This is a genomic window from Leifsonia sp. EB34 (assembly GCF_041260585.1).
Taxonomy (GTDB): domain Bacteria; phylum Actinomycetota; class Actinomycetes; order Actinomycetales; family Microbacteriaceae; genus Leifsonia.
This window is the reverse complement of sequence record NZ_JBGCCV010000001.1, coordinates 1012709-1068382: the sequence shown is the minus strand read 5'-3', so window position 1 is coordinate 1068382 and position 55674 is coordinate 1012709. Positions and strand designations below refer to the sequence as shown.

At 70.6% G+C, this 55674-nt stretch carries 54 protein-coding genes (2 of these 54 only partly in view); 31 read left to right on the top strand and 23 right to left on the bottom strand.

All coding sequences use genetic code 11. The features are described 5' to 3' along the window. The 3 genes in view from ABIA36_RS05015 to ppk2 are tightly spaced (each overlapping or abutting the next) and all read right to left on the bottom strand, a layout consistent with a single transcriptional unit that may run on beyond the window. A protein-coding gene (locus ABIA36_RS05015; protein ID WP_369961176.1) for a phosphatase PAP2 family protein crosses the window boundary here: on the bottom strand, window positions 1-509 show its 5' portion. 262 nt of this gene lie to the left of the window's left edge; the window shows 509 of its 771 coding nt (coding positions 1-509); the start codon lies at window positions 507-509; its stop codon lies off the left edge, out of view. Next, window positions 506-1261 (bottom strand): phosphatase PAP2 family protein, encoded by a 756-nt coding sequence (locus tag ABIA36_RS05010; protein ID WP_369961175.1) that lies wholly within the window; start codon window positions 1259-1261, stop codon window positions 506-508. The genes ABIA36_RS05015 and ABIA36_RS05010 overlap by 4 nt, the downstream gene beginning before the upstream one ends. Further along, window positions 1245-2075: a polyphosphate kinase 2 gene (ppk2, locus tag ABIA36_RS05005; protein WP_369961174.1), complete on the bottom strand. Its 831-nt coding sequence runs from the start codon at window positions 2073-2075 to the stop codon at window positions 1245-1247. The genes ABIA36_RS05010 and ppk2 overlap by 17 nt, the downstream gene beginning before the upstream one ends. 310 nt (window positions 2076-2385) lie before the next feature. Here ppk2 and ABIA36_RS05000 point away from each other — a divergent pair, with 310 nt between their 5' ends. Then, entirely contained in the window at window positions 2386-3219 is an 834-nt protein-coding gene (locus tag ABIA36_RS05000; protein ID WP_369961173.1) for an SDR family NAD(P)-dependent oxidoreductase, read from the top strand. Window positions 3220-3292: 73 nt separating this feature from the next. After that, complete coding sequence (locus ABIA36_RS04995; RefSeq protein WP_369961172.1) at window positions 3293-4279, top strand: DMT family transporter; 987 nt, start codon at window positions 3293-3295, stop codon at window positions 4277-4279. Window positions 4280-4315: 36 nt separating this feature from the next. On the opposite strand, the gene ABIA36_RS04990 is transcribed toward ABIA36_RS04995, so the two are convergent. Further along, a complete protein-coding gene (locus ABIA36_RS04990; protein ID WP_369961171.1) occupies window positions 4316-5335 on the bottom strand; it encodes a LacI family DNA-binding transcriptional regulator in 1020 nt (339 codons plus the stop codon). Between the two features lie 181 nt (window positions 5336-5516). Here ABIA36_RS04990 and ABIA36_RS04985 point away from each other — a divergent pair, with 181 nt between their 5' ends. The 6 genes from ABIA36_RS04985 to ABIA36_RS04960 all read left to right on the top strand — a co-directional run bounded on the left by ABIA36_RS04985 (window position 5517) and on the right by ABIA36_RS04960 (window position 12346). Continuing rightward, window positions 5517-6809, top strand: coding sequence for a sugar ABC transporter substrate-binding protein (locus ABIA36_RS04985; protein WP_369961170.1), 1293 nt, complete (start codon window positions 5517-5519; stop codon window positions 6807-6809). Between the two features lie 63 nt (window positions 6810-6872). Then, a complete protein-coding gene (locus ABIA36_RS04980; protein ID WP_369961169.1) occupies window positions 6873-7832 on the top strand; it encodes a carbohydrate ABC transporter permease in 960 nt (319 codons plus the stop codon). Beyond that, window positions 7829-8755 carry a carbohydrate ABC transporter permease gene (locus ABIA36_RS04975; protein ID WP_369961168.1) on the top strand — a complete coding sequence of 309 codons (927 nt, stop codon included), beginning with the start codon at window positions 7829-7831 and terminating at the stop codon, window positions 8753-8755. The genes ABIA36_RS04980 and ABIA36_RS04975 overlap by 4 nt, the downstream gene beginning before the upstream one ends. A 2-nt stretch (window positions 8756-8757) precedes the next feature. Beyond that, window positions 8758-9756, top strand: a complete 999-nt coding sequence (locus ABIA36_RS04970; RefSeq protein WP_369961167.1) for a glycosyl hydrolase family 32 — start codon at window positions 8758-8760, stop codon at window positions 9754-9756. A 29-nt stretch (window positions 9757-9785) separates the two neighbouring features. Continuing rightward, window positions 9786-10712: a PfkB family carbohydrate kinase gene (locus tag ABIA36_RS04965; protein ID WP_369961166.1), complete on the top strand. Its 927-nt coding sequence runs from the start codon at window positions 9786-9788 to the stop codon at window positions 10710-10712. Between the two features lie 143 nt (window positions 10713-10855). After that, window positions 10856-12346: a cytosine permease gene (locus ABIA36_RS04960; RefSeq protein ID WP_369961165.1), complete on the top strand. Its 1491-nt coding sequence runs from the start codon at window positions 10856-10858 to the stop codon at window positions 12344-12346. Between the two features lie 30 nt (window positions 12347-12376). On the opposite strand, the gene ABIA36_RS04955 is transcribed toward ABIA36_RS04960, so the two are convergent. Continuing rightward, window positions 12377-13177, bottom strand: a complete 801-nt coding sequence (locus ABIA36_RS04955) for a FadR/GntR family transcriptional regulator (protein ID WP_369961164.1) — start codon at window positions 13175-13177, stop codon at window positions 12377-12379. Between the two features lie 89 nt (window positions 13178-13266). Between ABIA36_RS04955 and ABIA36_RS04950 the strand changes: the two genes are divergently transcribed. Together ABIA36_RS04950 and ABIA36_RS04945 are read left to right on the top strand one after the other, a co-directional pair. Continuing rightward, a complete protein-coding gene (locus ABIA36_RS04950) occupies window positions 13267-14169 on the top strand; it encodes a carbon-nitrogen hydrolase family protein (RefSeq protein ID WP_369961163.1) in 903 nt (300 codons plus the stop codon). Between the two features lie 65 nt (window positions 14170-14234). Continuing rightward, a complete protein-coding gene (locus ABIA36_RS04945) occupies window positions 14235-15026 on the top strand; it encodes a carbon-nitrogen hydrolase family protein (RefSeq protein ID WP_369961162.1) in 792 nt (263 codons plus the stop codon). 74 nt (window positions 15027-15100) lie between these two features. On the opposite strand, the gene ABIA36_RS04940 is transcribed toward ABIA36_RS04945, so the two are convergent. Beyond that, window positions 15101-15385: a hypothetical protein gene (locus ABIA36_RS04940; RefSeq protein WP_369961161.1), complete on the bottom strand. Its 285-nt coding sequence runs from the start codon at window positions 15383-15385 to the stop codon at window positions 15101-15103. 90 nt (window positions 15386-15475) lie between these two features. On the opposite strand from ABIA36_RS04940, the gene ABIA36_RS04935 reads away from it, so the two are divergent. Continuing rightward, entirely contained in the window at window positions 15476-16048 is a 573-nt protein-coding gene (locus ABIA36_RS04935; RefSeq protein ID WP_369961160.1) for a TetR/AcrR family transcriptional regulator, read from the top strand. A gap of 70 nt (window positions 16049-16118) precedes the next feature. On the opposite strand, the gene ABIA36_RS04930 is transcribed toward ABIA36_RS04935, so the two are convergent. After that, on the bottom strand, window positions 16119-17981 hold the full coding sequence (locus tag ABIA36_RS04930; protein ID WP_369961158.1) for an adenylyl cyclase: 1863 nt from the start codon (window positions 17979-17981) through the stop codon (window positions 16119-16121). Window positions 17982-18169: 188 nt separating this feature from the next. Further along, entirely contained in the window at window positions 18170-19327 is a 1158-nt protein-coding gene (locus tag ABIA36_RS04925; protein WP_369961157.1) for an ROK family protein, read from the bottom strand. A 182-nt stretch (window positions 19328-19509) separates the two neighbouring features. Between ABIA36_RS04925 and ABIA36_RS04920 the strand changes: the two genes are divergently transcribed. The 6 genes from ABIA36_RS04920 (at window position 19510) to ABIA36_RS04895 (ending at window position 26585) form a co-directional block, all read left to right on the top strand. Then, complete coding sequence (locus ABIA36_RS04920; RefSeq protein WP_369961156.1) at window positions 19510-20796, top strand: extracellular solute-binding protein; 1287 nt, start codon at window positions 19510-19512, stop codon at window positions 20794-20796. A gap of 4 nt (window positions 20797-20800) precedes the next feature. Continuing rightward, the gene (locus ABIA36_RS04915) at window positions 20801-21799 is read left to right on the top strand and encodes a carbohydrate ABC transporter permease (protein ID WP_369961155.1); all 999 of its coding nucleotides are present in this window, start codon (window positions 20801-20803) and stop codon (window positions 21797-21799) included. Beyond that, window positions 21796-22683 carry a carbohydrate ABC transporter permease gene (locus ABIA36_RS04910; RefSeq protein WP_369961154.1) on the top strand — a complete coding sequence of 296 codons (888 nt, stop codon included), beginning with the start codon at window positions 21796-21798 and terminating at the stop codon, window positions 22681-22683. The genes ABIA36_RS04915 and ABIA36_RS04910 overlap by 4 nt, the downstream gene beginning before the upstream one ends. Further along, complete coding sequence (locus ABIA36_RS04905; RefSeq protein ID WP_369961153.1) at window positions 22680-24281, top strand: glycoside hydrolase family 66 protein; 1602 nt, start codon at window positions 22680-22682, stop codon at window positions 24279-24281. Before ABIA36_RS04910 ends, ABIA36_RS04905 begins: the two co-directional genes overlap by 4 nt. After that, window positions 24278-26047 carry an alpha-glucosidase gene (locus ABIA36_RS04900; protein ID WP_369961152.1) on the top strand — a complete coding sequence of 590 codons (1770 nt, stop codon included), beginning with the start codon at window positions 24278-24280 and terminating at the stop codon, window positions 26045-26047. Before ABIA36_RS04905 ends, ABIA36_RS04900 begins: the two co-directional genes overlap by 4 nt. 121 nt (window positions 26048-26168) lie before the next feature. Further along, on the top strand, window positions 26169-26585 hold the full coding sequence (locus ABIA36_RS04895) for a hypothetical protein (protein ID WP_369961151.1): 417 nt from the start codon (window positions 26169-26171) through the stop codon (window positions 26583-26585). Between the two features lie 22 nt (window positions 26586-26607). On the opposite strand, the gene ABIA36_RS04890 is transcribed toward ABIA36_RS04895, so the two are convergent. From ABIA36_RS04890 to ABIA36_RS04875, 4 genes are all read right to left on the bottom strand, one after another. Beyond that, window positions 26608-26943 (bottom strand): hypothetical protein, encoded by a 336-nt coding sequence (locus ABIA36_RS04890; RefSeq protein WP_369961150.1) that lies wholly within the window; start codon window positions 26941-26943, stop codon window positions 26608-26610. Window positions 26944-27058: 115 nt separating this feature from the next. Beyond that, entirely contained in the window at window positions 27059-28105 is a 1047-nt protein-coding gene (locus ABIA36_RS04885; protein ID WP_369961149.1) for an LCP family protein, read from the bottom strand. A gap of 133 nt (window positions 28106-28238) precedes the next feature. Beyond that, window positions 28239-29114: a TolB family protein gene (locus ABIA36_RS04880; RefSeq protein WP_369961148.1), complete on the bottom strand. Its 876-nt coding sequence runs from the start codon at window positions 29112-29114 to the stop codon at window positions 28239-28241. Between the two features lie 31 nt (window positions 29115-29145). Further along, entirely contained in the window at window positions 29146-30087 is a 942-nt protein-coding gene (locus ABIA36_RS04875) for a LysR family transcriptional regulator (protein ID WP_369961146.1), read from the bottom strand. 121 nt (window positions 30088-30208) lie between these two features. Between ABIA36_RS04875 and ABIA36_RS04870 the strand changes: the two genes are divergently transcribed. The 5 genes from ABIA36_RS04870 to ABIA36_RS04850 all read left to right on the top strand — a co-directional run bounded on the left by ABIA36_RS04870 (window position 30209) and on the right by ABIA36_RS04850 (window position 36623). Further along, window positions 30209-31753: an aminotransferase class I/II-fold pyridoxal phosphate-dependent enzyme gene (locus tag ABIA36_RS04870; RefSeq protein ID WP_369961145.1), complete on the top strand. Its 1545-nt coding sequence runs from the start codon at window positions 30209-30211 to the stop codon at window positions 31751-31753. Window positions 31754-31800: 47 nt separating this feature from the next. Next, window positions 31801-33297 (top strand): amino acid permease, encoded by a 1497-nt coding sequence (locus ABIA36_RS04865; protein WP_369961144.1) that lies wholly within the window; start codon window positions 31801-31803, stop codon window positions 33295-33297. Beyond that, window positions 33294-34199, top strand: coding sequence for a universal stress protein (locus ABIA36_RS04860; protein WP_369961143.1), 906 nt, complete (start codon window positions 33294-33296; stop codon window positions 34197-34199). The genes ABIA36_RS04865 and ABIA36_RS04860 overlap by 4 nt, the downstream gene beginning before the upstream one ends. Before the next feature lie 105 nt (window positions 34200-34304). Continuing rightward, complete coding sequence (gene lysA / locus ABIA36_RS04855) at window positions 34305-35564, top strand: diaminopimelate decarboxylase (RefSeq protein WP_369961142.1); 1260 nt, start codon at window positions 34305-34307, stop codon at window positions 35562-35564. Between the two features lie 126 nt (window positions 35565-35690). Further along, entirely contained in the window at window positions 35691-36623 is a 933-nt protein-coding gene (locus ABIA36_RS04850) for an aldo/keto reductase family oxidoreductase (protein ID WP_369961141.1), read from the top strand. 10 nt (window positions 36624-36633) lie between these two features. Here ABIA36_RS04850 and ABIA36_RS04845 read toward each other — a convergent pair whose 3' ends face one another. The 6 genes from ABIA36_RS04845 to ABIA36_RS04820 form a co-directional block, all read right to left on the bottom strand. Beyond that, the gene (locus tag ABIA36_RS04845; RefSeq protein ID WP_369961140.1) at window positions 36634-37833 is read right to left on the bottom strand and encodes a pyridoxal phosphate-dependent aminotransferase; all 1200 of its coding nucleotides are present in this window, start codon (window positions 37831-37833) and stop codon (window positions 36634-36636) included. A 10-nt stretch (window positions 37834-37843) separates the two neighbouring features. Then, window positions 37844-38773: an NADP-dependent oxidoreductase gene (locus ABIA36_RS04840; RefSeq protein WP_369961139.1), complete on the bottom strand. Its 930-nt coding sequence runs from the start codon at window positions 38771-38773 to the stop codon at window positions 37844-37846. 82 nt (window positions 38774-38855) lie between these two features. Continuing rightward, window positions 38856-40025, bottom strand: a complete 1170-nt coding sequence (locus tag ABIA36_RS04835) for an ABC transporter permease (RefSeq protein ID WP_369961138.1) — start codon at window positions 40023-40025, stop codon at window positions 38856-38858. A 35-nt stretch (window positions 40026-40060) separates the two neighbouring features. After that, on the bottom strand, window positions 40061-40744 hold the full coding sequence (locus ABIA36_RS04830) for an ABC transporter ATP-binding protein (protein WP_369961137.1): 684 nt from the start codon (window positions 40742-40744) through the stop codon (window positions 40061-40063). Continuing rightward, window positions 40741-41835 (bottom strand): peptidoglycan-binding protein, encoded by a 1095-nt coding sequence (locus ABIA36_RS04825; RefSeq protein ID WP_369961136.1) that lies wholly within the window; start codon window positions 41833-41835, stop codon window positions 40741-40743. Before ABIA36_RS04825 ends, ABIA36_RS04830 begins: the two co-directional genes overlap by 4 nt. Continuing rightward, a complete protein-coding gene (locus tag ABIA36_RS04820) occupies window positions 41822-42433 on the bottom strand; it encodes a hypothetical protein (protein ID WP_369961135.1) in 612 nt (203 codons plus the stop codon). The genes ABIA36_RS04825 and ABIA36_RS04820 overlap by 14 nt, the downstream gene beginning before the upstream one ends. A gap of 129 nt (window positions 42434-42562) precedes the next feature. Between ABIA36_RS04820 and ABIA36_RS04815 the strand changes: the two genes are divergently transcribed. Then, window positions 42563-43213, top strand: a complete 651-nt coding sequence (locus ABIA36_RS04815; RefSeq protein WP_369961134.1) for a response regulator transcription factor — start codon at window positions 42563-42565, stop codon at window positions 43211-43213. Continuing rightward, window positions 43210-44442, top strand: a complete 1233-nt coding sequence (locus ABIA36_RS04810; protein ID WP_369961133.1) for a sensor histidine kinase — start codon at window positions 43210-43212, stop codon at window positions 44440-44442. The genes ABIA36_RS04815 and ABIA36_RS04810 overlap by 4 nt, the downstream gene beginning before the upstream one ends. A 19-nt stretch (window positions 44443-44461) precedes the next feature. On the opposite strand, the gene ABIA36_RS04805 is transcribed toward ABIA36_RS04810, so the two are convergent. Beyond that, window positions 44462-44674, bottom strand: coding sequence for a hypothetical protein (locus ABIA36_RS04805; protein WP_369961132.1), 213 nt, complete (start codon window positions 44672-44674; stop codon window positions 44462-44464). Further along, entirely contained in the window at window positions 44671-45336 is a 666-nt protein-coding gene (locus ABIA36_RS04800) for a sigma-70 family RNA polymerase sigma factor (RefSeq protein ID WP_369961131.1), read from the bottom strand. The genes ABIA36_RS04805 and ABIA36_RS04800 overlap by 4 nt, the downstream gene beginning before the upstream one ends. Window positions 45337-45479: 143 nt before the next feature. Here ABIA36_RS04800 and ABIA36_RS04795 point away from each other — a divergent pair, with 143 nt between their 5' ends. Then, window positions 45480-46628, top strand: coding sequence for a lactonase family protein (locus tag ABIA36_RS04795; protein ID WP_369961130.1), 1149 nt, complete (start codon window positions 45480-45482; stop codon window positions 46626-46628). Window positions 46629-46663: 35 nt separating this feature from the next. On the opposite strand, the gene ABIA36_RS04790 is transcribed toward ABIA36_RS04795, so the two are convergent. From ABIA36_RS04790 to ABIA36_RS04780, 3 genes are all read right to left on the bottom strand, one after another. Continuing rightward, window positions 46664-47542, bottom strand: a complete 879-nt coding sequence (locus ABIA36_RS04790; protein WP_369961129.1) for an arginase family protein — start codon at window positions 47540-47542, stop codon at window positions 46664-46666. A gap of 138 nt (window positions 47543-47680) precedes the next feature. Next, window positions 47681-48772 (bottom strand): LacI family DNA-binding transcriptional regulator, encoded by a 1092-nt coding sequence (locus tag ABIA36_RS04785; protein ID WP_369961128.1) that lies wholly within the window; start codon window positions 48770-48772, stop codon window positions 47681-47683. 102 nt (window positions 48773-48874) lie between these two features. Then, a complete protein-coding gene (locus tag ABIA36_RS04780) occupies window positions 48875-49891 on the bottom strand; it encodes a LacI family DNA-binding transcriptional regulator (RefSeq protein WP_369961126.1) in 1017 nt (338 codons plus the stop codon). A gap of 170 nt (window positions 49892-50061) precedes the next feature. On the opposite strand from ABIA36_RS04780, the gene ABIA36_RS04775 reads away from it, so the two are divergent. The 6 genes in view from ABIA36_RS04775 to uxaC are tightly spaced (at most 26 nt apart) and all read left to right on the top strand, a layout consistent with a single transcriptional unit that may run on beyond the window. Next, window positions 50062-51441 carry an ABC transporter substrate-binding protein gene (locus tag ABIA36_RS04775; protein ID WP_369961125.1) on the top strand — a complete coding sequence of 460 codons (1380 nt, stop codon included), beginning with the start codon at window positions 50062-50064 and terminating at the stop codon, window positions 51439-51441. Further along, entirely contained in the window at window positions 51438-52373 is a 936-nt protein-coding gene (locus tag ABIA36_RS04770) for a carbohydrate ABC transporter permease (protein ID WP_369961124.1), read from the top strand. Before ABIA36_RS04775 ends, ABIA36_RS04770 begins: the two co-directional genes overlap by 4 nt. Next, complete coding sequence (locus ABIA36_RS04765) at window positions 52370-53350, top strand: carbohydrate ABC transporter permease (RefSeq protein ID WP_369961123.1); 981 nt, start codon at window positions 52370-52372, stop codon at window positions 53348-53350. Before ABIA36_RS04770 ends, ABIA36_RS04765 begins: the two co-directional genes overlap by 4 nt. Window positions 53351-53376: 26 nt before the next feature. Further along, window positions 53377-54222, top strand: a complete 846-nt coding sequence (locus tag ABIA36_RS04760; RefSeq protein ID WP_369961122.1) for a sugar phosphate isomerase/epimerase family protein — start codon at window positions 53377-53379, stop codon at window positions 54220-54222. Window positions 54223-54236: 14 nt separating this feature from the next. Further along, complete coding sequence (locus ABIA36_RS04755; protein ID WP_369961121.1) at window positions 54237-55427, top strand: Gfo/Idh/MocA family protein; 1191 nt, start codon at window positions 54237-54239, stop codon at window positions 55425-55427. Beyond that, a protein-coding gene (uxaC, locus tag ABIA36_RS04750; RefSeq protein WP_369961120.1) for a glucuronate isomerase crosses the window boundary here: on the top strand, window positions 55424-55674 show its 5' portion. 1159 nt of this gene lie beyond the right edge of the window; the window shows 251 of its 1410 coding nt (coding positions 1-251); its start codon is at window positions 55424-55426; the stop codon falls past the right edge of the window. The genes ABIA36_RS04755 and uxaC overlap by 4 nt, the downstream gene beginning before the upstream one ends.

Genomic DNA, 55674 nt, shown 5'->3' with positions numbered 1-55674 from the left:
AGCGCTGCCGTTGCGCTGTGGCCGGATGGGAACGAGCCGAAGTCCGGTTGGACGATGATCGCCGCCGGCCGCGGGCGTCCGACGAGGTCCTTGATGATGGTCACGACCACGCCGCTCGTCACGGCGGCGATCACGTAGTACAGGGCGGCCCAGGGGCGGCGCCAGATCAGCAGGCCGCCGATGATCACGAGCGGGACGTAGACGATCGAACTGATCCCTCCGCCCACCTGATCGAGGACGAGCGCCGGGACCGTCCAGATCGGCGCGCGCGCCGTGACGAGCGCGTTCATCCACGCGACCTCGAAGTCGAACGGCTTGTCGGCCTGCCGGTAGAAGATCACGATCGCGAGCAGGACGACGAAGAGGAGCGCCGCCGCCGCGGAGACGACCCACCACAACCGCGCGATCTTGACCTCGGCGGGGGCATCGCTGGTGACGACCTCCTCGATCGCGTTCGCCGGCCCGCTTCCCGACCCGTGCTGGTCTGCCCCGTGCTGGCCGGTGCTCATGGCGACTCCGGCCCGGAAGCTCGCACCCGGACGGTCCGCCAGGTGTCCACGGCGATCACCCCGCCGATCACAATGAGCGAGAGCGACATCGAGGCGAGCACATCGGTCGGCCAGTGGTACCCGAGGTAGACCCGGCAGGTCGCCGTCGCGACCGCTAGGGCGAACGCGACGACGAGCGCGATGACCGCGTACACCGGGGTGCGGCGACGCGAGAAGATCAGGTAGGTCGTGATCAGGAGGAAGTCGGCGGCGCCCATCACATGCCCGGACGGGAACGACGACGTGTGGTCCACACCGATCAGCATGGCGCTGACGGGCGGCCTATGGCGACCGATGGTCGGAGCAAGGATCTGGACGGTGGCGACGCCGACGGCCATGCTCACGGCGAGCAGGAGCGGTCGCCACGCGTGTCGTGCCGCGATCCCCCACCACACCACCGTGATGAGGACGACGATCGGCAGGACGACCGGGCCGAAGACCGTGGCGACGATCGCCATCACCACGGTCAGCGTCGGCGACCGCATGCCCTCCAGCCAGGCCTGGATCGGGCGGTCGATCGCCGACAGCCCGTCGCTCTCGCGGACCGAGTCCAGCACGCCGAGGAAGCAGACCAGCCCGACCACCACGAGCACGGCCGAGACGATGTACAGGTTCCGCCGGGAGGAGGCCGACACGACCCGCTCCTCGACGAGGAACTTCTCATGCCACCGTCGACGCGTCCCCGCGCGTCCGTCGCTAAGCGCTGAGGTCATCGGAGGCTCGATCCGGCACGTACTTGTACAGTTCCCGCAGCGGCCGCACGTAGTCGTCGGACTCCGGTCGTTTGGGGAGTTTCAGCTTCTTCGGCTCGATCGTCTCGTAGGGGATCTGCGAGAGGAGGTGGCTGATGACGTTGAGGCGAGCCGACTTCTTGTCGTCGCTCTCCACCGTCCACCAGGGCGCCTCGGGGATGTCGGTCGCCTTGAACATGTCGTCCTTGGCCTGCGAATACTCCTCCCAGTGCGTGATCGAGTGGAGGTCCGTCTCGGAGAGCTTCCAGCGGCGAATCGGGTCCTTGAGCCGCTTCTCGAACCGCTTCTGCTGCTCGTCGTCGGAGACCGAGAACCAGTACTTGAAGAGCATCAGGCCGTCCTCGACGAGCAACCGCTCGAGCGCGGGAGCCTGCCGGAGGAACAGGTCGTACTGGTCGGGCGTGCAGTAGCCGAGCACATGCTCGACACCGGCGCGGTTGTACCAGGACCGGTCCATCAGCACGATCTCGCCCGCCGCGGGGAGCCGCTCGATGTAGCGCTGGAAGTACCACTGGCTCTTCTCGCGCTCGGTGGGGACGCCCAGCGCGACGACCCGGGCGGACCGCGGATTGAGGTACTGGATGATCCGCTTGATCGCGCCGCCCTTGCCCGCGGCATCCCGGCCTTCGAAGATGACGAGGACCCGGGCGCCGGTCGCGACGACCCACTGCTGCATGGCGACCAGCTCGACCTGAAGCTGCTCCAGCTCCGCTTCGTACGCAGCCTTGCTCGGTCGGTCCCCCTTCGATGTGGGTTTCTTCTTCGGAGTGCTCATCTGCCGCCTTCGCTTCGCATGGTCGAGCGAGCATACGGCGAAGGCGAAGCCAGTGCCGCGGGGTTGAACTCGCCGTTGATCGTGCTACGCGGAATAAACGCAGAGCCACATCGGCGCGGGCACGCTCTTCTTCTACGCGCGAACCGAGCGCATCGCCGGCGCCGGGTAGCCTGAAGTGTGCCGGGCGGTTGAATCCCCGAACGCAGCCGCGCGTCCTCGCCCCGCGACGGTCGCGGAATGTCCCGCACGCCGGGCGGTCCCGCCGCCCGACGCGCACGCGAGGGGTGACAGTGCATTCGAGAGGGCAGGAATGGAAACGGCAGCGTTGGAGGGCAAGGTCGCCATCGTCACCGGCGGCGGACGCGGACTGGGGCATGCGATGGCACTCGGCCTGGCCCGTGCCGGCGCCAGCGTCGTCATCTCGGCCGCGCGGCAGCCGGAGGAGATCGGCGCAGTCGCCGAAGACATCAACGCGATGCTCGGTGCGCACCGGGTGCTGGCGCTGCAGGCGGACGTGACCCAGGAAGCCGATTGCCGGCGCCTGGTCGATGACGCCATCGCTGCCTTCGGCGGCCTTCACATCCTGGTCAACAACGCCGGTCGCGGCATGAAATACGTGAGCGCGGACTTCCTGACCGAACCGACGCGGTTCTGGGAGGTCGACAGCGACACCTGGCGGACGATCGTCGATACCAACGTCAACGGTCCGTTCCTGATGGCCAAGGCGGCCGTCCCGCACCTGGTGCGCCAGCGCTGGGGCCGCATCGTCAACATCACGATGAACCACGAGACCATGCGCCGCGCCGGCTTTTCCCCATACGGCCCATCCAAGGCCGCGCTCGAGTCGGAGACCGTGATCTGGGCCCAAGACCTGGCCGGATCCGGCGTCACCGTCAACGGTCTGCTTCCTGGGGGCGCCACGGATACCGGAATGATCCCCGACGGCGTATCCGAGGAGGTGCGCAGCCGGTTGCTGCGACCGGAAGTCATGGTCGAGCCGCTGCTCTGGCTGACCTCGGAGGCCTCCGCCAACATCACCGGCGCCCGCCTGGACGCGGCGCGCTGGGACAGCGCTCTGGCGCCGGACCAGGCTGCCGCGGCCGCGCTCGGGCATGCGGGCTGGGCCGACCAGGCTGAGCACTGACCGGCCGGCCGGGGCGGCTCAGCCCGTCGAGTCAACGGCTCGACTTCGGGGCGGTGGCGGGTACGTTCGGCGCATGAGCCTGAGCCTCGTCACGTTGACGCCCGCCCAGTCCGTCGGGATCCCGGTGGCGCTGATCGGGGCTGGTTTCCTGGCGGTCGGGGCCCAACTGCAGCAGCGTGGCGTGGCGAAGGTGAATGCTCAGCCCGGCGAGGTCAAGCGGAGCGCGCTCGGGATCGGCCAGCTCCTCGCTCTGGCGCGGCGGCCGTCGTGGCTGCTGGGGACGGTGTGCCTCGGCCTCGCGATCCTGTTCCAGCTGTTCAGCCTGTTCCTCGCGCCGCTGACGGTCGTCCAGCCGCTGGGCGCGCTGGCGCTGGTCATCACGGCCATCCTGAACGCGCGCGTCACCAAGGTGAAGCTGGACGGTCGCGCGATTCGCGCGATGGCGCTCTGCGTCGTCGGAGTCGGCCTGTTCGTCGCGGTCGCCGCGCTGACGACGACCACCCCGCCGATCCAGGAGGCGCAGTTGATCGCCGTGGTGGTCATCCTCGCCGCAGTACTGCTCGTGCTGGGCGTCTGCTTCGGGCTGCTGCGCAAGCGTCTCACCCGGATCTTCTACGTGGTCGCCGCCGGGGTGCTGTTCGGGTTCGTGGCAACACTGGCAAAGGTGCTGATCGGACGCATCCAGACCATCTTCCGTGCGCACTTCCAGCTGGTGCCGGGCGACTGGCTCACCCTCGTCTGTCTGGTCGGGCTGCTCGCGGCGGCCGTCCTCGGCACCTACTTCGTGCAGACTGCGTACTCGTCCGGGTCCCCGGATGTCGTCGTCGCCGGCCTCACGGTGATCGACCCGATCGTCGGGGTGACGATCGGCGTCGTGGTTCTCGGGGAGGCGGCGCACGCACCGCTGTGGGCCGGCTTCGTGTTCGCGGTCGCCGGGGTGCTCGCCATCGTCGGCGTCATCCAGGTGTCGCGGAGCGGAGCCCGGTTGCATCCCGACGACGCCGAGTCGAAGAAGGTGACTCCCGAGCCCCCGAACGAGCACCCGGTCGCGTCCGCGTAGAACCGGATGGCAAGACGGCCGTCAGCCGGCGTTTTCTTATTCGACCACGCGAACAGACTCCCTCTCGACAACGGGCATCGGGATGAGGTGCCGCACCGGCGAACGGTCGCCCGCGAGCGCCAGCTCCATCGCGGTGCGTCCCATCTGCTCGTACGGGATGCGGGCGGTCGACAGCGCCGGCCGGAGGATCGAGGCGAGGACGTCGTCGTCGAAGGAGACGATGGAGACGTCGTCCGGGATGCGGACGCCGGCCTCCTGGAACGCCTGGTAGACGCCGAACGCGACGTTGTCGTTCAGGCAGATCAGACCGGTGAAGTCCACACCGCTGTCCAGGAGCTCCCGAGCCATCCGGTAGCCGGTCTGCGGCTCCCAGTGCCGGGCGTGCAGGTCGGCGACCAGCGTGATGCCGTGTTCTGCGAGCACCGCGTCGATGCCGGCGAAGCGGTCGAGGATGGTGACCGACTCCTCGACCGGGAGGATCTCGGGGGCGATGCGGCCGATGAGGGCGATGCGGCGGTGGCCGGCGTCCACGAGGAGCTGCGTCATGGCGGCTCCGGCGGCCCGCTCGTCGGGGAGGACGACCGGGTAGTCCGTGGTCGTGGTGGCGTTGAGCATCACGACCGGCACGTCGGCGGGGAGCGCGGGGAGGGCGACCTGGCGGGCGGCCATCGAGCCGAACACCAGCCCTGCCGCCCGACTGTCCACCATGGCGTCGAGCACCCCGCCGAGTCGCTCGGGGTGGTGGCCCGTCTCGGCGATCAGGACGGTGTGCTCGTGGTCCTCGGCGACGTCGAGGAGGCCCCGGATCATCGCGGACGCGTAACGGGTGAGCGTGACGTCGTCGGAGACGAAGCCGACGACCGGCGCCTTGCCGAACCGGAGGGTGCGGGCGGCGGGGTTCGGCCGGTAGTTGAGCTCTTCGGCGATCCGTCGCACGCGCTCGGCCGTCTCGGGGGAGAGGCGGGTGCCCGGTCGGTCGTTGAGGATGAGGCTGACGGCCGTCTTGGACAGGCCCGCCTTCGCCGCGACGTCAGCGATCGTCACCCTGTCAGACATCCGGCGCCCCCTTTGCTCTGCGGATCATTCAAGCAGGAGATTCCCCCAACGCTTGCGCAAACCTCATCCTATTGCTATTTTCGACCTTGCTAAACGCATTCAGCACATTGCTAAACGCATTCAGCACCCAGACCCGCACCCGCAGGTCCGACGATCACACATCCAATGGAGGATCACCATCGTGAGGAAGACAACCCGCCGGGCGCTCGTCGCCACGGCCGTCGTCGCGGCCACCGCGACGCTCGCACTGACCGGCTGCGCCACGGGCGGCGCCGGAGCCGGGACATCCGGCGGCCAGATCGTGATGTGGACCCACAACGCCGGCAACAAGGCCGAGCTGGGCGCCATCCAGTCGATCGTCACCGACTTCAACAAGTCGCAGTCGAAGTACACGGTCAAGGTGCAGGCATTCCCGCAGGACTCGTACAACCAGTCGGTCACGGCGGCGGCGGCCTCCAAGAAGCTGCCCTGCATCATGGACATCGACGGGCCGAACGTGCCGAACTGGGCGTGGGCCGGCTACCTCGCTCCGCTGACGGGGATGGACTCCACGCTCTCGAAGTTCCTGCCCTCGACAGTCGGCAAGTACAACGGCGCCACCTACTCCTACGGCTTCTACGACGTCGCCCTCGCGATGATCTCGCGCAAGTCCACACTCGACGCTGCGGGCATCCGCATCCCGACGGTGGACAAGCCGTGGACGCAGACCGAGTTCCAGGACGCGCTCGACAAGCTCAAGGCGTCCGGCAAGTTCCAGTACCCGGCCGACTTCTCCACCGGCTCCACCGGGGAGTGGTGGCCGTACGCGTACTCGCCGTTCCTGCAGAGCTTCGGCGGCGACCTGATCAACCGCGACGGCTACAAGACGGCCGACGGTGTGCTCAACGGGGCGAAGGCCGTCGACTGGGCGAAGTGGTTCCGTGGGCTGGTCACCAGCAACGACATCTCCGCGAAGTCGGGCGCCGACCCGGTGGCGGACTTCCTCAACGGCAAGACCGGCATCCTCTACGACGGCGGCTGGGCGGCCGACCAGGTGCGGACGGCGCTGAAGGACGACGCGGTCTTCCTCCCGTCGGTCGACCTCGGGAAGGGTCCGAAGATCGGCGGCGCCTCCTGGCAGTGGGGCGTCTCCAAGACCTGCGGCAACACCGCGGGCGCGCTGGCGTACATGAAGTTCGCGGCCGCCGACAGGTACGTGGCCCAGGTCGCCAAGGCCACGGGCACCATCCCCGCGACCGACGGCGCGGCAGCGCAGGTCCCTGGCTACCAGCCGGGCGGCGAGAACGCGATCTTCCGCGACTTCTCGAAGAAGTTCGCCGAGGTCCGTCCGGTGACCCCGGGCTACCCGTTCATCGCGACAACGTTCACCAAGGCGGCGCAGGACATCCTGAACGGCGCCGACCCGAAGTCGACCCTCGACCAGGCGGTCAAGGACATCGACGCCAACCAGAAGTCGAACAACTACTTCAAGTAGCCGGCAGGGCCGGTCCGGGAGGCACCTCCCGGGCCGGTCGGGCTGACGGACAAGGACGTCACCATGAGCACCATCACCGAGCCGGCCGCGCCCGCCGAGCGCGCCGCCTCAGCAGTACCGCACCCGGGCCGGTCGAAGCCGGCCACGGCACGAGGAAAGAAAGAAGCGGTCGTCGGGTGGGTCATGCTCGCCCCGGCCGCCGCCCTGATCGTCACCTTCCTGCTGGTCCCGATCGGCCTGACCTTCGGGCTCGCCTTCACCAACGCCCGGCTGATCTCGCCGGAACCGGCGCACTTCGTCGGCCTGGACAACTTCGTCGCCCTGTTCACCGACGACACGTTCTGGGCGTCGCTGCGGAACACGATCATCTTCACCGTGGTGATCGTTCCGCTGCAGTCGACGCTCGCCCTCGTTCTCGCCCTGCTGGTCAACTCGAGGACACGCGGCACCACCTTCTTCCGCACCGTCTACTTCCTCCCCGTGGTCACCTCGATCGTGGTGATCTCGATGCTCTGGCTGTTCCTGTACCAGAAGGACGGCCTCATCAACGTGCTGCTGTCGAAGGTCGGCATCCAGGGCCCCGACTGGCTCGGCGACCCGCACTGGGCGCTGCTCGCGATCATCCTGATGTCGGCCTGGCAGGCGATGGGCTTCCACATGATCATCTGGCTCGCCGGCCTCCAGACCATCCCCGCCGAGCTCTACGAGGCCGCGTCGCTGGACGGAGCCTCGCGGTGGCAGCAGTTCGCCCACGTCACCTGGCCAGGCCTCCGCGCGACGCGCACCTTCATCTTGATCACGATCACGATCGCGGCGTTCGGGCTGTTCTCGCAGGTGCAGATCATGACCCAGGGAGGGCCGCTCAATTCCACGACGACGCTGGTCTTCCAGGCGGTGCGCAGCGGATTCCAGCAGCAGCAGACCGGCTATGCGTCGGCGATCTCGCTGGTCTTTTTCGTGCTCGTGCTGGTCGTCACCCTCATCCAGCGATTCCTCACTCGTGACAAGGAGGCCAGGCGATGACCGACACCATCCGCGACGTCGCGGACGCCCAGACGCCGCACACCCTCGAACCGACCCGGCGGCGGCGAAGCGTCTGGCGACGCACCCTGATGCTCGTCCTCAAGATCGCGCTCGCCCTGGTGTTCGGGCTGCCGCTGGTCTTCATGATCGTCTCCAGCTTCAAACCGGACGCGCAGATCTTCGGCGACCTCGACGGCATCCAGGCGTTCCTCCCCGTCGGGAACATCAGCCTTGCCAACTACACAGGCGTGTTCGACCGCGTGCCGTTCGCGCAGTTCCTGTTCAACTCGATCCTGATCTCGGTGCTGACCGTCGGGCTGGGGCTGGTGGTGAACTCGCTGGCGGCGTTCTCGCTCTCGCGCATGCGCATCCCGGGCGGTAAGGTCGCGCTCGGCGTCATCCTGGCTACGCTGATCGTGCCGTTCGAGGTGATGGCGCTGCCGCTGCTGTGGGAGGTCAACCAGCTTCCGTACTTCGACGGCGCCCAGATCGTGCAGGGCTGGCTCGACACGTACACCGTGCAGATCGTGCCGTTCATCGCCAACGCGTTCTCGATCTTCCTCTTCTACCAGTACTTCGACTCCATCCCGAAGGAGCTGGACGAGGCGGCGCGAGTCGACGGCGCCGGCTGGTTCCGCATCTACCGCAGCATCATCATGCCGCTCGCGGGCCCCGCGATCGCCACCGTCGCGATCCTGACCTTCCTCCCGGCGTGGAACCAGTACCTGTGGCCGCTCATGGTCACCCAGAGCGAGGCGGTGCGCCCGGCGATGGTCGGCATCGACTACTTCAAACAGCTCAACACCTCATGGGGCCAGATCATGGCCTACGCCACCATCATCACCGTCCCCGTGCTGGCCCTCTTCATCGCGTTCCAGCGCTCGTTCGTCAACTCCATCGCCTCCCAGGGCTTGAAAGGCTGATCATGTTCGCACTCCCCGACAGCTGGGTCTGGGACTTCTGGCTCGCCGACGACGGAGAGAAGTACCACCTCTTCTTCCTCTACGCGTCGAAGGCCCTCAAGGACCCCGACGCCCGCCACTACCGCGCCTCCATCGGCCATGCCGTCTCCGACGACCTCGAGAACTGGACCCGCGTCGTGGACGCCCTCGTTCGCAGCGACGCCCCGGCCTTCGACGACCTGGCCACCTGGACGGGCAGCGTCGTCCGCGGCGACGACGGGCTCTGGCGCATGTTCTACACCGGCACGGTGCTGACCGCGGACGGGAACGTGCAGAGCATCGGGATGGCGACGTCCACCGACCTCTACGACTGGACCAAGAGCGACAGCAACCCGATCCTCACCGCCGACTCACGCTGGTACGAACGGCTCGCCGACGGGCACTGGCACGACGAAGCGTTCCGCGACCCGTGGGTGTACCGAGACGAGAGCATCGGCCGCTGGCGCATGCTCATCACGGCCCGCGCCAACCACGGCCGCCCCGACGACCGTGGTGTCATCGCGACCGCGCTCTCCGACGACCTCGAGACCTGGGAGCTGCAGCCTCCGTTGAGCGCGCCGGGGAGCGGGTTCGGCCAGCTCGAGGTGCTCAACACCGCCGAGATCGACGGGGAGAATGTTCTCTTGTTCTCGTGCCTGGCCCCCGACCTCGCGGACGCGCTCCGGCAGACGGGGACGACCGGCGGCACCTGGGCGATCATCGCCGACGCCGACGGCCGCTGGGACCCGACGCGCGCTCAGCAGCTCACCGACCACGATCTGTACGTCGGCCGGGTCATCCACGACCGGGTCTCGGGGGCGGCGATGTTCCTGGCGTTCGAGAACACCGGCCCGGACGGCTCGTTCGTCGGCGGCATCACCGACCCACGTCCGGTCTCGGTGCGCGACGGCGTCGTGGTGCTCGGCGACGCGTCCGACCACTCGGGGCGGACCGTACCGGTCGCCGCCTCCGGCCGGGGCTGAGAGTGCCCGTGCGCCGTGGGCCGGCCGCCATGACCGAGGCGGCCGAGGACGGGATCCTCGTGATCGGCGAGGCGCTCGTCGACATCTTCAGCGGCCCGGCCGGGACGGAGGAGGCCTTCGGCGGCGGCCCTGCGAACACGGCTCTCGCGCTCGGCCGGCTGGGTCATCGCGTGCGGCTCGCCACGGCGGTCGGCGACGACGAACGCGGTCGGGGACTGCGTGAATGGCTCGCCGCGTCGGGTGTCGCAGTGGAGGCGACGCCGATCGCCCGCACGGCGACCGCCCGCGCGACGCTCGCGGCCGACGGCTCCGCGAGCTACGTGTTCGACCTCGCCTGGGAGGCCTCCCTCGCGAGCGTGCGGCCGGCCGCGGTGGTGCACACGGGCTCGATCGCCGCCGCGCTCGAGCCCGGCGCGGCGGCCGTCGAGGGCTTCCTGCGGTCCGCGCGGGCGACCGCCATCGTGAGCGTCGACCCGAACATCCGCGCCTCGCTCTGCGACGAGGGCTCGCGCGCCCGGATCGAACGGATCCTCGCGCTCGCCGATGTCATCAAACTGAGCGACGAGGACCTTGCGTGGCTGGCACCCGGGTCGTCACCGCGCAACGCGGCCGCCCGCTGGTTGAGCGATGGGGCCGAGCTGGTGGTGGTGACCAGGGGAGCGCGCGGCTCGCTGGCGTTCGCGCACGGTGGCAGCGTGGCGTGCGACGCGGTGCGCGTCGACGTGGTCGACACGGTCGCGGCGGGTGACACGTTCACCGCGGCGCTGCTGGACGGGCTCGTAGCGGAAGGGCTGGCCGGCGCCGACCGGCGGGACGCCCTGCGCGCGATCGATACCGAGGCGCTGGCGCGACTGCTGTCGCGGGCCTCCCGCGCGGCGGCGATCACCGTGAGCAGGAGGGGAGCGAACCCTCCGACGCGCGCCGAACTCGGCGTGGAGGCAGGCTCGGAGCGGTGATCCCGGGTCGGGATCGGGTCAGTCGTTGGACAAAAGGATCATCCTGATCTATTTTGTTCTCTGGCGGGACGACGCTGTCCCGAGGCGCTCGCCGGAGAGTCACCCGCTCCGCCGCCGTATCCCCCAACGCTGAAGGAGTACCTGTGACAGAGCAGAGGCCAACCACCGGGAGCACTCTCGGTCTGGAGGTGCGGTCGATCGATTACGTCCCGCACCACGAGCGTCACGGCAAGGTGTGGCACATCGGCCCGCTGTGGTTCATGTCCAACGCGCAGATCGCGACCCTCGCGGTCGGTGTGGTGAGCATCGCGGCCGGCGGCAACCTGATCTGGTCGATCATCGCCATCGTCCTCGGCCTGCTGGTCGGCACGATCTTCATGGCCGCGCACTCGTCGCAGGGGCCGCAGCTCGGCCTGCCGCAGATGATCCAGTCCCGCCCGCAGTTCGGCTACATCGGCGCGCTGCTCGTGTGGCTTTTCGCGTTCCTGCAGTACGCCGGCTTCAACATCTTCAACACCGTCCTCGCGGGCGACTCGATCACCGGGGCGATCCACGTCGGGCACGGCGCCGACGCGTTCTGGTTCTGGCTGGTCACCATCGTCTGCGCGGCGGTCGCCCTCTTCGGCTACGACCTCATCCACAAGATGGAGCGATACCTCACCTACGTGACGGTCGTCGTGCTCGCCCTGCTCACCATCGCGGCGCTGGTGCACCTGCACCTCCCGGCCGGATCGTTCGACATCGCGCACTTCAACGCGCTGGCGTTCTTCTCGCAGTTCGGCGTCGTCGCCGGCTACCAGATCTCGTGGGCCATCTACGTCTCCGACTACTCGCGCTACCTGCCGGCCGACACCCCGCCGAAGACGACCTTCCGCTGGACGTTCTGGGGGAGCGCCATCGGCGGCGCGTGGATGATCCTGCTCGGGGCCTACCTGGCCGCGGCGGTCAAGGACTTCAACGCCAGCGACCCGGTGGCGGCGATCCGCGATGTCGCCGACAGCCTCTTCCCGGGCTTCGGCATCATCGCCCTGCTGGTCATCGCGTTCGGGCTGATGGCGGTCATCATCCTCAACATGTACGGCGGATCGCTGACCCTGATCTCCTCGATCGACAGCATCCGCAAGGTGCGGCCGACCCTCAAGGTCCGGGTGATCACGGTGGGCATCACCGCGGCCATCTCCGGCGTGCTCTCGCTCTACGCCTCCAGCGACTTCGCCGCGGTCTTCGCGGACTTCCTGCTGCTGGTGCTGTACTTCTTCATCCCGTGGACGGCGATCAACCTCACCGACTACTTCATCGTGCGCAAGGGCCACTACGCGATCGGCGAGATCTTCAAGCCGCACGGCATCTACAAGCGCTGGGGCTGGGCCGGGATCGTCTCCTACTTGGTCGCCTTCGCCTGCATGGTCCCGTTCTTCAGCATCGGCACGTTCTTCACCGGGATCGTGGCGCAGCACATGGGCGGCGTCGACATCTCGCTGTTCATCGGACTGCCCGTCGGCGGCGTGCTCTACTGGCTCTTCACCCGGAACCTCGACCTCGCCGCGGAGCGGGCGCTGGCCGAGCAGCAGGCCGCTGACCTCGAGAACGCGGCTCCGGAGGGCGAGGACCTGGCCGGCGTCATCGTCGACTGATTCCCGCGGCCGCTCGCGCCGGATGTCCGATCAGTTTTCGGCGTCCGGCGCGGGCGTTCGCGCTCCCTCGTCGCCCGCGCCGGCGATGCCGACGAACATCGAGCGATGGAGGGTCTGGACATGCGCCTCCATGATCGCTACGGCAGCCACCGGGTCGTGCCGGCGGAGGGCGTCGACGACCTCCGCGTGCTCGGCGTTGACGCGGTGGAGATAGGCGACCGGGTACGGCAGGAAGTACTCGTACAGGGCGTACAGCGTCGCGCTGTAGTGGGGGAGAGCCCACGGCAGGCCGCTCGCGCGGGCGATGGCCAGGTGCAGCGCCTCGTCGGCGGAGTGGTAGCCGCTCCAGTCCTCGGCCCGCGCCGCCTGCTCGACGTAGCGGTCGAGCTCGGCGAGCTGGGCGTCGGTGATGACGAGCGCCGCGTGATGGACGACGGCGCACTCGAGCAGCGTCCGGCGGTCGATCAGCTCGTGCACCTTCGCGGCGTCGCCGAGGTAGGCGCCGACGGCGGCCACGGCGGAGGCCGCGGAGGGCTCCGCCACGAAGGTGCCACCCGCCCGGCCGCGCCGCCGGGCCAGCAGGCCGTCGTCGGCGAGGCTCTCGAGCGCCCGGCGGGCGGTGATGTCGCTCACCCCGAGGGCGTCGGCGACCTGGCGGTAGGTCGGCAGGCGGTCTCCGCGCGCGAGGAGGCCCAGCTCGATCGCGAGCGCGATGCGGGCCCGCACCGTCTCCAGCGCGCTCAGGCGCGTGATGCCTGCGACGGCCGGGTCCACGAGGGCTGCTACGGCCGCGCCGGCGCCCTCGCCCGCCTCGTCATTCCCCGACGTCATGCCGTCCACCCTAGCGGCGGATGGTGGACATAAGCGATCATAATGATCTATTTTTGCTGTGAGCGATCGACGAACGAAGGAGCGAGACGATGGCACGAACCCTGCAGGTCGTAGGAGTCCAGGCGCCTCCGCTGCCGCTCGGGACTCCGCTGGACGTTTTCGCAGACGAGGTGCGGTCGATCGCCGACGCGCACCCGCACCCGGGCGCCCGACTCGTCGTCTACCCCGAGCTTCACCTCTTCGGGCCGGAGCACGCCGCCCCGGCGGACCGCAACGACCTGCTCGACGCCTGCGCCGTCGCCCTGGACTCGCCGCTGATCGCCGAGCTCGGCGCCATCGCGCGGAAAGCGGGCGTCTGGCTCGTGCCGGGCAGTGTGTGCGAGCGCGGGCCGGCGGGGGAGCTGTTCAACACGGCGCTGGTCTTCTCGCCGTCGGGCGAGCTGACCGCGAGCTACCGCAAGATCTTCCCGTGGCGGCCCTACGAGCCCTACGTGCCCGGCGGCGAGTTCGTCGTGTTCGACATCCCCGGCACCGGACGTCTCGGCCTCTCGATCTGCTACGACGCGTGGTTCCCGGAGGTCACCCGGCACCTGGCGTGGCTGGGCGCCGAGGCCGTCGTCAACGTCGTCAAGACCACCACCCCGGACCGCGCTCAGGAGGTCGTGCTCGCGCAGGCCAACTCGATCGTCAACCAGACCTTCACCGTCAGCGTCAACTGCGCCGGCCCGATCGGCGAGGGCCGCAGCCTCATCGTGGACCCGGAGGGCGCCGTCCTCGCCGCCGCCTCGGGCGCCGACGCGGCGGTGCTCGTCGAGACGATCGACCTGGACGCCGTCACGCGGGTGCGCGAGTCCGGCACCGCCGGCTCCAACCGCATGTGGGCCCAGTTCCAGCCGACGGACGCGCCTCTCGAGCTGCCGCTCTACTCCGGCCGCATCGACCCCGCACGGTGGGCTCCGTCCGCGGCGGTCGCCGGGGACGCGACGCGCTGAGACCGACGTATGCTTGTCCGCGGCCGTCCGGACGGGGCGGCGGTTCAGGCGGGAGAGGAGAACTGGTGCGCATCACCCTCGCCCAGATCGACTCCGACGACGATATCCAGCGCAACCTCGGGCTCATCCGCACGGCCGCGGAAGCGGCCGTCGCGCAGGGCGCGGAGCTGGTGGTCTTCCCCGAGTACGCGATGTACGAGAAGCGCGCCGTCGACGAGACCTTCGCGACCGCGGCCCAACCTGTCGACGGGCCGTTCGTGTCCGCGCTCGCGGAGCTGGCCGCCGCCCTCGGCATCGCGATCGTCGCGGGCATCGTGGAGAAGTCGGACGACGACCCGCGACCGCACAACACGCTGATCGCGGTCGACGCGACCGGCTCGGTGATCGCCCGCTACCGCAAGCTCCACCTGTTCGACTCGTTCGGCTTCCGCGAGTCGGAGTGGATCGCGCCCGGCGACTCCCTCGAGCCGGTCGTCTTCGAGGTCGGTGGGCTGACGTTCGGGCTGATGACCTGCTACGACCTCCGCTTCCCCGAACTGGGCCGCCGCCTCGCCGACGCCGGTGCGCACGTGGTCCTGGCCTGCTCCTCCTGGGTTCCGGGCGCGGGCAAGGTCGACCAGTGGCGCACACTGGCGAAAGCCCGCGCCATCGAGAACACCTGCTTCGTCGTCGCCGTCTCGCAGTCGGCGCCGATCTCGATCGGCACGAGCCTGCTGGCCGACCCGTTCGGCGCTGTCGTGGGCGAGCTGGGCGACAGCCCGGCGATCACGACCTTCGAGCTGGCCGCGGCGGATGTGGACGCGGCACGCGAGCGGAATCCCGCGCTTCGGCAGCGGCGGTATGGCGCGTCGCGGTAGACGAGTCTCCGGTTGAACGACGACGAGGGGCGCAGCTGATGCTGTGCCCCTCGGCTTCACTGACGCGGTGCGCGTCAGCGGCTGATGTATGCGCCGTCGGTGTCGTGCTCCAGCGTGTAGTAGCGCGTGCTGCGGGTCTGCGCAGACAGCGTCCAGGAGCGCTCGAAGCGCCGACCGGTGGCGTCGTACTCGACCACGATGCGATCTGCGGCGGTGTCGAGTTGCGACGTCCACTGCCGGGGAGAGCCGAGGCCCTCTGCCTGAAGCACGACCTGGGGACCGGCCGTGCGGGGCTGGCGGCTGAGTTCGGCCACCTGGGCGGCGTTGAGCCGGGCTTCGCTCACGGTGCGTGTCGTCATTTCCACGTTCATTGAACCGCCAATATAAATAAACGTTTAGTTGTATAGTAGACCATGTCGACAGAAAAAGAAAGCGCGAGGGAGCTGGGGATGGCAAGACGGTACGACCGCGAGGAGAGCGTTCGCCTGCTCCTGGAGGCGAGCGCCGCGGAGTTCGCCCGCCACGGCGTCGGAGGCGCGCGCATCGATCGCATCGCCGACCGCGCCGAGGTCAACAAGGCCTCGATCTACACGTACATCGGCAACAAGGACGACCTCTTCCAGGCCGCCTTGCAGTCCAAGCTCGGCCAGCTCGCCGGGAGGGTCACGATCCAGTCCGACGATCTCGCCGCGTACGCGGGAGACCTGTTCGACTTCCTCACAGCGGAGCCGGTGGTGGCGTGGCTGTTCGAGCAGGAGGGCCTGCACTACGGTTCCGAGGAGGTCCCGGGTCAGGCGGAGAGGTCGGACTATTTCGGTTCCCGCGTCGCCACCGTCCGTGAGGCGCTCGGCGGCGACGGGGACGCCGAGGCCATCTTCTTCTCCATCATCGCGATGTGCTACTGGTATGTCGCCGCACCGCAGATGGTCCGGATGGTGTTCGGCGGCGCCTCGCCCGAGGAGGCCAGGAGTCGTTACCGGGCGCACCTCGCGGCGACCGCGCGAGCGATGATCGCCAAGTGAGCCCACGCGCTCGCACCGGTGGCCCGGGGTGTGTCCCCGGGCCACCGGTGCGTCGGTTCGGGCGCTGCGACTACTGGGCGATGCCGTTGCTGTAGGTGGTCACGGTCTGCGGCTTGCCGCTGTTCGTGCCCGTCGCGGCGGAGCCCTGGCCGTCGATGACGTGGTCGATCGTGCCGGCGTTCTTGTTCAGCGCGACCGTGCTGAGGTCGTGCATCACCACGCCGGGCGTGTTCGGGACCTCGAACGACTGGGTCGCGTGGAGCGTCGGGTCGACGTTGGTGTAGATGTAGCTGCCCAGGCCCCACGCCTCGTGGGTCTGGACGGTGTCCGCCACCTTGTAGGCGGCGTAGCCGTCGACGCCGTCGTGCTGCCACGCCGCCTGGTCGGGCGCGTCGTAGGGCAGCTCGTTCTGGAAGAACACGGTCCGGCCGCGTTCGCCGTTCCACACGACGTTGTACTTCTGGTAGTGCTCGACGAACAGACCGGTCGCGGTCACGTCGTCGCCGTTCACGACGAGCCCGGTGTCGGCCGTGTTCACCGTCCAGCCGACCGAGCCGGCCACGCCGTGGTCCGCGCGCCACGCCCAGATGTCGTCGAGGATGGTGTGGTCGGTGTTGACCTCCAGGCTCGTGGTGGCCTTGCCGACGTGCGGGCCGCCGATCCGGAAGAACACGTCCTGCAACGCGGTCGGGTCGCTCGCGGAAGCCACGTGCGGGCCGCCCTTGTCGTGGCCGCTGCCGACCTGGAGGAGGGTGGGCGAGTTCACCGGTCCCGCGTCGAAGGTCAGGCCGGCGATGTCGACGCCCTGGACATCGGCCACCGTCATCGGGATAGCACCGTCCTGCGCCGTCAGGGTGGCCATGCCGAGCCCGAGCACGACGGTGTCGGCCCGCTTCACGGCGATGCTCTGCGCCACGTCGTACACGCCGGGGGTGACGAGCAGGTTCTTCCCCTGCGCCAGCGCGGAGTTGATCTTCGCGATGGAGTCACCGGGATGGGCGACGAAGAAGCTGCTCAACGGCAGCGACTGGCCGGGGGTGTGGCCGTTCGCCCAGGTGGTGCCCGTGGAGTTCGTCTGCGCGCTGGGCACGAACACGCGGTAGTTCCCCTCCGCATCCACGTACAGGTACGGCTTCTCGCGGGACACCGGCGTCGCCGTCAGCGTGGTGTAGGCGGGGTTGGGGAAGGATTGCGCCGGCGCGTTGATGTCGCCGGAGAACACCTGGTTCCACACCGCGTTGGACCAGCCCGCGCCGAGGTCGGTGTTGCGCACGTAGAACTGCTGCTGCGATCCGTTGAGCGCTCCGCCCTCCAGCCGCGAGTCGGCCACGAAGCCGCCGCTCGCGTAGTTCGGGTTGTCGCAGTAGGGCATGAACGTGGTGTAGTTCTTGACGTCCACCCGCCGCATCGGGGCGGCCTGCGACACCGCCCACATCTCGTTGCCGGTGTGGCATCCGTCGGACGTCGGGACCACGTGGATGGTCAGGTTGGACACGGAGCGCCAGAAGGTGTCCAAGGCGCCGCTGCCGTTCTTGCCCGTCGCGGTCACCCCGCCGTTGATGGTGACGGCCGAGGGGTCCTGGCCGAGGCCGTCGACCTCGGTGTAGTAGCCCACTTTGACGTCCAGCGGCTGGGACGCCGACCCGTAGGTGCCGGGCTTGAACAGGAGGGTGTACCGCTGGGTGCCCATCTCGTTGTCGACCTGCTGCGCGTAGATCGAGTCCACCTTCGCCTGGATGTCGCTCTGCGGCATGTCCGGCGAGAAGACGATCACATTGGGTCCGAGGTCGGTCTCCGGAGGAGGCGGGGCGGCACTGGCGGCCTGAGTGGACGCGAGCACGCCGAGGACGGCCGCGCCGACCGCGACCGCCAATCCGAGGGGACGTCGATGCGATCGAACCGTGGCGATCGGCTGTCGTTGCGAGGTTGACACCTGAACCTGCTTCCGTCGAGGCGGCAGCCGCGCCGTCCTTTCCGCGGATGCGTTCTCCGGGTGGGCATCATCGGCCGCCTGAGTAGCGAATTGCGGCAGCTTAACCGGTTCAATGCGAGGTCGTCAACGGATTGCCAACGGTTTGCCAAACGGTTTGCCAAACGCAGCAACCGCTTCGGCGCGGGTCCTCAGACCGAACCCGGGTGCGTCCCCAGCACGTAGGTCTGAATCGCGATCACCGCCGCTCCGCGGCACCATTCGAGGTTGTCGCCGGAGGTCGTGATCAGGTCGAGGCGCTTCGCCCGCGGGTCGCGGTCGGCGGCGATACCCTGGTCGATGGCCTCGCGGGCGACCTCGACCAGGCGGACTCCCTCTCCGCCGAGGACGATGCGCTCGGGCATCGTCAGGTTGGCCACCGCTGCCAGCAGGCGGCCGAGGCCGCGGCCGGCGTCGTCGACGACCCGGCGCGCGGCGGGCTCGCCCGCGACCGCCAGGGTGAGGGCCTCGTCGTAGCTCACGTCGCGACCGAGCGCGGTGCCGACCTCGTGCACGATGGCCGCCTGGGTGAGGACGCTGCGGGCGCAGCCGCGGTGGCCGGCCGGGCACAGCGGACCCATCGGATCCAGCGGCCAGTGGCCGATGAGGCCGATGCCGGCGTCGTCGTCGGCCACGATGCCGTCGTGGATGACGAGGCCGTAGCCCACGCCCGCGCCGAGGGTGATCACGGCGAAGCGGTCCAGGCCGCGGCCGTAGCCGAACCAGTGCTCCGCCTCCGTGAAGGCGACGACGTCGTTCTCGATGACGGTGGAGATGCCGGTGCGCTGCTCGATCATGTCGACCAGGGGCACGTCCTCCCACTCCAGGAACGCCGCGCTCGCGACGCGCGAGTTGTCGGCGATGCGGCCGCCGAGGCCGACACCGAGGGCAGTCACCGGCGGGATGTCGCGGGCGAGCCGCCCGGCCAGCTCGGCGATGGCGTCCGCGACGGTCTCCGGGTCGCGCGAGCCGAACTCGACCATGTCGGTCGCGATCACGTTCGCGCGGAGGTCGGTGGCGACGCCCTGCACCCGGTCGGCCATCAGCTTCATGCCGATGAAGTGGCGCGAGGTCGACACGATGTCCAGCGGGCGGGACGGCCGCCCCGTGCGTCCCTCGGCCAGCTCGCCGGTCTCCACCAGGAGCCCCGTCTCGATCAGCGGCGCGCTCAAGCGGGTGAGCGATCCGGGGGAGAGGTCCAGCCGCCGGGCGATCTCACTCCGCGAGAGCGGGCCGTTGAGGAGGACCTCGAGCGCGACGGACCGCGAGGCGCCAGCCTCGGGCGCCCATGTCGGTGCGGTGACGGTCACTGGTCCTCCTTCGGCTGCATGGATTCCCTCACTTTGGCATACGGAGATTGTTTCGTCAATCAACGAACACGGCGCAAAATAACCGATTCAGGAGGTTGTTGACAGCGGGTTGTTTTTGTCATAGAAATAACTCCACACCGCGGGGCCCGCACCGAGCGCCCCCTTCCGACAGGAGAACTGCAATGAAGCGTTCCACCGCATTGGCCGCGACGGCGGCGCTCGCGGCATCCATCGCACTGGTCGCCAGTGGGTGCTCCGCCGCCTCGGGCGGCTCCTCCGACGGCTCGTCCAGCCACCCGGTCACCCTGACGTTCTGGGGCTCCTACGGAAACGGCGGCAACTCCGCCCAGCAGGACGCGCTCAACAAGACCCTCATCCCCGCCTTCGAGAAGGCCAACCCGGGCATCACCGTGAACTACGTGGACATCCCGTACGACAGCCTGCTGCAGAAGCTGACCACCAGCGCGGCCGGCGGCAGCCTCCCGGACCTTGTCCGCTCCGACATCGGCTGGGTGCCGCAGCTCGCCCAGCTCGGCGTCCTCACGCCGCTGTCGAACTCGATGTCCGACTTCGGGACGCTCTCCAAGGCGGTCTACCCGGGCACGCTCACGACGAACAAGTACAACGGCAAGTACTACGGTCTGCCGCTCGACACGAACACGCGCGTGCTGATCACCTCCCAGAAGGCGCTCGACGCGGCGGGGATGAGCGCTCCGCCCAAGACCTTCGGCGACCTCCAGCAGATGGCCGCGAAGCTCAAGGGCACCGGCGTCTCGGTCTTCGCCGACGGCGGGCTCGGCGGCTGGAACATCTACCCGTGGATCTGGTCCAACGGCGGCGAGATCACCAACGCGAGCCTGACCAAGGCGAGCGGCTACCTCGACGGCGCCAAGTCCGTCGCGGCGGTGCAGATGCTGGTCGACCTCTACAAGGAGGGCCAGATCCCGAACCTGATCACGGGCAACCAGGGCGCGACCTCCACCTCCGACGGCCTGCCGACGGGGAAGTACGCGACCATCCTCGACGGACCGTGGATGAAGGCGATCTGGGCCGGGCAGTACAAGGACTTCACGCCGATCTACGCCCCCGTGCCGAAGGGCGACGGCGCCTCCACCAGCGTGGTCGGCGGCGAGGACATCGTGCTCACGGCCTCCTCGAAGAACCAGACGGCGGCGGAGAAGTTCATCCGCTTCACCCAGTCGGAGCAGTTCCAGATCGCGATGGCCAAGACCGGCCAGATGACGGTGATCCCGGCCTTCGCCGCCAAGCAGGCCGCGATCGACCCCTACTTCACCACGTTCGCGGACCAGCTCAAGACGGCGAAGTCGCGGCTGGCCATCCCGCAGGGGGCGAAGGTCGACGGCATCCTGAGCGCCGCCCTGACCCCCGCCTTCACCGGAAGCACCAGCGTGAAGGACGCCCTCACCACGGCGGCCCAGCAGATCGATCCGCTGCTGACCGGAAAGTGAACCCGTGAGCACCACGACAGAACGGACCGCGCGCGCGGTGGGGACCGACCCCACCGCGCCGCGGCGCACCACGGCCAGACAGCGCCGCCCGGAGCAGGGACGGCGGCGGACGACCGGCCGGATCAGCGGGGGCGCGACTCCGTACTTCTTCATCGCGCCCGGCTTCATCCTCTTCGCCGTGCTGATCCTGCTGCCGATCCTGCAGGCCGTGCAGATGAGCTTCTACGACTGGAAGATCATGGCCGGCGCGGTCAGCCAGTTCCTCGGGCTGGCGAACTACGCCCGCGCGTTCCAGGACCCGCACTTCTGGCTGAGCCTGGCCAACAGCGGCATCTACATGCTCTTCACGGTGCCGCCGCAGATCGTCCTCGGACTGTTCGTCGCGGTCCTCCTCAAGCGGAAGAGCCCCAGCCAGCCGGTCTTCCGCGTGCTGTTCTACCTCCCCGTCGTCACGAGCTGGGTCGTCGTCTCGCTGCTGTTCAAGTACCTCTTCGCGGACGGCGGGCTCGTCAACTTCACACTGCACGACTTCCTGCACCTGATGAACTCGGACGTGTCCTGGCTGTCCGGCCGCTGGACCGCCCTCGTCGCGATCTGCGCCCTCGGCGTCTGGAAGGGCGTCGGCTGGTCGATGATGATCTTCCTCGCCGCCCTCCAGGGCGTTCCGCAGTCGCTGGAGGAGGCCGCGACCATGGACGGCGCCGGCCGCTGGCAGCGCTTCCGCGTCGTCACGATCCCCGCGATCTGGCCGTCGCTGCTCTTCGTCACGGTGATGCTCGTGATCGGCGGCTTCAACGTCTTCACCTCGGTGCTCGTGATGACCGGCGGAGGACCGGGCGGCCAGACGGACGTCGTCCTCACCTACATGTACAACCAGGCGTTCCAGTACCTCGACTTCGGCTATGGGTCGGCGCTCGCCGTGATCCTCGCCGTCATCGTCTTCGTGCTCGCCGTCATCCAGCTGCGCGTCTTCCGCGACCGCGGCGGAGAGGACCTCGCATGACCGCCACGGTGAACGGAGGGCGGACCACCGGACGGCTCGCCCGTCCGGGTCTGACCGCGCGCCGGAGGCTCGGCACCGGTGTCCGGATCGCCGTCCTCGTCGTGGGCGCGGCGATCATGGTGACGCCGTTCCTCTACATGCTCTCGACCAGCTTCAAGAGCCAGGCCTACGTGCTCACGGTCCCGCCGCAGTTCATCCCGAACCCGGCCACGATCGACAACTACCGGCAGGCGCTGACCACCCAGGACTTCGGGCTGTACTTCCTCAACTCCACGATCGTCGCGGTCGTCTCGACGGCGCTGTCCGTGCTGATCAGCTCGATGATGGCGTACGGGTTCGCGCGCTACCGGTTCGCCGGGCGGGAGACGATGTTCCGGATCCTGCTGATCGGGCTCGTCGTCCCAGCGATGATGCTGATCATCCCGCAGTTCATCATCGCCAAGTTCTTCGGGCTCATCGACTCCCTCGGCGGTCTGATCGTGTTCTACGTCGCCGGGTCGCTCGCGCTCAACACCTTCCTACTGCGCGGCTTCTTCGCCTCGATCCCCGCCGAGCTCGACCAGGCGATGCAGGTCGACGGCGCGAACGCGTGGACCCGCTACTGGAGGCTCGCGCTGCCGCTGGCCAAGCCCGCGCTCGCGACGGCCACCATCTTCACCTTCCTGGCCTGCTGGGACGAGTTCGCCTGGGCGCTGACGATCATCAACACCCCGACGAAGCGCACCCTCCCGATCGCCATCGCGCTGTTCCAGGGCGAGAACGCCACGCAGTGGGGGCTCGTCTTCGCCGCCTCGGTGATCGCGGTGGTGCCGGTGGTCGTGGTGTTCCTCGTCTTCCAGCGGTACTTCGTGCAGGGTCTGACCTCCGGGGCGGTGAAGGGATGAGCGAGCTGCTGCCCGAGCGCGCCTGGTACGGCGCCGGCGACGAGATCCGGATCGAGGTGCGCGGCGTCTCCGGCGCCGGGGAGCTCACCCTCTGGCGCCTCGGCGTGAAGCAGGGCGCGTGGACGACGGCCGGCACCGGTCTCGTCTCGCTCGGGACGCAGGCGGCCGGAGGCTACGGCGTCGAGTGGACCGACGGGACCCTCCTCCTCCGCACGGCCGTCCAGGTCGCCGGAGCGGACACGTCGCGCCTGCGCTACGGCTTCACCGTCGACTACGCGCCGGACCGCGACCCGCGCGGACTGGTCGACACGGTGCGACGCCTGCACCTCACCGATGTGCAGTTCTACGACTGGGCCTACCGGCACGCCGACCTGCTCGGCGGCGGCGAGCACTACGAGGACGCGCTGGGCCAGCCGGTGTCGCTGGCGACGGTCCGGCGACTGGTGGACGCGGTCCACACCGCCGGAGCGCGTGCCCTCGGCTACGCGGCCGTGTACGCGGTCGGCCCGCAGGAGTGGGACGGCTGGAAGCAGTGGGCACTGCTCGACGCGGCCGGCGAGCCGTACGCGCTGGGCGACTTCCTCTTCATCGTGGACCCGGCCGCCGTGCCGTGGCTGTCGCACTTCCGCGGCGAGCTCACGGCCGGGGTCGCGACGGTCGGCTTCGACGGGTTCCACCTCGACCAGTACGGCTACCCGAAGCATGCGCGCCGGGCGGACGGCCGCACCGTGGAGGTCGCGCGCTCGTTCGACACCATGATCGGCGGGGTGCGGGACGCGCTCCCCGACGCGCACCTGGTCTTCAACAACGTCAACGACTTCCCGACCTGGACCACGGCGGCGAGCCCGCAGGACGCCGTGTACATCGAGGCGTGGGATCCGCACCTGACGCTCGGCTCGCTCGCGTCCGTCGTCACCCGGGCGCGCGCCGCCGGCGGGGACAAGCCCATCGCGATCGCGGCGTACCAGCACGTCTACGACTCGGCGCCCGCTGCCGCGGCCGACCGGGCCACCGCGTTCACGATGGCGACGCTGTTCTCGCACGGGGCCACCCAGCTCCTCGCCGGGGAGGCCGACCGCATCCTGGTGGACCCGTACTACGTGCGCAACCACGTCGTCGAGGACTCCACAGCCGCCCTCCTCCGGCGCTGGTATGACTTCATGGTCGAGCACGACGAACTGCTTTTCGATCCCGCGATCGTGGACGTCACCGGCTCCTATGCCGGGCCGTACAACGACGACCTCGACGTGTCGTACGCGGACGTGGAGGTCGCCGGAGAGCCCGTCGCGGGCGCGGTCTGGCGCCGGGTGGTGCAGACGAAGCACGGCCTCGTGGTCCACCTCATCAACCTGGCCGGTCAGCCGGACACGCTTTGGGACGGACCCAAGGAGGGCGTCAGGGACGTCGGCCAGGGCACGCTGCGCCTGCGCGCGATCGCCGGCGCGACACCGCGCTTCCGGGTCGCGGACCCCGACGGGTCGCCCCGGCTCGTCGACCTCCCCGTCCACGCGGACGGGACGCACGCGACGGTCGTCCTGCCGCCTCCGGGCGCCTGGCAGGTCGTGCTCGTCGAACTCGAACCGGATGGAGCGCCATGACCGACCTGACCACGAACCCCGTCGGCCGTGCCGAGCGCGCCGATGCTCCGGCGGCGGACGACACCTGGTGGCGGTCCGCCGTCGTCTACCAGATCTATCCGCGCAGCTTCGCGGACAGCGACGGCGACGGCATCGGTGACCTCGGGGGGATCCGGCAACGACTCGACCACCTCCAGCTCCTCGGGGTCGACGTCATCTGGCTGTCGCCCATCTACGCCTCCCCGCACGACGACAACGGCTACGACATCAGCGACTACCGAGGGATCGACCCGGCCTACGGGACCCTGGAGGACTTCGACGACCTGCTGGCGGACATCCACTCCCGCGGCATGAAGCTGGTCATGGACCTCGTGGTCAACCACACCTCCGACGAGCACCCGTGGTTCGTCGAGTCCGCGTCGTCCGTCGATAGCCCGAAGCGTGACTGGTACTGGTGGCGCAAGCCCCGGGCCGGCTTCGTCCCCGGTGCTCCCGGAGCCGAGCCGAACAACTGGGGTTCCTTCTTCTCGGGGCCGGCCTGGCAGTACGACGCGGCGTCGGGGGAGTACTTCCTCCACCTCTTCTCCCGGAAGCAGCCGGACCTCAACTGGGAGAACCCGGAGGTCCGCGAGGCCGTCTACGACATGATGAACTGGTGGCTCGACCGGGGGGTCGACGGCTTCCGGATGGACGTCATCAACCTGATCTCGAAGGTGGTCGAGCTCCCCGACGGCGAGGTGCCGCCCGGCGCGATCCACGGTGACGGGTTCCCGTTCTACGCTCAGGGCCCGCGCATCCACGAGTTCCTGCAGGAGATGCACGAGCGGGTGTTCGCCGGGCGCTCCGGCGACTTCCTCACCGTCGGCGAGATGCCGGGGGTGACGATCGAGGAGGCGCGGCTGTTCACCGACCCGGACCGGGGCGAGGTCGACATGGTGTTCCAGTTCGAGCACGTCGGGCTCGATCACGGGCCGGGCGGCAAGTTCGACCCGCGCGCGGCGACGCCGCGGGACCTGAAGGCGTCGCTCGGCCGCTGGCAGCACGGCCTCGCGGATGTGGGCTGGAACAGCCTGTACTGGAACAACCACGACCAGCCCCGCGTCGTCAGCCGCTTCGGCGACGACGGCGAGCACTGGCGGGAGTCGGCGACCGCGCTCGCGACGGTGCTGCACCTGATGCGCGGCACGCCCTACATCTATCAGGGCGAAGAGCTCGGGATGACGAACATGCCGTTCACCGACATCGCCGACTTCCGCGATATCGAGTCGCTCAACCACTACGCGGAGGCCGTCGGGGTGCGCGGCCAGCCGCCGGAGGCCGTGCTCGACGCGCTGCGCGTGATGAGTCGCGACAATGCCCGCACCCCCGTCCAGTGGTCGGACGGCCCGGCGGCCGGCTTCACCTCGGGGACGCCGTGGATCGCGGTCAACCCGAACGCGGCGCGGATCAACGCGGAAGCCCAGCGGGACGACCCTGCGTCGATCTTCGCGCACTACCGCGCGCTCATCGCGCTGCGTCACAGCGAGCGGGCGGTCTCGCACGGCAGCTTCGAGCTCGTCCTGCCGGAGCATCCCGCGGTGTTCGCCTATACGCGGACGCTCGGCGACCGGCAGCTTCTCGTGATCGCGAACCTGTCCGGCGAGCGGGCGGAGTACGACCTCCCCGACGTCGCCGCCTGGCGCGAGGCGGAGCCGGTGCTCGGCAATCGCGTGGGACGGCGGCCGCGGGTGGACGGCCGGTGCGAGCCGTGGGAGGCGCAGGTCTTCGTGAGGGAGCTCGCTGGCTGAGCGCGCCAGGACCTGCTTGTCGCCGCCCCCGAACACTCCTATCGTTGCCGGTGTCGCGCACGGTCCCTCGAGGCGGACGGCCTCCCGTGCCGGCGGGAGGTGGGTGCAGGCGATGGATGACATGAGCGGGATGATGTCCATGATGAAGGAGTCGGCTCAGGGGCCGATGGCCGGCATGGATCTGACGATGATGCAGCGATGTATCGAGGCGTGCTCGGCGTGCGAGCAGGCGTGCACGATGTGCGCGGGCTCGATGTCGATGGAGGGCATGTCCGGTTCGGCGATGTGCATGAGCTGCGCCGAGATGTGCAACACGATGATGCGGATGATGCTGCGCCCGATGCCGATGAACGCCGGCGACATGGCGGCGATGATGGCGATGCTGCAGGCGACCTCGGCGATGTGCCGGGCCTGCGCGGACGACTGCGCCGGGATGGCCGGCAGTGCGTCCGCGACGATGTGCGCTCAGGTCTGCCGCAACTGCGCGGACGCGTGCGACGCGATGACGGCCTCCATGAAGCCGATGATGGCGTCGTAGCTCCGGCGCACCGGGCCGGCGGTCAGTCGCGCGCGAGGCGCACGTTGAGGAGCTCGTCGCCGGCGGAGAGCACACCGTAGAGCGTGTGGACGGCGACGGGCACGCCCGGCGTGAGCACGGCGCGCAGGTCGTCGTAGTGCCAGCAGCGGAGGCTGCCGCCGTCGAGGTCGGCCAGCTCGATCCAGCCGTCGTCGCCCTGGGAGACGACGAACACGTCGGTCCAGTGCGACGGGGTGGCGATCGCGGCCTGGCGTGCGATGGGGTGCAGGGCGTAGCCGTCGTCGAACATGTCCGCGCCCTGCCCGGAGGCGGCCCGGAGCAGGGCGTCCTTCGCGGTGGGGCTGGGCTGACGGGTCACGGGGTCCTTCTCACGGTCGGCGGCGGTGTCGCGCGGTGCGCGATGAGTACCGAGCATAGGCAGGTCGTCCGCCCGAGTCACGCCGGCCGTCACACGATGAAACACGCCGCCGGCGTCAGTGCCCGCCGGCCACCTGCGCGAGGGTGTCCGTGCCGAGCGCGGTGCGCACCCGGGCGAGTGCGGCGGGGTCCTCGAGGACGATGGACTGCCCGTCGGCGGAGGTGCCGGTGCCGCCTGTTGGCAGCGTGAACGTGCGGATGCTCGCGGAGCCGGAGAGGCGCAGGCTCGCCGCGAGCGACAGCATGCTCGGGAGATCGAACTGCGCGTCCACGCTGACGGCGGAACCGGCCGCCTTCGCGAACGCCAGCAGGGCGCCGGGGTTCGCCAGCACCGAGTGCCGGAGGAGGGTCGTGGCGAAGCCGCGCAGGAGGGCTTGCTGGTCCGCGACCCGCTGGTAGTCGGCGGTGGGGAAGGCGTAGCGCTCCCGCGCGAAGGCGAGCGCCTCGTCCCCGTCGAGATGGTTGACGCCCTGGACGAAGTGGTAGTGCGGCGCTTTCACCGTGGTGAAGGCGAGCGGGCTGTCGACGTCCACGCCGCCGATGGCGTTCGTGATGTTCTTCAGCCCGGAGAAGTCGAGGATCACGACGTGGTCGATCCGGGTGCCGAGGAGCTGCTCCACCGTCAGCACCGTCAGCGGCGTGCCGCCCCAGGCGAGGGCCGCGTTGATCTTGGCGGTGCCGTTGCCGGGGATGGGCACCCAGAGGTCGCGCATGATCGACATGACGTAGACGTCGCGCCGGTCGGCGTCGATGTGCACGAGCATCATCGTGTCGGAGCGCTGATCGGACAGCGCGGTGGGGCCGACCGCCGTGGGGGCGCCGCGCGAGTCGGAGCCGAGCAGCAGGATGTTCATCGCACCGGGCGTCGCCGGCGCGGCGGCCGCGGCCGGCGGAACGGCGGCCGGGAGTGCGTGGGGGAGGCGGGTCACCTGGGCGTCGAAGGTGCCGGCGACGCTGCCGGCGTAGAGCGCCGCAGCGCTGAACGCCGCCCCGATCGCCACCAGGACGACCGTCGCGAGCACGATCAGGATGCGCAGCCAGCGCCCCGTGCGGCTGTGTGGCTGGATGCGCGCGAGGTGGATGTGTGCGGTGTGGATGGCCATCCGGCTCGCCCCCTCGTGCCGGGGGTCGGGTCCGGCACCAGAGACTTAAGTGAGGTTCCCTCATCTCTGTGGTGAGGTCAGTATAAGCAGTCTGTCCTCATTTACGAGGACACAATTGTGTAACCGGGGGACGTCAGCGAGCGTACGGGTACGAGACGTACGCGAACCGCGTGGAGTCGGGCGACCAGCTGTTGACGTTGATGGTGCCCTGCCCGCCCGGCAGCGGGATGCGCTCCAGCGGCGTCCCCCAGTCCACGGTGTCCACCACGACGAGGCTGACGGAGAGGTCTGCCGGATGGCCCTCCGTCCCGGGAGGGAACTCGATGTAGACGGCTCTGCTCCCGTCGGGCGACAGGTGCGGGAACCAGTCGACGGTGTCGCTGACGACCAGCCGCTCCAGCTCGCCGCCGCCCTCGCGGATCCGGGCGAGCTGGGCGTGCCCGGGCCGGGAGGCCCAGTGCTCGCTGTTGAGGTAGATCCACTCGCCGTCGGGCGACCATTCCGGTCCGTCGATGTGGCCAGGGCCGGTGTCCACGACCGTGGACTCGCCGCCCGCCGCGGGCATCACGGCGAGCCGCCCCGGCTGGTCGAAGGTCGTGATCCGCACGTAGGCGAGGCGCTCGCCGTCCGGCGACACCCCGTGCAGGAAGTGCCAGACCTCCTCGTCGGAGGTGACCTTCTCCGCCGCGCCGCCGGACAGTGGCGCCCGGTAGATGTGCCGGTCCATCGCGGACGCGTAGATCGCCTCGCCGCCGGGGTCGAGGACGTGGTCGTTGTTGAGCGGCGGCAGTCCCGAATGGACGATGGCCGCCGGCTGCGCGCCGGCCTCCGCCGCGAGCGACCAGAGGACGCCGTTGCCGTTCAGCAGCAGCCGGGCGCCGTCGAGCGACCAGTTCGGCGCCTCGAAGAGCACGTCGTCGCTCTCGTGGATGAGGACGTCCTCCCCGGTGCGGACGTCGTGGACGTGGATGCGTGCGGTCTGGCCCGGTTCGAGGGTGCGGTAGGTCATGCCCGAATCCTTCCGGGGACGCGGGGCGCCGTCACTGCGGCGCCCCGCGTCCCGCGCGCACGGCGGCGAAGCCGTCCCGCACGGCCGCGACGAGGTGTCGCACGGCGGGGGAGGGGCGACGCGCGGCGTCCTCCGCGGGCGTCGCCAGGAGGATCGAGCGCACGAACGACGGGTCGTCGACCGGGAGCAGGACGATGCCGGGGTGCGCAGCGGCCGTCGCGAGTCCCGGGATGAACCCGACCACCATCCGCGCGGCGGTCATCCCGAGGAGGACCTGGAAGTCGTCGGTCCTGATCGCGACATCGAGGACGTGGCCTTCGGCCGCGAAAGCGTCGGCGACGACGCGGTCCATCGCGTCCTCGGCGGAGGTGGCGAAGACCCAGCGCTCGTCGCGGAGCGAGAGCACCGCGGCGAGGTCGACCGACCTGCGCGACGCGAGCGGGTGGCCGACGGGCAGCGCCAGCAGCAACGGGTCGCGGTACACCTCCATGGTCGCCACGTCCGGGCGGAACGGCAGTTCGTACCCGGGAACCGTGTAGACCAGCGCGGCGTCGAGCGCGCCGCGGTTGATCCGGTCGACCAGCGCGGGAACCTCCTCGAACGTGGCGTCGATCTCGATGCCGAGGTCGCCGACACTGCCGGCGACGAACGGCAGGATGCTCGCCGCGGCCGTCGCGAAGGTCCCGAACCGCAGGCGCACGCGCCCCAGCAGGCTGAACTCGCGCGCGTCCCCGATCGCCCGCTCGCTGAGCGTGAGGATCTCCTGCGCGCGTTCGAGCAGCAGCATGCCGACGGGGGTCAGCCTGCTGCCACGTGGCGAGCGCGCGAGCAGGGGGGCGCCGACCAGCCGTTCGAGGTTCTTCAGGTGGTAGTCGACGGTCGGCTGGCCCCACCCGAGGCGGCGCGCGGCGGCGGTGACCGAGCCTTCGGCGTGGACCGCCCGGAGGGCTTCGAACTGTCGCAGATCCGCCATCGGATCCCCTGTCTGGATTGTGGATGACCGCCTGATCGGGCAATGAGTCACATACAGTCTATGTGGGGAGGGCGATGTTCGGGGGATTCTGATCGCGGGAGGCCGCCCCCACGATGGAGGAATGGCCCCCACCCGCTCCACCGCGATCGACGCGCGTTCGCTGCCTCCCACCGCCGACCTCCGTCAGTGGGAGACGCCGTACGCGGACGCGCTGGAGCGCCACGCGGCGCGCGACCCGCTCGCGCTGATGGTGCCGGGGCACGGCGGCGACGAGCTCGGTCTCAGCGCGCGGCTCGCCGCGTTCCTCGGGCCGCGGCCGCTGCAGCTCGACGTCCCGATGCTGGTGGACGACATCGATCTCGGCGAGGACTCGCCGCTCAGCCGCTCCCTCGGCCTCGCGGCGGAGGCGTGGGGCGCCCGCCGCACCTGGTTCCTGACCGGCGGCGCCTCGCAGGCCAACCGGATCGCAGCGCTCGCCGTGCGCGGGCTCGGCGAGAACATCCTGTCGCAGCGCAGCGCGCACTCCAGCTTCAGCGACGGCGTGCTCTCGGCGGGGCTGGCGCCCTCGTTCGTGCTGCCGTCCCTCGACGCCGGGCACGGTGTCGCGCACGGCGTCTCGCCCGCGTCGCTCGATGCGGCGCTGACCGACGCGGCCCGTGCAGGACGCCCGGCGGACGCGGTCTACGTCGTCTCGCCGAGCTACTTCGGCGCCGTCGCCGACGTCGCCGGTCTGGCTCAGGTGGCGCACGCGCACGGCGCCCCGCTCATCGTGGACGGCGCCTGGGGGCCGCACTTCGGATTCCACCCGGACCTCCCGGAGTCGCCCACCCGCCTCGGCGCGGACCTGGTGGTCTCCAGCACGCACAAGCTGGGCGGCTCGCTCACCCAGTCCGCCATGCTGCACCTCGGCCACGGCCCGTTCGCCGACGCGCTCGAACCGCTCGTCGCGCGCGCGGTCTCGATCACGGCGTCCACCTCCACGTCGGCGCTGCTGCAGGCCTCGCTCGACATCGCCCGGCACTCCCTGGCCACCGGCGCGGAGCTGATCGGCCGGTCGATCGCCGCCGCCGACGCATTCCGGGAGGCGCTGCGCGGCGACCCGCGCTTCGGTGTGCTCAGCGACGGCTTCGGCGCGTTCGACGACATCGTCGCCGTCGACCCGCTGCGCGTCGCGATCGACGTGTCGCGCACCGGGGTGAGCGGACACTGGCTGCGTCAGCGCCTCATCGACGCCGACGGGATCTTCTTCGAGATGTCGACAGCGACCACCGTGGTCGCGCTGATCGGCGCGGGGAAGACGCCCGACCTCGCCCGGGCGCACGATGCGCTCGTCGCGGCGGCCGACTCGGCGGAGGCCCGTGCCGAGCGGGCGGGAGGCGGCGCCGACGAGTTCCCGGCCCTCCCCGCGTCCGGCCCGCTGCGCATCCTGCCCCGCGACGCGTTCTTCGCCGGCACGGAGGTCGTGCCCGCGGCCGAGGCCGTCGGGCGCATCTCCGCCGACACGCTCGCCGCCTACCCGCCCGGCATCCCGAACCTCATCCCCGGCGAGGAGATCACGGCGCAGACCGTGGCCTTCCTGCAGGCGGTCGCCGCGTCGCCGTCCGGCTACGTGCGCGGCGCTGTCGACCCGGGGGTCGGCTCGTTCCGCGTGACCACCCGCGACTGAGCGCGACGGATTCGAAATCCCCCACCAATCAAAGGAGACTGGTAGATATGCCCACCATCGCTCAGCAACTGCTGCGCAGGAAGCCCACCACGCCGCCCGGCGCCGGCGAGGTACACCTGAAACGCAGCATCGGCCTCTTCTCGCTGACCATGATCGGCGTCGGCGGGACGCTCGGCACCGGGATCTTCTTCATCCTCTCCCAGGCGGTCCCCGTCGCCGGGCCCGCGGTCATCTGGTCGTTCGTCATCGGCGGCGTCGTCGCCGGGCTCACCGCGCTCTGCTACGCCGAGATGGCGGGCGCCGTGCCGGCCTCCGGGTCGACCTACTCCTACGCGTACGCGACGCTCGGCGAAGGAACGGCGATGGCGGTCGGCGCCTGTCTGCTGCTGGAGTACGGGGTCTCGACCGCCGCCGTCGCGGTCGGGTGGTCGCAGTACGTCAACCAGCTTCTGCAGAACCTCGTCGGCTGGCAGCTCCCGGTGCAGCTCTCCCAGGCGCCCGAGCAGGGCGGCATCGTCAACGTCCCCGCGGTGATCGTCATCGTGCTGTGCTCGCTGCTGCTCCTGCGCGGGGCGCGCGAGTCCACGACGATCAACAGCATCATGGTGGTCGTCAAGATCGCCGTCGTGCTGTTCTTCTGCGCGGTGGCGTTCACCGGGTGGAACAGCGACCACTTCCACAACTTCGCGCCGGCCGGATTCGCGGGCATCGTCGGCGGCGCCGGGATCATCTTCTTCTCCTTCGTCGGGCTCGACGCGGTGTCGACGGCCGGCGAGGAGGCGAAGAACCCGAAGCGGAACCTGCCGCTCGCGATCATCTTCGCGCTGCTCATCATCATCGTGCTCTACGTCGGCACCAGCCTCGCCGCGCTCGGCGCGCAGGCTCCGCAGAAGTTCGCGAACCAGGACGCAGGCCTCGCCGCGATCCTGCAGAACATCATCGGCTCGACCTGGCCCGGCACCGTCGTCGCCATCGGCGCGATCATCTCGATCTTCTCGGTGACGCTCGTCGTCCTCTACGGGCAGACCCGCATCCTGTTCGCCATGTCGCGCGACGGGATGATCCCGAAGGTGTTCGCGAAGGTCGACCCGCGCACGATGACGCCGGTGAAGAACACCGTCATCGTCATGATCGCCACGAGCGTCCTGGCGGCGGTCGTCCCGATCGACTTCCTCGCCGAGATGACGAGCATCGGCACCCTCGTCGCGTTCATCGTGGTGTCGCTCGGCGTCATCATCCTGCGCGTGCGGGAGCCGGAGCTGGAGCGCGGCTTCCGCCTGCCGCTCGGCTGGACGATCCCCATCCTGTCGATCGCGGGCTGCATCGCGATCATCACGCAGCTCCGCCTCATCACGATCATCGTGTTCCTGATCTGGACCGCTGCCTTCCTGGTCTTCTACTGGTTCTACGGCCGGAAGCACTCCACGCTGCAGACCGGCGCCCCGGTCGCCGGCGCGGAGGCCCCGTACACGAGCAACTTCGCCCAGCCGAGCAAGGATGAGATCCGTGCGGCCGCCGAGCGCAGGAAGGCGGGCCGGAGATGAGTATCGTCGTCGGGGTGGACCCCGCGCATCGCTCGGCCTCCGCACTGCACTTGGCCGCGATGCTCGCCCGCTCCTCCGGTACCGACCTCCTCGTGGCTGCGGTCGTCCCGCCGGCCTGGCCGACGACGGCGGGAGGCGCGGACGCGGAGTGGCGCGGCTACACCCGGGACAACGCGGACAGCGCCCTCGACCATGCCGCGGCCGTGCTCGGCGGCTCGGTCGCGGCGGAGTACCTCCTCCGCGAGGCGCCGTCGGCCCGGCGCGGGCTCGTCGAGCTCGCCGAGGAGCGCGAGGCGTCGATGATAGTCGTGGGCTCCGCGGTGAACGCGCAGCCGGGGCGGATCGCGCTCGGCTCCGCGAGCGACACGCTGCTGCACGCGTCATCCGTCCCGGTCGCGCTCGCGCCGCGCGGCTACCGCACCGGGGAGGGCGCCCGCGTCGGCCGGGTGACCGCCGCCTACCGGGGCACCGGCGAATCGAGCGGCCTGGTGTTCGGCGCCGCGGGAGTGGCCACGTCGGTCGGCGCGGAGCTCCGGATCGCCTCCTTCGCCGTCGTGCCGCCGGACTCCGGCACGTCGGGCGCGGGCCTCGACGCCGAGCTGCCGATCGCGGACGCCTGGGCCGCCGACGTCGAGCGGCACGCCGCGACGCTGGTGCGCCAGGTGACGGAGTCGCCGGACGCTCCGGAGGTCTCGGGCATCGCGGTCGGGATCGGCGAGACGTGGGAGTCGGCCCTGGCAGACGTCGGCTGGGAGCCCGGCGAGGTGCTGGTCGTCGGCTCGAGCACGCTCGGCCCGATCGCCCGCGTGTTCCTCGGCTCGCACGCGGCCAAGATCGTCCGCCACTCGCCCGTGCCGGTCGTCGTCGTCCCGCACGGCATCGCCGGCCGGGACCGGGACTGACCTGCGCCGCACCTCCCGAACCGAACCAGACCTGACCGAACCAGACCTGGCCGAACCAGACCTGGCCGAACCAGACCAGGCCGAACCAGACCGAAGGACGCAGTCATGGCGCATCCCCTCCTCGACCTCTTCCCCGCCGGGGCGACCGTCGACCCCGACGGCACCCTCGTGGTCGGCGGCTGCCGGGTCGACGACCTCGCGCGCGCGTTCGGCACGCCCGCGATCGTCGTCGACGAGGACGCCCTCCGCGCCAGGGCCCGCGAGTACCGCACCGCCCTCACGTCGCGCCGGCCGAACGCGCGCGTCGTGTTCGCCTCCAAGGCGTTCCCGGCGACCGCCGTGCAACGCGTCATGGTGGAGGAGGGGCTCGGCCTCGACGTCGCGGGCGGCGGCGAGATCCTGAGCGGGCTGCGCGCGGGAGTGGATCCGGCGCTGATCGTCATGCACGGCAACGCCAAGACGACCGAGGAGCTGCGGATCGCGGTGGAGGCCGGGGTCGGGCTCGTCGTCGTGGACAACGAGGACGACGTGGACCGGCTGGAGACCCTGGTCGCGCCAGGGAACGTCCAGCGCGTCCTCGTCCGCATCGTCCCCGACGTCGTCTCGTCCACGCACCCGCACGTGCAGACCGGGCAGGTGGGCTCCAAGTTCGGGCTGACGGCCGCGGCCGCGCGCGTGCTCCTGGCCCGGATCGAGGCGAGCCCGCTGCTGGAGCTGCGCGGGCTGCACGCCCACGTCGGTTCGCAGATCATGGACCCGGCGGAACTCGCTGCCGCCGTCGCCCCGCTCGCCGCTCTCGGAACGTTCCCGGTCTACGACCTCGGCGGCGGCCTCGGCGCCCGGTACACGACCGCCGACCAACCCGCGTCCGTCGACGAGTACGTCGAAGCGCTGCTCGCGGCCGCCGACGAGCACCTGCCCGCCGACGCCGAACTGATCATCGAGCCGGGCCGCAGCATGGTGAACGGGTCGGCGTTCACCCTCTACACGGTCACCACGGTCAAGCGGGACGCGCGGAATTTCGTCGCCGTCGACGGCGGCATGGGCGACAACCTGGAGGTCGCACTGTACCAGCAGCGCTACGAGGCCGTCCTCGCCGAGCGGATGACCGATGAGGACGCGGAGGACGTCGTGGTGGTCGGCAGGCACTGCGAGTCGGGGGACGTGCTCGTCGACCCGCTGCGGCTGCCCGCGGCACGGGTCGGCGACCTCCTCGCCGTCCCCGCCACCGGCGCGTACACGCACACCATGGCGAACAACTACAACGGGTACCGGCGGCCGCCGGTGGTCTTCGTGCGCGACGGCGAGGCGCGGGCGGTGATCCGGCGGGAGACGTGGGAGGACCTCTTCGACCGCGACCTGTAGGGCGTTTGATCGACCGGGCTAATCACTGGCAGAGCCAACAGTTGTTGGACTTCCGAATGCCGCCTTCGTAGCGTGGGAGAACGTCCGTCCGGGCGTGCCTCCACCGCTGTCCAGAAGGGACGACCCGTGCGAACATTCACGTTGCCCGGCACCGAGATCACCGCGCCCAATGTGGTGCTCGGCCTGATGCGCATCCAGGACAAGTCCGATGAGGAGGTGCGCACGCTCGTGCGGACCGCCCGCGACGCCGGGATCACCTTCCTCGACCACGCCGACGTCTACGGCTCCCCGCTGCACGGTTGCGAGCGCCGGTTCGCGGAGGCGATGAAGCTGAGCCCCTCCGAGCGCGAGGAGTTCGTCATCCAGTCCAAGGCGGGCATCGTGCCCGATGGCCCGTACTTCGACTTCTCGGCCGAGCACATCCTGGAGTCGGTGAACGGCAGCCTGGAGGCGCTGGGCACCGACTACCTCGACATCCTGCTGCTGCACCGCCCCGACGCCCTGGTCGAGCCAGAGGAGGTCGCCCGCGCGTTCGACGAGCTGTCGTCCTCCGGCAAGGTGCGCGCGTTCGGCGTCTCGAACCACACGCCCGGCCAGATCGACCTGCTGCGCCGCTACGTGACCCAGCCGCTCGTGGCCAACCAGCTCCAGCTCTCGATCACGCACGCGCCGATCATCGCCCAGGGCGTGGCCTCCAACATGCAGGCCCTGGACCAGTCGATCAGCCGCGACTACGGCATCCTCGACTACTGCCGCCTGCACGACATCACGGTGCAGGCCTGGTCGCCGTTCCAGGCCGGCTTCTTCGACGGCCCGTTCCTGGGCTCGGAGCGCTACCCGGAGCTCAACGCGGTCGTGGACCGGCTGGCCGAGAAGTACGGCGTCCCGGCCGAGGCGATCGCCGTCGCGTGGATCACGCGGCACCCGGCGCGGATGCAGGTCGTGCTCGGCACCACGACGCCGTCGCGCGTGGCCGCCGCGGCGCTGGGGTCGGAGCTGCCGCTGACGCGGCCGGAGTGGTACGAGCTGTACCGGGCGGCGGGGTACCTGGTTCCGTAGGCGGCGTGCCTCAGCCGAAGAAGCGCTGCAGGCGCCGGACGCCCTCGAGCAGGTCGTCGTCGCCGAGCGCGTACGAGAGCCGCAGGTAGCCGGAGGGGCCGAAGGCCTCCCCGGGGACCGTCGCGACCTCCAGCTCGTCGAGGATGAGGTCCGCGAGCTCCAGCGAGGTCCGCGGCACGACCCCGCCCCACTCCCGGTCGAGGAGGCCGCTCACGTCCGGGTAGACGTAGAACGCGCCGCGCGGCGTCGGGGTGCGGACGCCCGGGATGGTGTTCAGCTCGGCCACGATGGTGCGCCGCCGCCGGTCGAACGCCTGCCGCATCGCCTCGGCCTCGTCCTGCGGGCCGGTGAGGGCCTCGATCGCCGCGCGCTGGGAGATGTTGGAGACGTTGGAGGAAAGGTGCGACTGGAGGTTGGCGGCTGCCGCCATCGCGTCGGCGGGCCCGGTCATCCAGCCGACCCGCCATCCCGTCATCGCGTAGGTCTTGGCGACGCCGTTGACGAGGATGGTGCGGTCGGCGAGCGCGGGGACGGCCTCGGCGATGGAGACCGCGCGCACGCCGTCGTAGGTGAGGTTCTGATAGATCTCGTCGGCGATCACCCAGAGGCCGTTCTCGTCGGCCCAGCGCGCGATCTCCGCCACCTGTTCCGCCGGGTAGACGCTCCCGGTGGGGTTGGACGGGGAGACGAACAGCAGCACCTTCGTGCGCTCGGTGCGCGCGGCCTCCAGCTGGTCGACAGTCACCAGGTACTCCTGGTCCGCGCCCGCGAAGACCTCGACAGGGACGCCGCCGGCAAGCGCGATCGCCTCGGGGTAGGTGGTCCAGTACGGGGCGGGCACGAGCACCTCGTCGCCTGGGTCGAGGAGCGTGGCGAAGGCCTGGTAGACCGCCTGCTTGCCGCCGTTCGTCACCACGACCTGCGACGGCGCGACAGTCATCCCCGAATCCCGGAGGGTCTTCGCCGCGATGGCCTCGCGCAACTCGGGCAGCCCGGCCGCCGGCGTGTACCGGTAGTTGCGCGGATCGCGCACCGCCCGCTGGGCCGCTTCGACGATGGAGGCGGGCGTGACGAAATCGGGCTCCCCGGCGGCGAAGCTGATCACCGGCCGTCCCTGCGCGCGGAGGGCCTTGGCCTTCGCGTCGACCTTGAGCGTGGCGGACTCGGAGATGGAACTGATTCGGCGGGAGATGCGTGGTGCTGAGGTCACGCCTCCCAAACTACCGAACGCCGCCGGGCCGGACCTCGATGACCGTCTTGCCCCTGCGCCGCCCGCTCGGGTTGAGCGCGGCGATCGCGTCGTCCAGGGCCGCGACCTCGCCGATGTTCGTGCGCAGGCGGCCGTCGCGCACGCGCTGGACGATCTCCACCAGCTGGGTGGGGATCGACTCGACCACGAAGTCGATCGACCGGCCGTCCGTCGGGCGCACCCCGGCCAGCCCGGTGACCGTGACCAGGGTCCCGCCCGGGCGGATCAGGCGCGCGGACCGTTCCTGGATTTCGCCGCCGATGACGTCGAACACGAGGTCGACCGCCCCGACGTCCTCCAGGCTGTCGGCGGCGAGGTCGACGAATTCGTGCGCGCCGAAGTCGAGGGCCTTCTCCCGGTCGGCGGCCCGGCCCGTGCCGATGACGTGGGCGCCGGCCTCCCGGGCGAGCTGGGTGACCATCGTGCCGACCGCCCCGGCCGCGCCGTGTGCGAGGACCGTCTGCCCGGACGCGAGCCGGCCGTGGTCGAACAGGCCCTGCCAGGCGGTGAGGCCCGAGATGGGAAGGCTGGCGCCGACCGTGAAGTCGACGTCGCCGGGCAGCGGCGCGAGGTTGCGGGACTCGACGGCGACGAACTCGGCCAGGGTGCCGTCGCGGTGCCAGTCCGTGATGCCGAACACCCGCTGCCCGAGGGTGAGGCCGGTCGTGCCGTAGCCGAGCGCGATGACCACGCCGGCCAGTTCGTGCCCGAGGACGGACGGCGACCGGTCCCGGCCGGCGCGATCGGTCCACGTCGACGTCCAGCCCACCTCGGTTGAGACGTATCCGGACGCGTGGACCTCGACGATCACGTCGTTGATCGCGGGAGTCGGGTCGGGCAGATCCACCAGCCGGATGCCTGCTGTGCCGCGGGACTTGTCGTCGACGACGATCGCCTTCATGGGACCACCTTCCCTCGCCCGTCATGCTAGGTCCGCGCGGGCCGACCGGGGGAGCCCTCCAGACGGCTCAGGTGGCGGCGCCTCATTCGGGCGCTCGCAGGGCCTCCGACGGGGAGAGCCTGGACGCCCGGATCGCCGGGTAGACGCCGGCGATCGCACCGGTGAGCAGCGACGCGGCCAGCGCGCCCGCGAGCGCGTCGGGCGGGATCACCACGGTCTCGCCCTGCGCCGACGCGAGCAGAGCCGTCGCAGCCGCCCCGAGGAGCGCCCCGGCGAGACCGCCGGCCGCCGCGAGCAGGAGCGCCTCCGTGAGGAACTGCCCGGCGATGTGCCGACCGCGTGCGCCGAGGGCTCGCCGCAGCCCGATCTCCGAGCGGCGCTCGATCACCGAGACGATCATGACGTTGGCGATGCTGATGCCGCCGACGAGGAGCGCGACACCGGCCAGCGCGAGGAAGAGGCCGACGAACGCGTTCCGCGCCGCGATGCGCGCCGTCAGGATGTCGGACGGCTGGCGCACCTCGATCGCCTCGGGTTGACGGGGGGAGACGGTGAAGGGGAGGACGCCGGCGACGGCGGGCACCTGGTCGGGGTCGGCGCGCAGGTAGATGCGGGTGGGGGCGCCGTCGAAGCCGAGGATCCGTTCGGCGATCGGGACGGAGACGAGGGCCGCGTCGTCGATCTCCGGCGCGACGGTCGAGGCGGCGAGGACGCCGGCCACCGGCCACAGCCGGCCGTCGATGAGGACGGTCGTGGACGGGTCGATCCGGTCGATCCCGAGGTTGCGTGCGGCGCTGGATCCGAGCACCACTTCGGGGTAGGTCGCGGCGACCCGGTCGAGGTACCGTCCCAGGAGCGGCCTGGTCCCCATCACCTGCAGCAGCGTCGGCTCGGCGGCGAGCACGGAGATGCCGCCGGTCTGCAACGCGGGGATGGCGGCGCTTCGGCGCACGGTGACTCCGGGAACCGTGCCGACCGCCGTCACCGTCTCGACGGGCGGGATCGCCCGCACCATCGTCTCCGCGGTGCGGGGGAGCTCGGTCGCGTCGCCGCTGAAGGTCTGACCGGCGGCGACCGTGAGGAGGTTGCCTTCCCGCCCCAACTGCTCCAGCAGCGCCGATTGCGCCGAGGCGGCCAGCCCGGTGACGCAGACCAGCGATGCCACCGCGATGGCGATGCCGGTCACCGAGAGCGCGCTCCGCAGCCGGCGCGCGGCCAGGCCACCCCACCCTGCCGCCACGGCGTCCCGCACCCGAAGGGTGGAACGCGGCTCGGCCCCGTCCCGTCTCATCGCGGGGCGCCCGTGTCGGAGACGATTCTGCCGTCCACGACCGCGACCGTGCGTGCCAGGCCCGCGGCCACCCTCGGGTCGTGCGTGACCACGACGACGGCGGTCTCCTCGTCGGCGAGCGAGACCAGCAACTCCATCACGGCTCGGCCGTTCACGGAGTCGAGGTTGCCGGTCGGCTCGTCGGCCAGCACCAGGCGCGGAGACCCCGAGACCGCCCGCGCGATCGCGACCCGCTGCCGTTCGCCTCCAGACAGGTGAGTCACGCGCTCGTCCACGCGAGGGCCGAGCCCGACACGTTCCAGGGCGACTCGCGCGGTGGCGCGTCGCTCGGCCGCCGGCCGGCCGCGGTAGAGCAGGCCGGTGGCGACGTTCTCGAGCACGGTGAGGTGCTCGATCAGGTGGAACCGCTGGAAGACGAACCCGATCCCGAACGCGCGCAGCGCGGCGATCTCGCCGTCGGCGAGCGCGGAGAGGTCGTGACCGGCGAAGTGCACGCTTCCCGTGGTGGGGCGTTCCAGGCCGCCGAGGATGCTCAGGAGTGTCGTCTTCCCGGAGCCCGACGGCCCCACGACGGCCACCGTCTCCCCGGCGTCGATCCTGAGCGTCGCGTCGGCGAGGGCGGTGAAGGGCACGGGCGAGCGATAGACCATCCCGGCCCGGTCGAGGGCGACGAGTGTCATGGGGACGGGACCACCACCTCGTCGCCGGCGTGCAGTGCGGACGAGGTCACCTGCACCAGCGTGTCCGCGAAGAGTCCGGGCGTGACGCCGACCAGGGTCCGCGTCGCCCCGTGCCGGACGTAGACGCCGTAGCCGCCTCCCTGCAGCGCGACCAGGGCCGTGATCGGCACGGCGAGCGCGTCGTGCACGGTGCGGTCGGTGACGTCGATCGTGACCGGCGCCTGGTCGAGCCCGGCGGCCGCGGCGGGATAGTCGAGGACGACGGTCGCGGGCACGGTCGGCGGTCCGTTCTGCTGCCCGGAGCCTGACCCCGACCCCTCGGGACTCGTCGCCACAGCCGACACCGCCGTCACATGCGCCGTGACGTGGGCTCCCGCCGGGAGGGTGACCGTGACGGCGTCGCCGACATGGACCAGCGAAGTCTGGGTCACCGGCACGTCCGCGCTGACCAGCACCTGCGTCGAACCCACCGAGAGGGCCGGCTGGCCGTCGCCGACGCGGGAGCCCGGCTGCGCTGCGACGCCGAGGATCCGGAGCGGGGAGCTCTCGAACACGATCAGGGAACGGGGTACGTCGCCGGTCGCCGGCAATCCGAGCGACCGTTGCCAGCGCTGCACCGCGGTCGCGGTCGTGTCGGTGTAGACGCCGTCGACCGTGAGGTCCAGTCCGGTCGCGAAGCCGAGGGCGACCAGATCCTGTTCGAGCTGGGTCACGTCCGGCCCCGGCGGGACGCCGACGCTCAGGTCGCGCCAGGCCGGGACGGTCCCCGCGAGGAGGAGGACGGGCCGGTCGTCGACGGCGAACAGGGCCGCCCCCTGGGCGACGGTCGAGCCGACCGGCGCGGTCGCCGTCACCGTGCCGGAGACCGGACTGAACACCGTGCGAGCCGCCCCATGCCCGAGCGTCCCGGAGAGCTGCGTGGTGCTGGACAGCGTCGTGCTGATCACCGTGGCGGAACTCGTCGGCACCGCCGGGGGAGCGGAGGGCGCGGTGCGGCCGGATGCCCACGCCGCTCCGCCCGCGCCGGCGGCGACGATCGCGACGACGGCCAGCGCGATCCAGAGTGCGCGCCTTCTCTCAGTCCTTGGCAAGGCTCGTCAGCTCCGAGGCGCGGATCTCCGCATCCAGTAGTGTCCGGCAGGCGTGGAAGGCGCGCTGAACCGCGGGGTCGGCTTTGCCGAGGGCGCCGCGGTTCGGCAGGTCCTGAGCGCTCAGGCCGAAGCCGTGGCCCGGCGTGTAGGTGCTGCGGCTGGTCGGATCGTGCATGTCCGGCATCCCGTTCTGGCGCAGGCACTGCGCGGAGCGCACTCCGGCAGCGACCAGAGCGGGCGGGGCGGGCGGCTCATCGCTCGGGCTGAAGCCGGCTGCCGCGGCCAGCGAACCGCAGGCGTGCTCCAGGTCCGACAGCGCCCCGCGGCTGAGGTTGTCGAGGCTGCGCCGGTCGGAGTACACGTGGCCCTCCGCGTCCAGCACCGGCTCGCTGTAGGTGGGGGCGCCGTGCGAGCGGATGCACTCGGCCACCGCGTGGATCGCGGCGACCCGGTCCGTCCCGGAGCCGGACGTGGCCCGGACCGTCGCCAGCACCGGCACCGTCGGGCCGGCGCTGGAGGTGCAGCCGCCGAGCATGAGAGCGAGGGCCACGGCTCCGACGGCGAGAGCGGCGAGGGCGGGAGCGGGGCTGCGTGTCATCGGGAGCCTCCTGGTCGAACGCGTCCGGACGGTCCGGAACGCTCGTCTCCGTTCTAGACGGAGGCCGGTGACAGCATCCGAACGCAGCGTGTTATCGCCGTGTCACACCCGTCCGGCGACAATGTGGTCATGCGTGTACTCGTGGTGGAGGACCACCGCCAACTGGCGGACCTGATCGTGGAGGGCCTGGCCGACGCCGGCCTCGCGGCGGACGCTGTCTACGACGGCGCCCGCGCCTTGGAGCAGTCCGACGAGACCGACTACGACGTCGTCGTGCTCGACCGCGACCTGCCGGGGGTGCACGGAGACCGGGTCTGCCGGGAGCTGGCCAGCCGCGACAGCGCGGTGCGGATCATCATGCTCACCGCCGCCGCCGATGTGTCGGACCGCGTGGACGGGCTGGAGCTCGGCGCCGACGACTACCTCGGCAAACCCTTCGCCTTCGAGGAGCTCGTCGCGCGCGTGCGCGCCCTCGGCAGGCGCGAGGCGTCGAAGGCCGCGGTCGTCCGCCGCGGGGACCTCGTGATCGATCGCCCTCGCGCGCGCTGCTCCCGCGCCGGCCGGCCGCTGGCCCTCACCCGCAAGGAGTTCGGGGTGCTGGAGGCCCTGGCCGCCGCCGATAGCGCGGTGGTGAGCGCCGAGGAACTGCTGGAGCACGTGTGGGACGTCAACGCCGACCCGTTCAGCAACACGGTCGCCGTGACGATCGCCCGGCTGCGCAAGAAGCTCGGCGAGCCGCCCCTGATCGAGACCGTCGTCGGGGTCGGGTACCGGCTATGAGCAGGTTCGCCCTGACAGCCAGGGTGCGGCTGGCGCTGCTGTTCTCCGGCCTGTTCGCGGTCGCCGGGTTCGTCCTCGTCGGGCTCACCTACCTGCTCGTCGCGTCGAACGTGAAAGCGACCGACATCAGCACCCCCGCGGACAGTCAGCGGTTCCTCAAGACGTGTGCCGGCCTCGGCGCGAACGGCGCGCCGGTCGACCCGACCCTCAAGATGAAGTGCGGCTCGCTGCTCTCCCACTCGACCGCCGCCGCCGCAGCGGCCCAGCGGGCGGAGATGCTGCAGACGCTCGCGGTGGACGCGCTCCTCGTCCTGGCCGTGCTGACCGTGGCCGCCGGATTCGCCGGCTGGGTGATCGCCGGACGCATCCTGCGGCCGGTGCGCCGCATCACGGAAGCCGCCCGCGCGGCCGGCGAGGGGGACCTCACCGCGCGCCTCGCCCTCGGCGGACCCCGCGACGAGATCCGGGAGCTCGCCGACACCTTCGACACCATGCTGGACAAGCTGGAGGCCGCGTTCACCGCCCAGCGCCGCTTCATCGCGAACGCGAGCCACGAACTGCGCACCCCGCTCACGGTCATCCGGACGCGCGTGGACGTGGCTCTCGCCAAGCACGGCGCGTCGACCGCCGACCTCGAGCGGATGGGGCGGGACGTGCGGGCCGAGACCGAGCGTGCGGGCGACCTCGTCGAAGCGCTCCTCACCCTCTCCCGCACCGACGCCGCCTCGCATCGGCAGGAGCCGGTCCGGCTCGCGGACCTCGCGCGCCGGGTCCTCGAGCGGACCGACGCCCCCGGCATCCGCAGCTCCCTCACGGGCGGTCCCGGCGACGTCATCGGCGACCCTGACCTGCTGGAACGGCTGATCGGCAACCTCATCGACAACGCCGTCCGCTACAACGTGCCGGGCGGTGTCGTGGAGGTCGCGATCGAGGAGGACCACGACCGCGTCGACCTCCGGGTCCGGAACACCGGTCCCGTGATCCCGCCGGAGGAGGTCGCCCGGCTGCTGGAGCCGTTCACCCGGCTCAACGACCGGACGGGCGACGGCTTCGGGCTGGGCCTGAGCATCGTGGCCGCGATCGCCCGGGCGCACGACGCGACCCTCCACGTGCTCGCGCCGCCCTTCGGCGGCCTCGACGTGGTGGTCGGGTTCGAGCGGCCGGGGGACGGCGCCGCCGCCTCGGACGCCGGCGAGGCCGAGGCAGGGAAGAGCCTGGAGCGGGTCTGACCCGCGGTCGGCGCGCGCCTTAGCCGCCCAGCGCCGCCAGAAGTCCCGCGTAGTCGTCGCCGCACGCCGCGCAGCGCTTCAGGTGAAGCGCGACGCCCGGGTAGCGCGCCGCGGCGTCCCGGCCGGACAGCACGAGCTCGGCGAAGACGTGCATGAGCGACATCGTCTCCGCGCAGCCGGCGTCGCGTGCGTCGGTGCCCAGGAAGTCCCCGATCCGGGATCGTGCGCTCATGTCACCTCCTCGCCCTCGTCGTCCAGATAGTGATTAGTGACAAGGTAGCGCCGCAACTTCCGTCTCGCGTCGAAGAGGACTTTGTAGAGCGCCCCGCGGGAGGTCTTGCGCGCCACCGCGAGCGCCTCGAGCGGGACGCCCTCCACCACGACGGCGAGCAGCACCTCGCGCTGTTTGCGGGTGAGCACCGTGTCGATCGCGTGCCGGAGTGCCGCGAGCAGGTCGGCGGCCATCCCCGCCTCCTCCGGTGAGAGGCCGAGCCGGTCGGGGAGGCGGTCCCAGCCGACCGCGTCGAGGGAGAGCGTCCGGCGCTGCCAGTAGTGCCGGCCGATCTTGGTCGAGACCTCGAAGATCGCGAACGTGTACGCCCAGGTCGTGAACCGGCTCTCGCCGCGGAACTCGTGCAGGCGGCGCAGGACGCCGATCACCGCGTCGGCAGCCGCCTGGTGGGCGATGTCGTCGAGCTCCGGACCGGCGAACGGCAGCGAGACGGAGCGGCGGCGGACCTCCCCGCGGGCGACGCGGAGCAGCAGCTCGTAGAGCCGGGCCTCGGCGGAGCGCTGGGCGGCGCCCTCGGCGGTGAGCGCGCGCCGCCACTCGTCGGTCTCGGCGCGGTCGGTGTCCGAGGGGCGCCAGCGCTCCGAGTCCGCGTCGACACCCATGGCTCGATGGTAGGGCCTCGCGAGAAAAGTTCCGGCGAGCAGGTAAGCATCCGGGGCCGTACGACACTCACCCCTCGAGCGCGCGGTACACGCGGCTCGGCCAGGGCGCCCCGGGCGCCGAACGGATGGATCGAAGGAGAATCATGAGAACGCCACTTCGTCTCGCCCTCGCGTCGGCGGTCGCCGTCGCCGCGACGGCCCTCTTCGCGGGGCCCGCCCTCGCCGCGCCGCCGGCCTCCGGCCCCGCCTCCGAAGACACCGCAACCCACGGCTCGGCGGTGTTCGTCCAGACCGACGGGCTCGCGGGCAACGCCGTGGTCGCCTACGACCGCGCGGCGGACGGCACACTGCACCAGGCCGGGACATACCCGACCGGCGGCCTCGGCGGCGCGCTGGACGGCGCGGTCGTGGACCACCTCGCGTCCCAGGGCTCGCTCGTGCTCGACCGCGGCCTCCTGTACGCGGTCAACGCCGGCAGCAACACGGTGACCGTCTTCGCCGTGCACGGCGACCAGCTCAGCCGGCGCGAGGTGATCGGTTCCGGCGGCAGCTTCCCGGTCAGCGTGACCGCGCACGGCGGCCTGGTCTACGTGCTGAACGCGCGCGCCGGGGGAGCGGTGCAGGGCTTCGTCCGCGTGGCCGAGTTCCTCATCCGCATCCCGGTCTGGAACCGGCCGCTCGGGCTCGACCCGACGCTCGCGCCGGAGTTCACGCACACCCCGGGGCAGGTCGCGTTCACACCGGACGGGTCGCAGGTCGTCGTCACCACAAAGGGCAACGGCAGCGCCATCGACGTGTTCGGCGTCAACCGCCTGGGCGGTCTCTCCGCGCATCCGGTGACGAACGTCGAGCCCGGCGCCGTGCCGTTCGCGGTGTCGTTCGACGCGGGAGGCCACCTGGTCGTGGCCGAGGCGGGCACCAACGCCGTCGCCACCTTCGCCATCGCGCCGAGCGGGATCGTCACCCCGATCGCGACCGCCGCGACGGGTCAGGCGGCGACGTGCTGGATCGCGCGCGACGGCTCGGCGTTCTACGCCTCGAACGCCGGAAGCGGCTCGCTCTCCGGCTACCTGGACGCGGGTGCGGGCGGCCTGACGGCGCTCGGGAACACCCCGACCGGCCCGGGGACGGTCGACGCCACCGTGACGTCCGACGGCGGGTACCTCTATGTCCAGACGGGCAAGGACGGGTCGGTCGACGGGTACCGCGTGGGCGCAGGCGGCAGCCTGACGAGCGTCGGGTCCGTGCTCGTCCCTGGCGCCGCGGGTGGAGAGGGGATCGCTGCGGAGTGACGCGGCGTTCCTCGCTGGCGTCGCTGCTGTCCTGGCTAGACCCGCGGCAGCAGCGGCGCCAGCATCTCCACCACGAGCTGGGCGGAGGTGTTGAAGCGGTCGGTCGGGTCGTGTTCGAGCTCGCTGACCTGGAGGCCGATCACCCGTTCGCCGGCGAGGGTGCGGGCCGTCGCCACCACGCTGTCGATGGTCAGGCCGTTGTCGACCTGGTAGTCGGTGAGGACGATGCCGGGCTGCAGGACGTCGGCGGAGAAGTGCACGAACACCTCGCGTCCCGCGATCGTCGCCGCCAGCTCCTCCTGCATCCGCGGGCCGTTCGGGATGTTGCGGACCGGCGAGTTGGCGATGATGTGCCGCTCGGCCTGGTCGAGGTCGCGGGCGCCGACCAGCACGACGTTCGAGAGGGCGACCTCCCCGCCGTGACCGGAATTCCACAGTCCGGTCGCTGCGCCGAGGGCCATCCCGCTCAGGTCGCCGGTGCGGGTGGTCGCGGGGGTGTGCAGGCACGGGTGGGCGCCCATCCACACGATCGCGGCGTCCGGGTGGGCGCGCGCGACGGCCGGGAGGGTGGCGAGCGCGGCCGCGTTCCTGGTGAGGCAGAAGGCGCTGAAGGCGGCGGTCCGCAGGGCGTGCTCGGTCGTGTCGGCCAGCGCGTCCAGCTCGGCCATGGCCTGGTGGAGGGCGGCGCGCCAGCCGAGGCTCTGCCCCTGCGAAGCGCCTTCGCCGATGACGCCGACCTTCGCCTCGATCCGCCGGCCCAGCGCCTTCGCGAGCTCGATGGTGGCCCGGCGGGCGCGGTCGTTGTGGCCGGACACGCCGTCCACGAACGCGGTGACGGTCGGTGGGGCGGTGTTCGCCTGGGCGGACTCGCGCGGCGCCTGTGCAAGAGGGTAGGCCGAATCCTCGTCGACCACGGTGCTCATTTTTCCAGACGCCCTTCGGGTAAGCGTTTGAGTGCGGTGAGGACACGATAGCAACATTTAGTTGCTGACGAGCAAGCACATCTGGACCGAGTCGGAAAATTCTTCTCGGCGGTCGAGCGGAGGGGTGGCCTAACGGTGGGACGACGCGAGACGGCGCGATGCCGCCCGGTCGCGGGCGGCGGTCTCACCCGTCGCGGGAGCCGGTCCGCTCGACGACCGCACCGTCAGGTGGGTCGGCAGCGTCGAGCTCCGCCTCATCTCCCGCTCGTCGTGGGCGTTCAGCCGGCTGATCAGGATGTCGACGGCCGTGCGGCCGGCGCGCTCGGTGGGCTGGGTGAGGGTCGTCAGCGGCGGGTTGCAGAAGTCCGCGCCGAAGATGTCGTCGCAGCCGACCACGCTCATGTCCTGCGGCACCCGGACGCCGCGCTCGCGCAGGCGCCCCAGCATCCCGATCGCGATCAGGTCGTTGAAGGCGATGCAGGCGGTGACTCCGGCCGCGATGGCCGCGTCGGCGGCCGCGGCGCCGGGGTCGTAGCTGGGGAGGAACGGACCGAGCCGCCGCACCGAGATCCCGTGGCCGGCCGCGGCGCGGGCGAGCGTGCGCCAGCGGGTCTCGTTGGCCCACGAGGTGTCAGGCCCGGCCAGGTAGGCGATGTCGCGGTGGCCCAGGGAGACCAGGTGGGTCAGCGCCTGCTGGAAACCGGTCGGCGTGTCGATGAAGACGTGGGGGACGCCGCGGGTCTGGCGGTTGATGGCGATCAACGGCATCTCCTCCGACAGCGCCGTCAGGCGACGGTCCGTCAGCCGCGAGGCGGCCAGGATGGCGCCGTCGAACGAACTGCGGAGCTTGCGGAGGATGTCGTCCTCCAGCTCGTCCGACTCCTCCGTGTCCACGAGGATCTGCTGGTAACCCGCGGCCTTGAGCTGGTGCTGCGTGCCGCGGACGATCCCGAAATAGAACGGGTTGGTCACGTCCGACACCAGCACGGCGATCGCGCGCGGGCGACCGGCGGGCAGCGGCCGGACGCGGGAACGCGACAGGTAGCCGAGCTCCGCGGCGGCGCGTTCGATGCGCTCCCGGGTCGCGTCGTTGACGCGGCGCGGCTCCGAGAGGGCGCGCGAGACCGTCGACGTCGCGACGCCGCTCAGGGCGGCGATGTCCGCGAGCGTCGGGGTGCGACGCCGGCCGGGGGAGTCCATGGCGACCACGACAACACGCATGGCAAACCGATAGCAATTCCATGCAACGAAATTGCATGCGGAAGCGCACAGAATCCGGTGCGCAGATGCTCGCGTGCGATCCGGGGCCGCACACGGCGGGCGTCAGCCTCCTGCGACCGGCCCCGTCGACCCGCGGATCACCAAGTGCGTCGGCAGCACGACGCCGGAGCGCGTGACCGGACTCCCGGCCCGGAGCTGGCCGAGCAGCATGTCCGTCGCCATCCGGCCCGCCTGCTCGATCGGGGAGGACAGCGTGGTCAGCGGCGGGTTGCAGAAGTCCGCGCCGAAGATGTCGTCGCAGCCCACGACGCTGAGCTGCCCCGGCACGTCGATGCCGCGTTCGCGCAGCCGCATCAGCACGCCGATCGCCAGCAGGTCGTTGAAGGCGATCGCGGCCGTCGCTCCGGAGTTGACCAGGGCGTCGGCGGCCGCCGCGCCCGAGCTCTTGCTCGGATGGTGCGGGCCGTGCCGGCGGACGCTCATGCCGAGCGCCTTCCCGGTCTCCTGCAACAGCTCCCAGCGGTGGCTGTCCGACCACGACGCGGTCGGCCCGGCGAGGTACACGATGTCGCGGTGACCCAGTGAGTACAGGTGCTCGGCCGCCTGCTGGACGCCGTTCGGGGTGTCGATCAGCACCGAAGGCACACCTGGGCTGTCCCGGTTGATGATCACGAGCGGGAACCGCTCCGCGGCCGCCACGAGCTGGTCGTCCGAGAGGCGCGTGGCCGCGAGGATGAAGCCGGCTGCCGAGTGCCCGAAGGTCTCCAGGTAGCCGGACTCGAAGTCCGTGACCTCCTCGGTGTCGACCAGGAGGAGCGTGAAGCCCGCGGCGCGGAGCTGCTGCTGCGTGCTGCGGATCAGGCCGAAGAAGAACGGGTTCGTGATGTCCGGGATGAGCAGCGCGACGGCGCGCGAGTCCGACTGCGGGTCGGGGGAGGCCGGGGCGGTGTAGCCCAGCTGGTTGGCCGCGGCCTCGATGCGGTGCCGGGTGCGCGGGCTGACCCGCTCCGGCTGCGAGAGCGCGCGGGACACGGTGGAGGTCGCGACGCCGCTGAGGGCGGCGATGTCCGCGAGGGTCGGCGCGCGTCTGCTGCGCGCGCCGGCGTCGGAAGCCGTCATCCCCACACTCCCCCCGCGGCGTCTCTGGCCGCATCGATTCTGGCCGTCTCGATTCTGGCCGTCCGTGCCACGGTTGGCAACTTTTGCATTTCTTGCCTTCGCTTGCGCAACGAGATTAGCGTCAACGCCGTCCTCCTGGCTCGCACCGCCGGAGATTCCGAATGAACTCAATGAGGAGCAACGTGAAGAAATCGACAATCCGCTTGCTGGGGGCAGCCGCCGCCATCTCGGTCGCCGCTCTCGGCCTCACCGCCTGCGGTGGCAGCGGAAGCAGCAGCCCGTCGACCGGCTCGGCCGTCGACGGCAAGGGCAAGACCCTCGACGTCCTGGTCGGGGCCAACGCGCAGCACGCGGACGCCCTCCGCGCGTGGCAGGACAAGATCGCCGCCGCGCTCAAGAAGCAGACCGGCGCCGACATCAAGTTCGAGACGTTCGCCTCCGCGAATGACGAGCTCACCAAGATCCAGACCTCGGTCGTCTCCGGCCAGGGCCCCGATGTCTACACGATCGGCACCACCTTCACGCCGACCGCGTACTCGACCGGCGCCTTCGTCAAGCTCGACAGCGCGATGTGGGACAAGGTCGGCGGCAAGAGCCGCTTCGTCCCCGCGACCCTCGGCATCTCCGGCCCGGACGCGAAGGACCAGATCGGCATCCCGTTCGCCAGCCGCCCCTACGTGCTGGCGTACAACACCGACCTGTTCAAGGCCGCCGGCCTGACCAAGCCGGCCTCCACCTGGGACGGCCTCCTGGCGCAGGCCAAGAAGCTGACCGGCAACGGCGTCTACGGCTTCGCGACCGGCTACGCCGACGGCTACACGCCGTGGAAGTACGCCTGGACGTTCGCCAACGACTACGGCACCCCGCTCGTCTCCGGCAAGAAGGCGAACCTCGACAGCCCGGCGGTGAAGAAGGGCCTGGAGGCCTACTTCGGCTGGCTGACCAAGGACAAGGTCGTCAACCCGGCCGCCGCCGGCTGGAAGGACACCGACGCGTCGGCGAACTTCGCCGCGGGCAAGTCGGCCATGATGCTGATGACCACCGCCTCCGCGGCCAACACGTTCGACGCGTCGCCGGTCAAGGGCCACTACGCCTTCGCCGTCATGCCGACCGTCCCGCCGGGGGAGAGCACCGCGCCCGCCAAGTCGATCCCGTCGACCTCGATCATCTCGGGCGACAACCTGGTGATCGCGTCGTACTCCAAGAACCAGGACCTCGCGGCCGCCTACGTCAAGCTGGTCACGAGCGAGGACTTCCAGCTCTACTACCACCAGAACTTCGGCGACCTCCCCACCAACGCGGCCGCAGCGGCGAAGATCGAGTCGAACGACAAGACGCTGGCCCCGATCCTCGACTCCGGAGCGCACTCGAAGAGCACGCCGTTCACCGGCGCGTGGGGCGACATCCAGCTCGCGCTGACCAACGTCGTCGTGCAGGCGCGGCCGCAGCTCGCGGGTTCCGGCGTCTCCGACAGCTGGCTCCAGTCCGCGCTCGCCAAGGCGCAGCAGGACGCGCAGTCCTCCCTCGATCGGGCATCGGCCGGCAAATGACGCTCGCAGTGAGGAAAGCGACGGCGCCCGCCCGACGGAGGTCCCTCACGAAGCAGGGGAGGCCGCTGTGGATGCTCGCACCCGGCGGCCTCCTGATCGGCCTGATCATCGTCATCCCGCTGGTGCTCGGCGTCTACATCGCCCTGCTCGAGCTGGACCAGTACACGATCCGGTCGTGGATCTCCGCCCCGTTCGTCGGGTTGCAGAACATCATCGAGGCGTTCACCAAGACCGACCTCCTGCACGCGTTCGGCAACACGGTGGAGTTCGCGGTCATCTCGACCCTCATCTCGGTCCCGATCGGCGTCTTCGCAGCCCTCGCGACGCAGAACCGGTACCGCGGCCGCGGCCTGGTGCGCTCGCTGTTCCTGATCCCGTACATCCTCCCGGCGTTCGTAGTCGGAACGTTCTGGCGCACCATGCTGCAGCCCGACGGCATCGTCAACAAGGCGCTCGAGGGCGCGGGCATGCCGGCGGTGCAGTGGCTGAACGGCCCGACCAGCTTCTGGGTGCTGATCATGGTGGAGGTGTGGTCAGCATGGCCGTTCATCTATCTGATGGCGCTCTCCGGCCTCCAGTCGGTCGACCACGAGGTCCACGAAGCGTCCGCCCTCGACGGCGCGCTCTGGTGGGCGAAGCTGCGCTACGTGATCTTCCCGTACCTGCGCGGACCGGTCGCCCTGGCCTGCCTGATCGCCACGCTGCACCACATGAACAACTTCTCGCTGGCGTTCCTGCTGTTCGGCGTCCCCGCGCCGTTCGACGTGCAGGTGCTGCCCACGCTCGTGTACAGCATGAGCTTCACGAGCCTGCGGTTCGGGATGGGCGCCGCGATGGCGCTGATCTCGCTGCTGCTCATCGCCATCCCGCTGTTCTTCTACCTGCGCGCGGTCAGACTCGACACGGGCGCCGATTCCGGAGGCCGACGATGACCGTCCCCGCACCCGACGTCGATAGCCAGAAGATCGAGAGCCCGTCGCTCCTCGACGCCGTCCCGTCCCTCGCCGCCGCCGCGCCCACGTCGCGGAAGACCAAGGCCAAGCCGGAGCGCCGCACCGCCGAGGTGACGCGCCTGCTGCCGACGCCGGTCCTCCTGATCGGCACCGGCGTCATCCTCGCGGCCATTGCGGTACCCCTCCTCTATATCGTGTTCGCGTCGATGAACTCCGACGTGGAGGTCGCGCGCGGCGCGTACTTCCCGACCCAGTTCACGCTCGCGAACTACACGAAGATCTGGGACACCCTCCCGCTGGCGAACGGCCTGTTCAACAGCATCACCATCGCCGGAGCGGTCGCCGTCGTGGCCTCCGCACTCGGCATCGTCACCGCCTACGTGCTCGTGCGCTTCGAGTTCCTCGGCCGGCTGACGATCCTCCGCGGGCTGATCGGCCTGCAGAGCGTGCCGGGCACGCTGCTGCTCCTGCCGGTCTTCGTGGTGTTCGCCTCGGCGGGCAACTACCTCGGGATCACGGTCATCGGCACGAGCTGGGGGCTGTTCCTGGCCTACCTGACCTTCGCGCTGCCGTTCGCGACGTGGGTGCTCGTCACCTACCTCCGCGGGCTGCCGCGCGAGTTGGAGGAGGCCGCCCGCATCGACGGCGCCTCCTCGGTCGGGGTGCTGGTGCGGATCATCGTGCCGCTGAGCTGGCCCGGGCTCGTCGTCTCCGGCGTCTTCTCGTTCCTGCTCGGCTGGAACGACGTCCTCTTCGCGTCGGTGCTCACCCGCCCCGACACCCAGACCGCCGCGGTGGTGCTGCAGATCTTCGGCGCCTCCGCGGAAGGCGGGTCCCTTCCCCTTTACGGACAGATGATGGCGGCCTCGCTGGTCTGCGCGGTCCCCGTCGTCGTGCTCTACCTCGTCTTCCAGCGGTTCCTCGTCGGAGGTCTCACCGCCGGAAGCGTCAAGTAACCGATTCGCTACGAAACACAAGGGATATGAACGTGTCACAGTCGCAATGGACCCTCTCCGGCTTCGGAGACGAGATCAGCCCGGACCCCGAGGTCCAGATCGCCGTGCTGCAGGCGCTCGGCGCCAAGCACATCGAGGTGCGCAGCGCGTGGGGGACCAACATCGTGGACCTCACCGAGCCGGAGCTCGACCGCCTCGCGGCGACCCTGCGCGAGCACGGGATGGGCGTCTCGGCCATCGCGTCGCCGATCGGCAAGGTCGACGTCTCGGAGCCGGTGTCGTACGAGGTCGAGCGTCTGGCCCGCGCCATCCACGCCGCCGAGGTGCTCGGTGCCCGCTACATCCGGATCTTCTCGTTCTACCGCTCGGAGGACCAGACGCCGGAGGACATCCGCGACGCGGTCATGGAGCGCATGACGGCCCTGGCCGAGCTCGCCGCCGCGAGCGGCGTCATCCTGCTGCACGAGAACGAGAAGGAGATCTACGGCGACACCCCGGAGCGCGTTCTCGACATCATCGAGACCGTAGGCTCGGCGGCGCTCCGCGTGGCCTGGGACTCGGCCAACTTCGTGCAGGTCGGGGTCAAGCCGTTCACGAGCGCGTACGCGGCGCTCCGCCCGCACCTGGAGTACTTCCAGGTCAAGGACGCCCGCTCGGCCGACGGGGCGGTCATGCCCGCCGGCGAGGGCGACGGCGAACTCCACGAGACCATCGCCGCGCTGCGGGAGGACGGCTTCGAGGGCTTCTTCTCCCTCGAGCCGCACCTGGCGAACGCCCACCACCTGGGCGGCTTCAGCGGACCGTTCGCGTTCGGCGTCGCCGGGCGCGCCTTCGGCCGGGTGCTCGACGCGGCGGGGGTGACGGCCCAGTGACCGCCGAAAACACAGTGAATACGGAGAACGCGCCCGTCGAGCGCCTCCGCGTCGCCGTCGTCGGCTGCGGCGTGATCGGCGCCCAGCACGCCGAGGTCGTCGTGAACACGGACGACCTGGAGCTCGTCGCTCTGGTCGACGTCGTGGAGTCCAAGGCGCAGAGCCTCGCGGACAAGGTCGAGACCGTGCTGGGCGCGGCGCGCCCGGAGGTCTACACCTCCCTCGCCGACGCGCTCGGCGCCGCCGACCTCGACCTCGTCGCCGTCTGCACGCCGAGCGGCGCGCACGCCGCCGTGGCCGTCGCCGCCCTCGACGCCGGCACGCACGTGATCATCGAGAAGCCGATCGACGTCAGCCTGACCAACGCGCGCCTCGTGCAGGACGCGGCGGACGCCGCCCGCGAGCGCGGCCAGGTCACCTCGATCATCAGTCAGCACCGCTTCGACGCGGGCAGCGTCGCGGTCTCGCGCGCCATCGAGGCCGGCCGGCTCGGCACGATCACCTCGGGCAGCGCCGCCGTCTCCTGGTGGCGCTCGCAGGACTACTACGACTCCGGCGAGTGGCGCGGCACCTGGGACCTCGACGGCGGCGGCGCCGTGATGAACCAGGGCGTCCACAGCGTCGACCTGCTGCTCTGGTTCCTCGGCAAGCCGGTGGAGGTCTACGCCCAGACCGCCCTCCTCGCCCACGAGAACATGGAGGTCGAGGACACGGCCGTCGCGACGGTGCGCTTCGAGTCGGGGGCGCTCGCGGTCGTCCACGCGACCACCGCGGCCTACCCCGGCCTCTCCGCGCGCCTCCAGGTGCACGGTTCGGCGGGCTCGGCCATCATCGACAACGACCGGCTGCTCTACTTCTACGCCGCGGACGCCGACCCGGAGGCCGCCGACAACAACTACGGCATCGGGGGAACCCGCAACCAGGCCGCGCACGAGGTGGGCTCGGCCGAGGCGAGCGAGAACACCCGGGGCTCGGACGACCTGCAGACCGCGCACGCGAAGCAGTACCTGGACGTCCTCCACAGCATCCGCACCGGCGCCGACCCGGTCGTCGGCGTGCAGGAGGCGACGACCGCGCTGGCCGTGGTCCGTGCGCTGTACGTCTCGACGACGCTGGGCAAGCCCATCCGGATCGCCGACGTGCTCGCCGGTGACGAGTACGACGAGGTCGTGCTCGTCACCGGCGGAACGGCCGTGCTGCGGTGACCCAGGCCCTCGACCCGGACCGCCTGCTGCCGTCGGATCCGGAGACCCGCTCGATCGCCCGCGACCTGTTCGCGTCGGTCGAGCGGTTGCCGATCATCTCGCCGCACGGGCACGTGGACCCGGCGCTCCTGGTCGAGGACCGGGCGTTCCCGGACCCCGCCGACCTGCTGGTGCGCTACGACCACTACGTGACGCGGCTGCTGCACGCGGACGGCGTCCCGCTCGGAGAGCTCGGCATCCCGGGCGC

Bases quoted from the DNA above. Each gene is read 5' to 3' on its own strand.
- ABIA36_RS04965 (WP_369961166.1), top strand. From the start codon at position 9,786: ATGACCGAGGCGGCCGAGGACGGGATCCTCGTGATCGGCGAGGCGCTC.
- ABIA36_RS04770 (WP_369961124.1), top strand. From the start codon at position 51,438: ATGACGCTCGCAGTGAGGAAAGCGACGGCGCCCGCCCGACGGAGGTCC.
- ABIA36_RS04905 (WP_369961153.1), top strand. From the start codon at position 22,680: ATGAGCGAGCTGCTGCCCGAGCGCGCCTGGTACGGCGCCGGCGACGAG.
- ABIA36_RS04955 (WP_369961164.1), bottom strand. From the start codon at position 13,177: ATGACGTCGGGGAATGACGAGGCGGGCGAGGGCGCCGGCGCGGCCGTA.
- ABIA36_RS04885 (WP_369961149.1), bottom strand. From the start codon at position 28,105: ATGGCCATCCACACCGCACACATCCACCTCGCGCGCATCCAGCCACAC.
- ABIA36_RS04830 (WP_369961137.1), bottom strand. From the start codon at position 40,744: ATGACACTCGTCGCCCTCGACCGGGCCGGGATGGTCTATCGCTCGCCC.
- ABIA36_RS04950 (WP_369961163.1), top strand. From the start codon at position 13,267: ATGGCACGAACCCTGCAGGTCGTAGGAGTCCAGGCGCCTCCGCTGCCG.
- ABIA36_RS04910 (WP_369961154.1), top strand. From the start codon at position 21,796: ATGACCGCCACGGTGAACGGAGGGCGGACCACCGGACGGCTCGCCCGT.
- ABIA36_RS04920 (WP_369961156.1), top strand. From the start codon at position 19,510: ATGAAGCGTTCCACCGCATTGGCCGCGACGGCGGCGCTCGCGGCATCC.
- ABIA36_RS04765 (WP_369961123.1), top strand. From the start codon at position 52,370: ATGACCGTCCCCGCACCCGACGTCGATAGCCAGAAGATCGAGAGCCCG.
- ABIA36_RS04995 (WP_369961172.1), top strand. From the start codon at position 3,293: ATGAGCCTGAGCCTCGTCACGTTGACGCCCGCCCAGTCCGTCGGGATC.
- ABIA36_RS04785 (WP_369961128.1), bottom strand. From the start codon at position 48,772: ATGCGTGTTGTCGTGGTCGCCATGGACTCCCCCGGCCGGCGTCGCACC.
- ABIA36_RS04935 (WP_369961160.1), top strand. From the start codon at position 15,476: ATGGCAAGACGGTACGACCGCGAGGAGAGCGTTCGCCTGCTCCTGGAG.
- ABIA36_RS04800 (WP_369961131.1), bottom strand. From the start codon at position 45,336: ATGGGTGTCGACGCGGACTCGGAGCGCTGGCGCCCCTCGGACACCGAC.
- ABIA36_RS04875 (WP_369961146.1), bottom strand. From the start codon at position 30,087: ATGGCGGATCTGCGACAGTTCGAAGCCCTCCGGGCGGTCCACGCCGAA.
- ppk2 (WP_369961174.1), bottom strand. From the start codon at position 2,075: ATGAGCACTCCGAAGAAGAAACCCACATCGAAGGGGGACCGACCGAGC.
- ABIA36_RS04860 (WP_369961143.1), top strand. From the start codon at position 33,294: ATGAGTATCGTCGTCGGGGTGGACCCCGCGCATCGCTCGGCCTCCGCA.
- ABIA36_RS04880 (WP_369961148.1), bottom strand. From the start codon at position 29,114: ATGACCTACCGCACCCTCGAACCGGGCCAGACCGCACGCATCCACGTC.
- ABIA36_RS04795 (WP_369961130.1), top strand. From the start codon at position 45,480: ATGAGAACGCCACTTCGTCTCGCCCTCGCGTCGGCGGTCGCCGTCGCC.
- ABIA36_RS04940 (WP_369961161.1), bottom strand. From the start codon at position 15,385: ATGACGACACGCACCGTGAGCGAAGCCCGGCTCAACGCCGCCCAGGTG.
- ABIA36_RS04990 (WP_369961171.1), bottom strand. From the start codon at position 5,335: ATGTCTGACAGGGTGACGATCGCTGACGTCGCGGCGAAGGCGGGCCTG.
- lysA (WP_369961142.1), top strand. From the start codon at position 34,305: ATGGCGCATCCCCTCCTCGACCTCTTCCCCGCCGGGGCGACCGTCGAC.
- ABIA36_RS04810 (WP_369961133.1), top strand. From the start codon at position 43,210: ATGAGCAGGTTCGCCCTGACAGCCAGGGTGCGGCTGGCGCTGCTGTTC.
- ABIA36_RS04820 (WP_369961135.1), bottom strand. From the start codon at position 42,433: ATGACACGCAGCCCCGCTCCCGCCCTCGCCGCTCTCGCCGTCGGAGCC.
- ABIA36_RS04970 (WP_369961167.1), top strand. From the start codon at position 8,758: ATGTTCGCACTCCCCGACAGCTGGGTCTGGGACTTCTGGCTCGCCGAC.
- ABIA36_RS04780 (WP_369961126.1), bottom strand. From the start codon at position 49,891: ATGACGGCTTCCGACGCCGGCGCGCGCAGCAGACGCGCGCCGACCCTC.
- ABIA36_RS04760 (WP_369961122.1), top strand. From the start codon at position 53,377: ATGAACGTGTCACAGTCGCAATGGACCCTCTCCGGCTTCGGAGACGAG.
- ABIA36_RS04840 (WP_369961139.1), bottom strand. From the start codon at position 38,773: ATGAAGGCGATCGTCGTCGACGACAAGTCCCGCGGCACAGCAGGCATC.
- ABIA36_RS05010 (WP_369961175.1), bottom strand. From the start codon at position 1,261: ATGACCTCAGCGCTTAGCGACGGACGCGCGGGGACGCGTCGACGGTGG.
- ABIA36_RS04775 (WP_369961125.1), top strand. From the start codon at position 50,062: ATGAGGAGCAACGTGAAGAAATCGACAATCCGCTTGCTGGGGGCAGCC.
- ABIA36_RS04865 (WP_369961144.1), top strand. From the start codon at position 31,801: ATGCCCACCATCGCTCAGCAACTGCTGCGCAGGAAGCCCACCACGCCG.
- ABIA36_RS04805 (WP_369961132.1), bottom strand. From the start codon at position 44,674: ATGAGCGCACGATCCCGGATCGGGGACTTCCTGGGCACCGACGCACGC.
- ABIA36_RS04975 (WP_369961168.1), top strand. From the start codon at position 7,829: ATGACCGACACCATCCGCGACGTCGCGGACGCCCAGACGCCGCACACC.
- ABIA36_RS04900 (WP_369961152.1), top strand. From the start codon at position 24,278: ATGACCGACCTGACCACGAACCCCGTCGGCCGTGCCGAGCGCGCCGAT.
- ABIA36_RS04870 (WP_369961145.1), top strand. From the start codon at position 30,209: ATGGCCCCCACCCGCTCCACCGCGATCGACGCGCGTTCGCTGCCTCCC.
- ABIA36_RS05000 (WP_369961173.1), top strand. From the start codon at position 2,386: ATGGAAACGGCAGCGTTGGAGGGCAAGGTCGCCATCGTCACCGGCGGC.
- ABIA36_RS04895 (WP_369961151.1), top strand. From the start codon at position 26,169: ATGAGCGGGATGATGTCCATGATGAAGGAGTCGGCTCAGGGGCCGATG.
- ABIA36_RS04815 (WP_369961134.1), top strand. From the start codon at position 42,563: ATGCGTGTACTCGTGGTGGAGGACCACCGCCAACTGGCGGACCTGATC.
- ABIA36_RS04980 (WP_369961169.1), top strand. From the start codon at position 6,873: ATGAGCACCATCACCGAGCCGGCCGCGCCCGCCGAGCGCGCCGCCTCA.